We start from the raw sequence: 55215 nt of genomic DNA, 5'->3' as shown, positions 1-55215 counted from the left end.
TGAACACGAAGGTGTTGTGGTTGTGAAACAGGCCCTGCAACTTGCCGGCAAGCCAGGCCGAGAGGACCATCAGAAAGACGAATCGCAGGCCGGTCAGCACTGCGTGAAGGTACTCGTTACCGATATTGCCGGACATCCATGGCTCTCCCGAGCGTCTGAGAGGGGTGCAAAAGTCAGTGGCCCTGACCAGGCCGGGGTTCAAGGTTGATGGGGAATCACCTGATCCTTGTCCATTTCGTTCATCAACTGATCGAGCATCTGCCGGCGGTTTTCCACGCTCGACAGTGGCACGTACCAGGCCAGCACACTCCAGCCTTCGCGGGAATAGTTGTAGGTCTTGAGCAACTCGCCGTCCTTGTAGACCTGGCCACGCAGGTTGTCCTTGTAAGGGTAGGGCATCGGGAACGTGAAGAGGGTGAAGACGTTCAGCAGGCCCAGGTAGCTCGGACCACCGTCATAGGGCTCGCGGATCGACAGGCTGTAGCCACTGCGGCTGTAGCCGCCGTCGAGCATGGAGAACGCGCCGGTGTCCTTGAGCACGCCGATCATCTGGCGATGACGCTGCTCGTCGAAACGATTGTTGATGGAACCCAGGTCCAGGGTGACCGGGACGTAGGCGCGCTCGGCGTGGTAGTCGAGTGGCTTCAGGTTGTTGGTGCAGCCGCTGGTCAGCAGGGCGGCACCCAGCAGCGCAGCGGCAACTGAAGGCTTCAGGCTCATTGTGCAGCTCCGACGGCAGGGATCAGTTGGTCCTGGCGCACGTCCCGGGCAAAGGCGCGGGCGATGCGGCCGAGGTTCTGGCCTTCCATCTCGCCGCCCTGATCCAGCAGCCAGGTGTATTTGCGGGTGCTGTTGCGATAGCGGTATTGCTTGAGACGCTGGTCGCCGCGCAGGACGGTGAACTCGGTGTCGGTATCGATTTCCTTCGACAGGGGCAGCATGAACAGGGTGGCGCAACTGAGCAGAACCACCGGGAACGGCGGGTACTCGCGCTGCATCTTCAGTTTGACCTGCACGCTGTACTCGTCGGCCTTGCCGCTGCCGGTTTCGATGTTGCGGAAAACCCCGGTCTCGCGCAGGTGGTTGCGCAGCGTCGAGGACTGCAGGGGGTCGTCGACCATCACATGGATGGGTTGCAGGTAGTCCTGGCCATCGGCCAAGGTGCTGTCGGGCAGGGTGTTGGTCGCGGTGCAGCCGGTCAGCAGGCTCGCGGCGACGAGGCCGGCAAGTGTTCTCATGGTTTGACTTCCGTGGCGCCGGCAGGCTTGCCGGTGGTCGACGTGGGGGCGATGAACAGGTAGGGGGCGGCGCTCTTGAGATCCAGGTTCAGGCGCTGCAGCGGCGGCAGGGCGGGCTGCTGGCGCAGGGCGATGGCACCATCGCGGGCGAGTTGGTCCCGCCACAGGAAGGCGCAGCGGTCGCCCATCAGGCACATCGAGCGGAATTCGCCGAGATAGTAGGCCTTGCCGGCTTCGAGCCGTAGCGGCAGGTTGAATTTTTCCCGGGCCTGGCGCGAGGTGAAGGTGGTGCCAAGCCCAGGCGTGTACTGGGCGGAAAAGAACTGGAAATCGTAGAACTCGTAGTCGCCGGGCTTGAGGGGCAGTACGAAGACACTGGCGGCGCCGTCGCCATCCTCGATGTCTTGCGGTGTCTGGTTGCCACCGCGCATCCACAGGCCGGCGGCGCCATAGGCGGAGCCGCGTTTGCGGATCAGCAGGCGCTGGTTGTCGGCCGGGGAGAGCTTGAACGACTGTGGGCCAATGGAACCGACCAGGTAGGCCACGGGCTCACCGCTGGCCGGTTGCAGCGGGTCGCTGACGAGTGAGGCGCTGTGGGTGATACAGCCGCTGAGCAGGCCGACGAGAAAGAGGATGGCCGAAGCCTTGATGACGCGGAACATGGACTTCCCTGATTGAACTGACGGTCAAGCACCGGTGTCGGTTGGAAAGTCATGATGGCGGCCTTCCTGGCACACGGGTTTTGCGAGGCGAAGCCTAAGGGAAGTGCTGGCGTTTTGCTAGCGATCGGTCGTGATTTTCGAGTTATTGACGCCCGAAATCCGTCGCGGTTTTTTGGGGGGCATCGAGCCGGGCAAGAAAAGGCACCGGAACATCGGTGCCTTTCCGGTTCAACGCGACAACGACTCAGCGATAGCGCTCCAGCCAATGCGCGTAAGGCGCCGGCAGTGTCCAGGCGGCCTTGTCGACGCCCAGCTCCTTGGCTGCGGCGTAGGCCCAATGCGGGTCGGCCAGGTGCGCACGGCCTACCGAGACCAGGTCCAGGTGCCCGGCCTTCAGGGCGCCTTCCGCCAGTTGCGGGGTGCCGAAGCCCCAGGCCGAGGTCACCGGGATATCGGCTTCGCGCCGCACGCGCTCGGCGATCGGACCCATGAATGCCGGGCCCCATGGGATGTTGGTGTCGGGGATGGTAAAGCCGACGCTGACGCTCAGCAGGTCCAGGCCGCCAGCCTTGAACCGGCGGGCCAGTTCGATGGACTCGGTGAGGGTCTGCTCGTCACGGCCGTCATATTCCAGCACGCCGAAACGCGCGGTGAGCGGCAGGTTTTCCGGCCAGACTTCACGCACCGCAGCAAGGGTTTCCAGCAGGAAGCGGCTGCGGTTTTCGAAGCTGCCGCCGTAGGCGTCGGTGCGCTGGTTGGAATGCTCGGAGAAGAAGCTCTGGCCCAGGTAACCGTGGGCAAAGTGCAGCTCGATCCACTCGAAACCGGCATCGCGGGCGCGACGGGCGGCATCGACGAAGTTCTGCTTGACCCGGGCGATGTCCTCCAGGGTCATGGCCTTTGGTGTTTTGGGCAGGTGCGCGCCGAAGGGCAGGGCGGACGGCGCGATGGTCTGCCAGCCGCGGGCATCGGATTCGGCAATGTGGTCGTCGCCTTCCCATGGCCGGTTGGCGCTGGCCTTGCGGCCGGCGTGGGCGATCTGGATGCCGGGCACCGAGCCTGCGGCCTTGATGGCCTTGACCACGGGAACGAAGGCCTGGGCCTGTTCGTCGTTCCAGATGCCGGCGCAGCCGGGGGTGATGCGGCCTTCCGGTGCCACGGCGGTGGCCTCCACCACCAGCAGGCCAGCGCCGCCACGGGCCAGGCCGGCAAGGTGGACCTGGTGCCAGTCGTTGATCAGGCCGTCGGTGGCCATGTACTGGCACATCGGTGGGATCGCGATGCGGTTGCGCAGCGTGACGTCCTTGAGCTTGTAGGGTTCGAACAGTGCCGACATGGAAATCTCCAGGAGACGATGGATAGGTTGATTCGTTTGTTCGATGTTAATCGAACTATGGCAATAAAGGGAAGTCTTGTTATCATTCCCGGCATGCGAGAATTCAAACACCCGGCTCCCGAAGACCTCATGCTCGAACGCGTGCTCTACGCCTTGAGCGACCCTGTGCGCATGGAAATCGTCCGCAGCCTGGCCGGTGTGGCCGAGGCGAGCTGCGGTGAGCTGGATGGCGGGCGGCCCAAGTCGAGCATGTCCCACCACTTTCGCGTGCTGCGCGATGCGGGGCTGGTGCACACTCGCAACGTCGGCACCACGCACATGAATTCATTGCGCCTGGAAATGCTCGACACGCGTTTTCCCGGGTTGCTCGGCTGCATTCTGTCCCAGCGCTGATCCAGGCGCCTGCCGGGTGCGCAACGCTTTCAGCGGCTGAAAACACGCAAGCCGCAAACCTGTTTCTCCATGGTTATCCTCCCCCTGCAAGTGCGTAAATCCAGGTAGAAAACGAGGATTCACGGGCGGCCGGGTTCGTCGCAGGCTGCCCGGGAATTCGAAAGGTCTTTCCACGGATACGGATGACACTTCGATGTTCTGGCGCCGGTTGCTGAAAATAAACCCCGCAGATTCAGGCCCCCATGGGGCAGGTCCGGCAGTCGGGTACTTCATCCCGCAGTCGGCTGCCGAACTCCTTGCGACGCCGCGCCGGCAAGCACTGCTCGGGCAGATCTGGCAACTCGTTTCGCTGTCACGCGACCAGTTCGATGGGCTCTATCTCAAGCCCATCGAGCGCTGTGCCGAGCTGGCCCAGCAGTTTCCCGCCTCGCGGCACGCTCATCACGCCTACCCCGGCGGCTTGCTCGACCACTGCCTGAGTACCACGGTCTATGTGCTGAAGTTGCGCCAGTCGCGCCTGCTGCCGGCCGGGGCCAGCACGCAAGTGCAGGGCGTCCAGGCGGAGGCCTGGAGCGTCGCCACGGCCTATGGCGCGTTGTTGCGCGATCTCGGCAGGATCATCGTCGACATGAGTGTGCAGTTGTCCAACGGTGCGGCATGGTATCCCTGGATGGGGCCACCCGAGCGGCCCTACCGCTTCAAGTACCTCAACGACAATCCGGACCAGGCTCATGTCGCCGCGGCTGGCCTGTTGTTCACCCAGTTGGTGTCTCATTCGACACTCCAGTGGTTGAGTGGCTACCCCGAGCTCTGGAGGGCCTTGATCCATGTTCTGGCGGGGCACGATGAAAAGGCCGGCGCCTTGGGTGAACTGCTGACCCAGGCTGACCAGGCATCGATTGCCGATGGGCAGGAGGGCAGTTCGGCGAGGATGTCTCAACCGCCACCCGCCGAAGTGGTTCCGCAGCCGGTGGTTGCGCTGGCCTGTGCCGAGGCAAGCGACGATGGGGGCGACAAGGCCAGGGGGGAGGCTTTCATCCGTTGGCTTCGCGACGGCATCCTCACCGGCAGGATCGTGACCAACACCGCCGCGGCAAAGGTTCACAGCGTTGCCGGCACGGCGTTCATGGTGTCCCCGGCCATCTTTCACCGTTATGTCCAGGAGCACCCCGAGATAGCCGAGCTGGCCAAGTCGCAGGACACCGACGACTGGCGCTGGGTTCAGCGCTGTTTCGAGAAACAGCGGGTGCATCGCAAGGGCAGCAAGGGCCTGAACATCTGGACTTGCGGGCTTCAGGACCTGCGCAAGGTCCGCGACCTCAAGGGCTACCTGCTCAAGGACCCGCTGCTGATCTTTGCCGAGGCCCCGGCGGACAATCCCTCCTTGCGGTTGAAGGAGTGACTCGCGCGGCGGGTCCAGGCTGCTTCGGTCGCCAGGGAGAAAAGAGCGCACGGGGCGCTTTTTTCTCTCGACAGGGCTTAGCGGGAGGCGACCATCCTGGCCCGGGCCGCGTGCAGTTTCCGGTAGCTGTCGATCAGCCGCTGATGGCGGTCGAGACCTTCGAGCTTCATGCTGGTCGGCGTCAGGCCGAAGAAGCGCACGCTGCCGTCGATCGAGCCCAGCACCGCGTCCATGCGCGGGTTGCCGAACATGCGGCGGAAGTTGACTTCGTAGTCGGCCATCTCAAAATCGTCGTCCAGCACCACTTCCAGCGCCACGTTAAGGGCCTGGTAGAACAGGCCGCGCTCGACGGTGTTGTCGTTGTACTGCAGGAAGGTTTCGACCAACTCCTTCGTTTCCTCGAAGTTCTGCAGCGCCAGGTGGATCAGCAGCTTCAGCTCCAGGATGGTCAACTGGCCCCAGGCGGTGTTTTCGTCGAACTCGATGCCGATCAGCGTGGTGATGTCGGTGTAGTCGTCCAGTTCGCTTTCTTCCAGCAGGCCGACCAGCCCTTGCAGGCCTTCCTCGTCCAGGCGGTGCAGGTTGAGGATGTCTTCGCGGAAGAACAGTGCCTTGTTGGTGTTGTCCCAGATCAGGTCGTCCACCGGATAGATTTCCGAGTAGCCCGGCACCAGGATGCGGCAGGCCGACGCGCCCAGGTGCTCGTACACCGCCATGTAGACTTCCTTCTCCAGGCTTTCGAGGATGCCGAACAGCGCGGCGGCTTCCTCGGCGTTGGAGTCTTCGCCCTGGCCGGAGAAGTCCCACTCGACGAATTCGTAGTCGGCCTTGGCGCTGAAGAAACGCCACGACACCACGCCGCTGGAGTCGATGAAGTGCTCGACGAAGTTGTTCGGCTCCATCACCGCCTGGCTTTCGAAGGTCGGCTGCGGCAGGTCGTTCAGCCCCTCGAAGCTGCGCCCCTGCAGCAGTTCGGTCAGGCTGCGCTCCAACGCCACTTCGAAGCTCGGGTGCGCGCCGAACGAGGCGAACACACCGCCGGTGCGCGGGTTCATCAAGGTCACGCATATCACCGGGAATTCACCGCCCAGGGAAGCATCCTTGACCAGCACCGGGAAGCCCTGTTCCTCGAGACCCTGGATGCCGGCCAGAATCCCCGGGTACTTCGCCAGTACTTCCTGCGGCACGTCCGGCAGGGCGATTTCGCCTTCGAGGATTTCACGCTTCACCGCACGCTCGAAGATCTCCGACAGGCACTGTACCTGCGCTTCGGCCAGGGTGTTGCCGGCGCTCATGCCGTTGCTGAGGAACAGGTTCTCGATCAGGTTGGACGGGAAGTACACCACCTCGCCATCCGACTGGCGCACGAACGGCAGCGAGCAGATGCCGCGCTCGGTGTTGCCGGAGTTGGTGTCGTACAGGTGCGAACCGCGCAGCTCGCCATCGGGGTTGTAGATCGCCAGGCAGTGCTCGTCGAGGATTTCCTTGGGCAGGGCGTCCTGGCGCCCGGGCTTGAACCAGCGTTCGTCCGGGTAGTGGACGAATTCGGCGTTGGCGATCTCTTCGCCCCAGAACTGGTCGTTGTAGAAGAAGTTGCAGTTCAGGCGCTCGATGAACTCGCCCAGGGCCGAAGCCAGGGCGCTTTCCTTGGTCGAGCCCTTGCCGTTGGTGAAGCACATCGGCGACTGCGCATCGCGGATATGCAGCGACCAGACGTTCGGCACGATGTTGCGCCATGAGGCGATCTCGATCTTCATGCCCAGGCCCGAGAGGATGGCGGACATGTTGGCGATGGTCTGCTCCAGCGGCAGGTCCTTGCCGGGAATGTAGGTGCGGGTGGGCGAATCGCTGCTCGGCATCAGCAGGGCCTGGGCATCGGCGTCCAGGTTCTCCACTTCCTCGATGACGAACTCCGGCCCGGTCTGCACGACCTTTTTCACCGTGCAGCGATCGATCGAGCGCAGGATACCCTGGCGGTCCTTGTCGGAGATGTCCGCGGGCAGTTCGACCTGGATCTTGAAGATCTGGTTGTAGCGGTTCTCCGGGTCGACGATGTTGTTCTGCGACAGGCGGATGTTGTCGGTGGGGATATTGCGGGTTTCGCAGTACACCTTGACGAAGTAGGCCGCGCACAGGGCCGAGGAGGCCAGGAAATAGTCGAAGGGACTCGGTGCCGAGCCATCGCCCTTGTAGCGGATGGGTTGATCGGCCACCACCGTGAAGTCATCGAATTTGGCTTCGAGTCGGAGGTTGTCGAGAAAGTTGACCTTGATTTCCATGCGGGATTACCAGAAGAGCGAAAATACGAATGGCCGCTATTATCCGGTCTTTTCGCCGGGAAGGAAGCGATAGCGGACGAGACTGCGGATCTTCGCGGTTGCGCCGCCTGGCTCAGGTGGCAAACACCTGCTCCACCGTTTCCGAAACATAATCGAGTACGGCCCGGATCAGCGGTGACTTGCCAAGGTCGCCATGCACCACCAGCCAGATATCGCGGTAGAAGCTTTCGCCGTCGCAGGGCAGGGGCCTGAGCGCCGGGTCAGGGTCGCCGATGAACAGTGGCAGTCCGGCCACGCCAAGGCCCGAGCGCGCGACCCGTTGCTGGGTGCTGATGTCGCTCACCTCGCAGACCACCGGGCGGCCTGCCGCCACGGACAGCAGCCATTGCTGGTGCGGCATGTCGGCATACTGCGCGTCATAGGCGATGAAACCCCAGTCTTGTGGCTGTGTCGCGTGGGCATAGTCGTGGGCGCAATAGAGCCCGAACGGCATGCGCCCGATACGGCGGGTGACGTTGGCCGGTTCGCTCGGCCGAAACAGCCGGACCGCGATATCGGCCTCGCGGCGTTCCAGGGATACGCTCTGCGCCTGGTTGGCCATCGACAGCTGAATGCCTGGGTGACGTTTCCTCAAGGGGGCGAGCCGATCGGCGAAGAAGTTCGTGCCCAGTACCGGCGGTACGCTCAAGGTGACCTTGCCGGACATGTTCGCCTGTTCAGCGCTGGCCAGGCGTTCGATGCCGAATGCGGCCCGCTCCATGTCCTGGGCGAGCCGGTGGATCTGCATGCCCATGGCGGTCAGGCTGCATCGGCGCGGCAGTCGGTCGAGCAGCCTCACGCCCAGTTCGGCTTCGAGCGCCGACAGGCGCCGACTGACCGTCCCATGGTCGACTTTCATGTGCCGTGCGGCGCCAGAGAGGCTACCGGCCTCGACGATCGCCACGAAGTAGCGCAGGTTTTCCCAGTCCAGCATCTGTGCGTTTTTCCCGATATGGCGTGAGCATTTACGGAATATTCGCACGGATAGTCCGGCTTGTATCGTCGCTTCTTTCCTTGAGGAGTCGGACATGACTGAGCATCCGCAATCCCCTTCCACCCGAGCGTTGCTGGCGGCCTGCCTCGGTTTCGCCATCGTTCTGATCGACGTGAGCGTCGTCAATGTGGCCCTCGATACCTTGCGCAGCGCGTTGGACACGGATGTGCGCGGCTTGCAATGGGTGGTCAATGCCTATGCCCTGGTGTTTGCCGCCTCGCTGTTGCTGGCGGGTACGTTGAGCGATCGCCTGGGCGCCAGGCGCCTGTACCTGATCGGCCTGGTGCTGTTCACCGGCGCCTCGCTGGGTGCTGGGGTGGCCTCGACGCTCTGGGGGCTGGTCGGCTGGCGGGTCATCCAGGGATTCGGCGCGGCCTTGTTGGTGCCGACGTCACTCGCCTTGCTGCGCCAGCTCTATATCGATCCTGCCCAGCGTCGTCGGGCCGTGGGCTGGTGGAGTGCCGGTGGTGGTATCGCGCTGGCGGCCGGGCCAGTGCTCGGCGGGGTGTTGGTCGAGCACTGGGGTTGGCGCAGTGTGTTCCTGATCAACCTGCCGATCGGTCTGCTGGGGCTGTGGTTCACGCTCGGCGGCATTCCCGCCGGAACGGGGCAGCCCGGGCGCAAGCTGGACTTGCCCGGGCAACTCTCTGGCGCCTTGGCCCTGGTCATGCTCACGCTGGCGCTGACCGAAGCCGGTCATGAGGGCTGGAGCAATCCGCTGGTGCTGGCGGCCTTTGTGGTCTGCCTGTTGGCCGCAGGGTTGTTTCTCCATCTGCAGAACGGCAATCCCAATGCCATGCTGCCACCAGCTGTCCTGCGCAACCGGGTGGTCAGGTGCACGATGAGCGTCGGATTGATCGCCAACCTGGTGTTCTACGGCATGGTCTTTACCTTCAGCCTGTACTTCCAGGCGCAATGGCATTGGACACCCGAGCGCACGGGGTTGGCCTTCCTGCCGATGATGGGGGTGCTGATGGTGATGAACCTGCTGGCCGGGCATCTGGCAGGGCGCTGGTCGGGTCGCACCCTGGTGATGCTGGGCCTGGGCATTTCCGCCTGTGGCTACGGGCTGATGCTGGCGGCGCTGGCCGAGCAGTCTTACCGACTGTTGATCCTGCCGATGCTGCTGGCTGGAGGCGGTATCGCGCTGGCGATACCCACGCTCACCCACGCGATGCTCGAAGCGGTGCCGGCACACTATGCCGGAACAGCCTCCGGCACCCTCAACGCGGCCCGGCAGATGGGCGGTGTGATGGGGGTTGCGCTGCTCGGTGGCACGGCGAGTCTACCTGGCATCAACCTGGCGCTCGGTGGTTGCGTGGCGGCCTTGCTATTGGCGATGGCAATCGCTTTCAGTGGACTGAAACCGAGCGCTTGCCGCGATGCTCCGTTGTGCCTGGAATGAGGGATTCAACCGCCTACCACCGCGTCACCAACTCATCCCGGTCGAATGAAAGCATCCGCATGGCTTCGACGCGGCCAATATCTGCGTTGAGCCGGATGCACACGGCCGTTGGCCTTGACCGCGAACCGCCAATGGCGGCCATCCCCCGTCACTCACGTCCGGGTGAGCCTATCAGGCCCCATTTACCGTTCGGAAAACTCCTGTCTCAGCCCCATTCTCAACGCGCCTCGATACTGTCAATATGGCATTAAGGCGCTATGGCTGGCACCCGACATATAAACGATTCAAAGAACGCCATGGGGTTGACCTGAGAGCGGATCGCTAGCGGTCAGTCACTGAGTATCGCCAGTTTTGGCTCTGGGAGTGTTGATGAGTTTTCGTCGCTTGACCGACTCCTCTGGGCAATCGAACGATTGCGATACCGTCGCCGATCAACAGGAAGGTCACTCGGACATTGCCGCGATTGCCGCGGACAACGAGGACACGATCGAGCAACTGCTGGACTCGGCGCGCAACTGGGTTCACACCAGCGCCTGGGCGGTCTATCGCGCTGGCGAACAGTTGCACCTGGTCGGGCGGGGCGACCCCCGGGCGCAGTGGCCGTCCATCGTCTCGAATGACGAATTCGAAGCCTTTTGCCGGGCCCGACACCTGCACCGTTGGCCCACCGGCCGTGGCGAAAGCGTCCTGGGCTGGTTGCTCGCGCCGCTCGAGCAGGCCACGCAGCCGGCACTTGCCGAATTCGCCCGACGCCTGGGTGTCCAGGTGCAGGCCGATGCCCTGGCGCGGGCGCAGGTCACCCAGCGGGTGCTCTATGAAATCATCTACCTGGCCAGTTCGACCCGTGACCGCTCGGTGTTCCTGGTGGGCATTCACCGGCTGCTGGCCAGCCTGATCGACGCCGAGAACTTCTACCTCGCGCTGTACGACCCGCACACCGGCAAGATCGACTACCCGTACTATGTCGACATCATCGACACCCAGGCCCTGCAGTCCGAAAACTACGAATACCTCGACCCCGATCACCTGTCCCTGACCGGCCAGGTGCTGACCAGCGGCCAGCCGCTGCTGATCGACGCCGCCGGGATCCTCGCCGCCGAGGCCGAGCAGCGCTTCTATTGCGTGGGCGACCGCCCCGAGTTCTGGATGGGGGCGCCGCTGAAAAACGCCTCGGACGAGGTGTTCGGCATGCTCGCCATGCAGGTCTACGACGTGTCGCGTATCTACAGCGCCGAGGACCGCGCGCTGTTCCTGGTGGTGGCCCGCCATGTGGCGATGGCGCTGGACCGCATGCTGCACCGCGCGGACCTGGAAGAAACGGTGATGCGCCGCACCCTCGAACTGTCGGCGCTCAACGACGCGCTGCGCCAGGAAATACTGGACCGCGAGCGCGCCGAGCACCTGCAGAGCGTATTGTTCCAGATCGCCGAATTGTCGAGCCGGCCCGGCGACATGGCCGAGTTGTTCCAGAGCCTGCATGACATCGTGGGTGCGCTGCTGTTTGCGCAGAACTTCTATATCGCTCTGTTCGACGACGCGACGGGCGAGGTGACCTTTCCCTATTACGTCGACGAACGCCAGACCAACCGTCCGGCCCCCCGGCGCGGCTGCCGCGGCCTGACCGAGTACGTGATCCGCCAGCGCCGGCCCTGCCTGTTCGACGTCGACGAGGTCGACCGGCTGACCTCGATCGGCGAGATCGACGCGCCGCAAGACAACGTCCGTTCCCACTCCTGGCTGGGCATCCCACTGTTCGATGGCGACGTGGTGCGTGGCGTGCTCGCGGTGCAAAGCTACACCGCGCAGGTGCGCTACACCCAGCGCGACCAGGAACTGCTGACGTTCGTCTCGCGGCACATCGACACCGCGCTGTCGCGGCGCAGCGCAGCCGAGGCGATCCATGCCGCCAACCTCATGCTCGAGGCCCGGGTGCAGAGCCGCACCCGCGAACTCGACCATGCCAACGCCAAGCTGCAGCACGAGAACACCCACGATGCGCTGACCGGGCTGCCGAACCGTACCTACCTGCAGCAGCGTCTGAACCTGGCCTGGTCGCACTTCGACAGCGCAGGCGGGCACCTGGCGGTGATGTTCATCGACCTCGATCGCTTCAAGATGGTCAACGACAGCCTTGGCCATCACTTTGGCGACCTGCTGTTGATGCAGGCGGCCCAGCGTCTGCGCGGTTGCCTGCGCGAAAGCGACATGCTGGCACGGCTGGGCGGCGATGAGTTTGCGGTACTCGTCCCCGATGCGCCGCTGGAGGTGGTGACCGAAGTCGCCGAACGGATCCTGGTGGCGTTCGACCTGCCGTTCCTGATCAACGGCCATGAAGTCTTTTCTTCCTGCAGCATCGGCATCGTCAGTGCCGACAGCCAGTTCCACCACGAGCCCGCCGACCTGCTGCGCGACGCCGATGCGGCGATGTACCGGGTCAAGAGCGCCGGACGCGACAGCTACGCGGTGTTCAACCAGGAACTGCGCCGCGAGGTCTCGGACCAGGTCGAGCGGGAAGGGGCCCTGCGCAACGCACTCAAGCGCAGCGACGAACTGCTGCCGTACTTCCAGCCGATCGTCAACGTTGAAACCGGCGAACTGCTGGCCCTGGAAGCGCTGGTCCGCTGGCACCAGCCGGGCGGGCGGGTGATCGCCCCGGGCGAATTCCTGACGGATTTCGAGGGCCTGCGCCTGATCGGCCGGCTGGACCTGTACATGCTCGGCAGCGTCGCCGCGATCCTTGCCCAACCCGAGCACGCCGATTGGCCGGCGGTGCACGTCAACTGCTCCAGCTACAGCATCACCCGCCCGGACTTTGCCGGTGATGTGCTGGCGCTGCTGGCGCAGCATGGCGTCTCGCCGTCGCGGATCTGCCTGGAACTGACCGAGGGCGCGCTGGTGGCCGAACCGGCGATTGCCCGGCAGACCATGCAGCGGCTGGCCGACAACGGCATGTCGGTGGTACTCGATGACTTTGGTGCGGGGTTCTCGTCGCTGAGCTATGTGCACCAGTACCGTTTCAGCGGGTTGAAGATCGACAAGTCGTTCATCTTCGAGCTGACCGGCAGCGCGCGCAGCCGGGCGATCGTACGGGCCATCGTACGGATGGCGGAATCGCTGGATCTGAGTGTGGTGGCGGAAGGGGTCGAGGATCAGGAGACCCTGGAACTGCTGCGCGAAATGGGGGCGGGGCAGGCGCAGGGCTATTACTTCGCCAAACCGATGGGGTTGGAAGCACTGAGAGGGTGCGGGGAGAACGCCCGGTCCTGGATCCCCTAGTGGCGGCTTCGGCGCGCCCCTGTGGGAGTGGGCTTGCCCGCGAAGCGGACAACTCGGTGGGTGGCACCGGCTGCGCCGGTGTTCGCGGGCAAGCCCGCTCCTACACGGGTGTTGAGGGCTGATGGCTTACGGAGGGGCCAGGGAGCGCTGGACAGGCCGTCAAAGTAATGGTTGTATGATGCAACTATTTGGCGGCGGGCATTTCCCATGAACGACAGCTCCTTACTGATCGATGAAATACGCTCGGCCTCACGCACCATGGTGCGTGAACTGGGGTTCATGCGCACGACACTGGCGGGGACCGACCATTCGGCATCCGCCGTGCACACCTTGCTGGAGATCGACGCGCAGGGAGTAATGACGGCCGCCCAACTGGTGCAGGTTCTGGGGCTTGAGAAATCCAGTGTGAGCCGCATGGTGAGCAAGCTGATCGAGGCCGGCGAACTGGAAGAGACGGCCAGTCATGACGATGCCCGCGCCAAGCTGCTGCGTCTGACCCCTCACGGTAGAAAGACCGTTGCAGACATCCATGGCTATGGCCAGTTGCAAGTCAGCGCCGCGCTGGGCCACCTGAACCCGACCGAGCAGCAGGTGGTCGCGCAGGGCCTGGCGGCCTATGCTCGCGCCTTGTCCGCAAGGCGACTGGGTTCTGCCGAGCCTGCAGCCCATGGCATCAGCATCATTAGCGGATATCGACCAGGCGTGGTGGGCCGGATAGCCGAGATGCATGCGGCGTTCTACTCCCGGCTGGCAGGGTTCGGCCAGGTGTTCGAAAGCCAGGTGGCCACCGCTGTTGCCGAGTTCGTCGGGCGTCTCGACCAGCCGTGCAACCGGTTATGGCTCGCGACTCACCATGGACGCATTGTGGGTTCGATCGCCATCGACGGGCAGGACCTGGGCAACAACGAGGCCCACCTGCGCTGGTTCATCCTGGACGATGGCTGTCGAGGGAGTGGGGTGGGGCGTCGGTTGTTGAGCGAGGCGCTGGGCTTCTGTGACGATGCCGGGTTCGATGCGACTCGACTCTGGACGTTCAGCGGCCTCGACGCTGCGCGGCGACTTTATGAGGCCCAGGGGTTCGAGCTGGTGAAGCAGGAGCAGGGCAGCCAGTGGGGGACGGTTGTCACTGAACAGCAATTCATCCGCACCAGGGCCCGGCTCGCTCGTTGAGGGGCGCGAGCGGCTATCGACCGGCCGTGGATTTCAGGTTTGCCGTGGCATGCTCCAGCGTGCTGGCGTTTTCCAGGAGTTGTTCCGCAGCGACGAACAGCCTCTCGCCGGCCAGCACCGATGCCTGTTCGCGCATGCGCACGACCGCCTCCTCGAGTTGCTCGATCTGGCGTGCCAGCGCTTCGGGTGGGCGGGTGAATGGCATGGTGAGGACAACTACCTGTCTGTGCTTTGCTGATCGTCATGGGCTGGTCTCGACCAATCCGCGCTCGACGCCGTTTGCCTGCCGGCGACAGGGCGCGGGCACACGCTACCATCACTTTGCCCATAGAGCACGCATTCATGCTTGCGCGGGTGTTGTTTCGGTTGAATAAAAAAGGAGCGCCTTTGCGAGCTGCGGCCGGGCGGACCCTGATCATGCTGGATGAAGAGAAGATAGCCCCTTATCTGGATGAAATAACCGAGGACTGCCGTATTGAAGTGAATGGGTGGAAACGGAAGGTCTGAAGATCGGGCAAGCCCATTTGAACTGCCAGTACAGTCGCTGGCTACCAGGCAGAGATCGATTAAAGAAATTGACCGTATCCGTACGAAATCAAGGGTAATTCCGGCAAGGGAAAACCATGGAACATTTTTGGGGTGAACTAACCAGCTGATCGAATATGCCTATACTGTCAGCAACGCTGTAGCAGCTGTTTAAGGTCGTCTTGTGAGGGTTGTTGAGCGTTGATGAATAAAACTGATCTGCTTGAGTATTTGAAAGAGACCAGTTCCGAGATGACCCAGGGCGATATGGATGGAGCTATTCTTTTGCATTTCGACCTGGTAATGGAAAGTTATCGGAGAAAGCCCCTGTTTTATAAAAATCTTTTAAAATATGACAGGCTCATGGTGGCTCTCTCGTTGTTGAGTTTTAATTTCAGCGATAATCGGATTCCTCTGTCCAGAGTCAAGGCTTTTTGTCAGGAGCGTGGCTATCTGTCGCGCAACAGTCTGGATTCCTATTGTTCATTCTTGTTTATTACCGGTTATATGCATATTGGCCTGCATGCCGAAGATGGGCGCCAGCGTATTTTCGGGCCTACCGAAATGGCGTTGCTTGAAGCCAGCCGTATTATCAAGTCGTACTTGCTGCCCTCGCCGATCATTCCTCCCTACGATAGTTGGTTGGCGGAGCCTCGAGGATCTACGGATTTGCTGCAGATTTTTTTCCGCGGGTTTGCCAGGTTACTGGAAGCGGACCTGATGCTCGACAAGCTCTTGCCCGAAGCTAAGTGGATCATGAATCGTGATGGCGGCCACCTGCCGATGCTCGCGCTGTATACCGATGCCTTGCGCAACGGCTCGCTGGAGAGAGGTTATAACGTATCGTCTTATGTTGAGCTCTCATCGCGCCTCGGGGTCTCCAAGACTCATATGCGACGCATGATCAAAGAGGGAAAACTGCAGGGATATTTCAAATGCCACCAGAATCTGGTCGAACTGAGTCCTGCGTTCCTCGAACTGATTCGGCGGGCCATGTCCATCAATTTTGCGGTGGCACGGGTGAGCATGGAGTTGGGTGCCAAAGACAGCTGTGCGAATAGCGAGACTGTCGAAGGTTGGAACTTTCGCGGCCTCTAGGCCGATGAGCGGGCCTGTTCCTTGGCCGCGCCGTTGAGAGCGACTTGATCGCCAGGCACCGTCCTTGTTCGTTGTACTCATTGATACCGGAGGTCAGTGTGTTTAATCGTCGCATCAAGAATGCCCTGTTCGACTGTCGGCAGGATCTGACCACATTGCTGGGGACGATCACCGACATCGACTCGGTTTTTCTTTCAGTAAGGGTCGATGGAACGGGCCGGATCGTCTCGGCCAACCAGCGTTTCGCAGAGGCACTGGGGTACTCGTCGAGTGATCTGTCAGGCAGGGCGATGGGCGAGCTCATGGCTGAGCCGCAGGGTGGATTTGCGGCGAATCCGCGAGCCATTGAACAGCAATGCTATACCGCCGCCGACGGTCGTGCCGTGGTACTCGGCATGTGTTGGCTCAACGCGGCGGATCGCGCCTTCCAGGGGTATGGTTTCATCACGCCGCCCTTGGCGCAGAAGGAGCAGGAGGTCATCGAAATGTTCAGTGCGCTGAACCGCTCGATGGCCATGGTCCAGTTCAATCTTGCGGGTGAGGTACTCTCTGCCAACGAGGCCTTTATCCAGGCGATGGGTTATAGCCTGGCGGAGATCCAGGGGCGGCACCACCGCCTGTTCTGCCTGGCCGAGGACGTGGCTTCGGCAGATTACGCCGAGTTCTGGAAGTCTTTGAATCGGGGTGTGTTCAGTGCCGGACGTTTTCGTCGGGTGGACAAACGCGGTCGGGTGGTATGGCTGGAGGCCACCTATAACCCGGTCAAGGACGCCTCCGGCCGGGTGTACAAAATCACCAAATTCGCCAGCGTAGTGACCGAACAGGTCGAGAAAGCCGAGGTGATCAAGCAGGCCGCGAACATGGCCTACGACGTATCGCGCGATACCGATGTGAAAGCGAATCGAGGCATGGAACTGGCCGCTGCTTCGATTCTTGGCACGCAAACCATTGCGCAGCAGATGGCTTCAGTGACCGACAGCATGACAGCGCTGGAGTCGCAGTCCCAGTTGATCGGCTCCATCGTGGACACCATCGGCGCCATTGCCACCCAGACCAATCTCCTGGCGCTTAACGCTGCTATCGAAGCCGCACGCGCAGGAACCCATGGGCGTGGTTTCGCAGTCGTGGCGGATGAGGTACGCAAGCTCGCCGGCCGTACCAGCGCGGCCACGCAAGAGATTACCCACGTGGTGCGACAAAACCGGGAACTGGCCGATCAAGCTGCGGTGCTTGTCCAGGGCAGCAGGGACCAGGCCGACCATTTGCTGGGGCTGGCGGAGCAGGCAGGCATGGCAATGGGAGATATCCAGCAGGGCGCCAAGCAAGTGGTTGATGCCATTGGCAGGGTCACCAGCGACTTGAGTTGATCTGCGCCATGGGTATCTGTCATGGGAAACGGGGCGTTTCCTTTGGACATTGCACTTGAGTCGTTACGGGAAGAGGAGTTGAACAATGCCGGCGACTTTCAAGATCAGGCCGAGAATGCGTACATTATTATCGCCAGCGGTAACCAAGGCGGAATTGGCAGGACTGGTCGCATGGTTATGGGTACTGCTGCTTGATCCCCTGTCGGGATTGAATCTTGCAAATGTACTGGTCACGGCGTGCCTGCTGGCTCTCTGGTACTTCCATCGTGTGGTGACCAGCTTTCCCGTATGGCGAGTATTGGGTGGCCTTTATATTTTTTTCCTGGCCCTCGGTTTTGTACAGGTGATCGAGGCTCACGTGGCATTGCGTATTTTTTCTCTTCCGCTTGCGGTGATCATGGTAGTAGGCAGCGCCATATTATTTATCACGATTCAGGATTACCTGATCTCCACCACGGCCGTCTGGATATTGATATGGCCCAGTCTCGATGTCGGTGCGTACCAGGGGCTGGAGATTTATCTGGTGCTGTTTTGCATCTTCTCCATGATGATCGGCTTTATCCTGAATCTGACCTACTTGAGGAATATGCGGTCGGTGCTGTTGATCGAAAGTGAGTTCAGAACGTTGGCGGAGACGGATTTTCTCACCTCTCTGCTCAATCGGCGTGCATTCATGGGTAGTTTCCAGAAGGTGCTGGCACAAGGGAATAGTGGCTACTTCATCATGTTGGATATCGACAGTTTCAAACTGAAAAACGATCAATATGGTCACGATATCGGCGACAGGATTTTATGCGCCATGGCCACCTGCCTGAAGTCGACGCCGGGCAGCCATAGTGTCGGGCGGCTCGGCGGCGAGGAATTCGGTGTCTTGCTGCTGGGCGACGATGACGCGATTGCCCATGAATATGCCCTGCGTCTGCTGGCCGCCATCCGCGTCAGCGTCTCGCCTCCGCACCACTACACCTGCAGTGCGGGCATCGCACGGTTTTCGGCGACCTCCGATATGTCGGCCGTGCTCAAGTGTGCCGACAGCAATATGTATAAAGCCAAGCAGGACGGCAAGGACCGGGTCTTTCAGGATGGCAAGCCGCTTGTGCCGCCATTTCCTCCGGCGGCGTAACGAGCGATTCTGGCGGACCTGATCTCGACCGGCAGCGCTGGGGGAACCAGCAGGGCTGCCGGAAGCATCGCGTGAGTCGTGGCCTCATGGCCATTCCCCGACGAGGCGGGTTCGCTGATCAGGGGGTAAACAATCGTTCAGGAAACCTCCGGCAAGGGAACGGGAGTTGTCTTGCCGGCTGGTGTTACCCAGGCATCACCACCCTCATCGCGACAGCCGCGCAGAGCCCCAGCAGGCACAGGGTTCCAACGCCATAAAAAACGGTTCGCCAAGGCTGGATGCCCGTCAGATAGGCCAGCGTGTGCAGCACCCTGGCCAGGGTGAACAGCAGGCTCGACCCGGCGATGACGAATGCCGGTGCATTCAGGGCGATGGCCAGCCCGCCCAATGCGAAGAAGGCCGGGATGTTTTCCAGGTCGTTCGCCCAGGCCTTGGCGGCGCGAATCACTTCCGGGCGTTCCGTTTTTTGTGCGACCTGATTGAAAACGGCGGCGTCTTCCGCATGGGTGAATGCCTTATGTCGCAAGCGGAAGAAGCCCTGATAACAGGAGAGCGCAAACATCTTGAGGAACAGCACAACCACGCAGAGCGCATAGAGGTTCAAGGCCGTGTTCATGCCTGGCGCCCCCCATCAAGGCCCCTGACCACGAGGTACAGCAGCGGCCCCAGGGAAACGAACACGGCTGTCAGCAGCAGGTAGGGAAGCACGGCAATGCCTGAACCTCCGCGCGATCGGTTGTCCTTCAGCATCCAGATGCAGGCAAGGGCTGCCATCAGGTACAGGTCGACGACCACCTGGGCGGTGTCAGGCCGCGACATCAGCTCAAGCCCAAAGGCCACGAGCGACTGCTCGGCGATCAGCATCGTCCAGCCGGTATAAAGCGAAAAGAGCACCAGCAATGCCAGCGCCATGAAACGAAGTGCCATTGTCCTCTCCTGGGTAGGGGTTGCAGGCACACTAGTGGTAGGGTGATGAGCGCTCAATGACCTGTGAGGTCATGGACGCCAGGCACAAGGACGGTCGGAGGCGAGGCATGAATCAGCAGTTGTTCCATCACAAGCGGCCCGCGCAGGGCCTGGCGGCGGGTCAACACCTGCGGCAGTTGCGGCAGCAGGCGGGGCTCAGCCAGCTCGACCTTGCGCTGATGGCCGGGGTTTCGCAGCGCCACCTCAGTTGCATCGAAACCGGGCGCGCGAAGGCCGGCCCCAGCACCTTGCACGCCATCCTTTCGGCCCTGGGCGCCTCGCTGGAGCATTGCAACGAAGTCTTTCTCGCCGCCGGTTACGCACCCCGTTACGCCGCCTCGCCGCTCGATGCGCCCGCCCTGGAGATAGTGCATGGGGCCATCGATCACATCCTGCAGGCGAACAATCCGGCACCGGCGATCGTGATCGACAGCCACTGGAATGTCACCGCCGCCAATGTGAGCACCGGCCTGCTGCTGGCGATGGCAGGCGTTGCCCTGGACCCGGCCTCAGGCCTCAACCTGTTGGAAACACTGCTGTGCCCCGGTGGCCTGGGCGACCGGCTGGTCAATGCCGACGAGATCCGTGCGGTTGCCTGGCAACGCGCTTCCAGGGAGTCGGTTGGCAATCCGGAACTTGCCATGCGCTTGCGCAACCTGCCGGCGCCCGCCATCGCTCAGCAGGCACTGGCTGCCAATCCTGTGCTGCTGACTCGTGTGTGCACCCCTGAGGGGGAGTTGAGTTTTCTCTCCACCTTCACGACCTTCGGCATGCCGCTGGATATCACCGTGGAGTCATTGAGAATCGAACACCTGATACCGGCCGATCCATTGACCCGGCGCCGGATGATGGATGCGTTCGAACAGTGGAGTGCGGCCCACGGCCAGTTCTGAGTGGCGGTGAGCGCTGCCTTGGCGCGGCAGTGGTGTGCCTGCCTCTCGCGTGCCGGCGATCCATCAGGACATGATTACTTACAGGCATGCGTTTGTCTTTGAAAGGGACGGTTGTTAAGTTTTCCTCGTCCCTTGGGTATCACGGGTGCTGACGCGCAGTTGTTGCGTAATGACAGCGTATTGCATCGTTTATTTCCGGCCATTCTGCGAGCTTCGGGACTCACGATGAGCAATGACGTCTGAGCCGCCTGAGCTGGCAGAAAGTGAAGTATCGACATGCAAGCGTTGAATCTGAACCGCAGCACACGCACGCTCTCGGTAGGGTACTTCTTCTCCAAGTGTGGTGAATTCGCTTTCGAAACGGCATTTGCCGTTGCGGTAGTCTCCATGACCGAAGCGAACCTGTTGCTGATCGGGATGGTGTACTTCTTCCGCTACCTGCCCAGTGCGTTGTTTTCTCCGATTGGCGGCTGGCTGGCGGACAATTGTCAGAAGCGTCGTACGCTGGTCGGGGTAGAGCTTGCCAAGAGTGTGCTGGCGCTGGCTTTCCTTGCGCTCTTTTCCTTTGCCACACCGGCGTTGCTGGTGGTCATCGGCCTGGCGATGCTGATGACGGCTCTGGACTGTCTCTATGTGCCGACCTTCCGGGCGTATTTCCCGGACATCGTGGAAAAGGACCGGTTGTCGTCGGTGAACAGTGGCGTCCAGGTCATCGAAGACATTTCCTCCATTCTCGGTCCCTTGGTGTTCTCTGCCTTTGCGTTGTCCCTTGGCAGCGCGGTGACCTTCCTGTTCTTTGCCGCGTGCCTCGCGTTGTCAGCCATCAGCATCGCCACGTTGCTGCCCGGCAAGGTGAGCGTACCGGTGGCGTTTGATGGACGATCAGTGATCCGCGACGCGCTACGCAGCGTGGGCGAACTGCGGGTGGGCAACGCACCTTTGTTCGCAGTGATCTGTTGCACCACGCTATGCGCCATGTTCGCCACCTCGGTGATCCGCTTCATCCTGCCGGCATCGGTGTTGGAACACTTTGGCTCGGAAGCGGCCGTCGGCTATGTCTTCTCGCTGCTGGCGGCCGGTACCGTGTTGGGCGGCATGCTGTACACCCGGCTCAACAGGCAGACCACGGCCCGCCTGGTACTGCGCTACTGGGCGTTGTACGGCGCGTTGTTTTTCGCCGCTGCAATCGCTCTGCAGTTCCACAGTTGGCTGTTCCTGGCGATCCTGTTCGTGGTCGGGTTCGTCGGCGCCTTCGTCGATATCGCCATCGTGACCAATATCCAGTGCCTGTCCGACGATCGCCAGGTGGGCCGGAATTTCTCCCTCTACTACTTCACCGCCGTCATCGGTGATGCCGTCTCTGGCCTGATCGCCAGCCTGGTTTTCCTACTGGCGGGGCCGGCGACTTTCATCTGGATGACGTTGATGCTGTTCGTTGCGCCCTTGCGCTGGAATATGAAAGGCAGCTCGGATGATGCCAAACATCGTGCTGATTGATCTGGATGATGTCCGGCTATCTGCTTCTGGTGCTGCCCGTCAGGATGATGAGCGCAAGTTTATCCATGTCGACATGGACTCCTTCTTTGTGTCCGTCGAGTTGCTTCAGGCTCCATGGTTGCGTGATCGGCCCGTGGCGGTAGGTGGCAACGCCGCTGAACGCGGAGCGATCAGTACTGCCAGTCACCCGGCAAGGCCGTTCGGGATAAACTCGGCGAAAAAACCTGCCTCATTCAACGTGGGCAGGCCCAACGGCGGCTAGGAGCGCCGGGCTTCGCCACAGCACGGGCCAGTACGCTTCGTTCAGCCCCACGCATAGGGTCAGCTGCGCTGCGCGGGTCAGCCTGAACGCGCTGCCGTCGTACTGCCAGCGCAGTGACGTGCCGCATCCGCCCATGCCCATTGCCAGTTCATGGCTGCTGAGTTCTCCGCTGGCCGGATCGAACCGGATGCTGCCGTTGGGCAACATGTCCGGCATCCGCGGCACTGCATCGATCCTGGCTGGGCGGGCCTGTTCGGGATGGCCGATGGGCGTTTCATACAGGCGGTATGAACAGTTGTACGCGGCGCAATCGGTCTTGATGATCACCAGCGCCTGGCGATCACTCAGGGCAAAGGCCTCGCCTTCGGCGGGGGTGTCGTCGAGTTGGTCCTGCTGCCATGACGCGCGCGTGGTCGCCATGACCACATCCCGGATGTGTTGGGCCTGGGGCGGGGTCAGCGCCACTGGCGGATACCATGGGGGCAGGGTCGGACGGGGTGGGGCGGGTGTTACAGTGCTGGCGCTGGCCGCCCCCTGGCGTACCAGCGCCGTGACGGTGCCGACCCGGCCCTGTACCGAGTCCATCAGCAGCAGTGCTGCGCTCATACCGGCCAGGGAGACAAACGACTGGCCATCCTGGGTGGGAAGGGTCAGTTCGTTGCCATTACGCAGCTCCGCGATCAGTGCTCTGGCCTGATCGCCTGCCGCACTCAGGACCTCGGGCACATCACCCTCTTTCAACTCGCCAGCGGCCAGGGAAGTGCGCAGCGGCTTGCCGTCGAGCAGCGGCTTTCCGGTAGCGGGGTTATAGCTGAACATCCCGACCCGCAATACCCCTGTGGGCCCCGCTTCGCGGATGATACGCAGGCTGAAGGTGAGCCTGGCGCCCGTATCGTCGCGCATGGGAACTGCGCCGATGGCGGTGCACGAGCGAATGTTGTCGCACGCGACCACCCAATCCTTGATCTCCCGGTAGAGCGGTACCTGTTCTTCTGCATAGGCAGCGCAACTGGTGACGACGAGCAGCAGGGCGACGAGAGGGCGGGCCATAAGAGCACTACCTGGGCATGGGGGCGGCGATATTAGGCCATGAATCACCCCGCAGGGTGAACCGTTGGCTGCGGGGCACAGGAAAAAGAGCCGTTGTCACAACAGCGCCTGGAGGCTGGTCGGGCCACTGCTTCGACTTGACCAGCGGTTTGCTCACGGCAGCCGTCAGCCAAAGGCCCAATGCAGTTCCATCTTCTGCAGGTCCAACTGCCCATTGCCGCCACCGAAGGGATCATCTGCGCGCTGATGGCGAACCCCGTTTCTGGACCCGCCGCACGGCCTTCACCGGTAACCAGGGCATCTGCCAGGGGACATGCCGATGTTCAATCTCCCTGGCCTGGAACGTCCTGTAGAAGCCCACCATGCCGATTTTGTCAGTTGCATTCACTCGTACGCCGAGCCCCTTTGAGAAGGTATCGGGCACGCGCCCCTTGCTGTCGGGCGGCGACCCCTGGCTGCCCATCAGGCTGGAGAGCTCCCCCGACGGTCATCATCGGCCGCAGTGTCGCTATCCGGGCTGCTTTCATGCTTCGAGATCCTTGGTTCCATGAGAGGTGAGGCGTGGAAGCGTGCAGGCAGGCAGCGCCGAGCGGGAAGGGTAGCTTCCCGCCCAATCCTCCAAGTGCTTGATTGGGAGCTATCACCGTCGCTGCTAGACGAGAGGTGGCAGCCGTACGCAGATTAGCAGACCGGTGCAATTGGAAACCGGCGCGCCCGAAGACGCCCTGCGCACGACCACCATAAGGCAGATAGGTGAAGAAATTTTCACCTGAGGCTTGAAGGTCGCGAACAGTCTTCTAGGCTGATGTCAAAATGACTCTAGCCAGGGAGGGAATGATGAGAGAGCTTTTGTTGTTTGCTTGCGTGGGCGCGGTTCTTCTCATGAGTGCAGGCTGTACAACCCCACCCATGGCGCCTCCTGACGCATTAACGGACTACAGACCGGTGAGCCAGTTTGGTTCGGAGCCGGTTCCGGAAAATCTCAAGAACAGGGTTGAGCAGGTTTGTAAGCTCGTCGGTGTGGTGCCCAGTCCTGATGATGCAACGAAATTCGTGGTACGAGCGCTTCAGAAGACCTATGTCAGGTCATGCCAATACGCTTTCTACAGTGACAAGGTGAAGGATTTCAAGGCGTATTCTGATGAGGCAACTCTTGGTTTTGCGTCCATTACAGCGATAGGTGCTCTTACTGATAGCCACTCTGACTTTGTAAAATCAATGGCCGGGCTGACAGGGTTGACAGCTGGCTTGCGAGTTTATGCAAACCCCAATGTGCAGATTTCAACTTATATAAAGGCGGCAAATGCTACCCAGTGTCTTGGTGGAAGCCTTCAAAGGTTGAATAAGTTGACGGTCCAGAACGAAATTTTATTAGGCGATTTGGCGTCGACTGAAAAGGCCATTGAAGATGTTCGTGGGGGTTTGAATAAAATAAAATACAATCCTGAAATGCAGTCTGCGCTGATTTCCACGGCGCCAGGCCCAGAGGTTTTGAGCTTGTTGAATCAGGCGTCTGATCCGGATGCTGATGCAGAAAGTAAAAAGGCAGCATTGGAGTTTTTGAAAAATATCGAAACACTGACTGATGAAAACTTGAGAAGTATTTATGGGAAAATATTGGCTACCCTAAATTCGCAGGCTTTCAATGTGGATAGTGCTACTCAGCCTATAAAGGCTAGTCATGTTGGTCGGGGTGGTGGCTCAGGTGATAAGGATAAAATAATTTTTTCCATAAAGAGCTCTGAAAAATATCAGTCTCTTGTTTCTGATGATGCGAGTGGTTCTTACGATATGTATATTGGGTTGTTGGGTTCCCTATATGTGGCCAAGGCAGAAGATGATAAAATTCCTTATGCTGAGCTGATTCGGATAAATGATGATTTTGATAGGTGCATGACGACATATGCGGCAAATTGAAAGGGCCGGTGGCTCCTAAGGTTTAGGAGCCTTGCAGACATCTCCTATAGTGGTAGAGTATTCGGCCTATTTTTATCTGCCGACAGTGCGGTTCACGCTATTTCCCTTGAATGTCTACTCACAGGGAAAGGAACCGCCCATGAAACCCATCAACTACAAGGCCTACCGCAGTACACGCAGCCTCGACGAACGCGTGCGCTTGCTGGTGCTGCATTACACCGCCGGTGACTTCGCCACTTCCGTCGCCGCGCTCACCGGACCCAGTGTCAGTTGTCATTACCTGGTACCCGATGTCACCGACCCAAGCTATATCCAGGCTGGCTTCAGCCAGCAGGAAGTCTTCAGCCTGGTCGACGAGGGAAAGAGTGCCTGGCACGCGGGCGTCAGTGCCTGGGGCGGCAGAACCCGACTCAATGACTCCTCGATCGGCATCGAGATCGTCAACCTGGCCTCCGAGAGCGAGGGAGCGTTTCACTTCCCGCCCTACGAACCCCGGCAGATCGAAGCCGTGAAACAGCTGGCCCTGAATATCCTCGCCCGCTACCCCAACATCGGCCCAACCCAGGTGCTCGGGCACTCGGATATCGCCTGGCGCCGCAAGAGCGATCCGGGGGCGGCCTTTCCCTGGCGTGAGCTGTACCTGGCAGGCGTCGGGGCCTGGTTCGACGAGGCGACCCGCGATAGCTACCAGCAGCAATACATTCGCGACGGTTTGCCTTCCCAAACCGCGGTATTGGCGCTGTTCCAGCAGTACGGTTATGAGGTAACGGACGCGGATACGCCCGAGGGATTCAAGCAATTGGTCAGGGCCTTCCAGTTGCACTTCCGGCCGACGAACCACGACGGGGTGATGGACGCCGAGAGCGCAGCCATCCTGGCGGCACTGGTGGCGAAGTATTTCCCGGTGACGGCATAGATATCGAGTGAGGTTCATGCGGATAGCCGGCTCATTCCGTGGAAATCAATCGAATCTCATGTCAATCACGATTGGCGGATTTTATATGTATACTTATTATAAGTTTACTTATAGAGAAGGAGTTCGCCATGCCCAACCGCCTGCACGCCAGCGCTTCATACAATCACGAGACCCACGCCTCTGCGGCAACCATTTGGGCCTTTTTTGAGGCGGTTCACCTATGGAAGGACTGGAACGCGGGCGTCCATTCATGTGCGCTTGACGGGCCGTTCGCCACAGGCACGTGGATGACGATGGTGCTGCCCGACCAGGAGGTCATCCGGTCGCAGCTGGTCGAGGTCAATGCACCGATCGGGTTTACGGACGAGACTGTGCTGGGTGATATCACCGTTCGTGTCAGGCACGAAATCATGCCGTTGGCTAATGGCAACCACTTGATCGTCTATTCGATCGAGGTGACGGGAGAGGGGGCCGAGGAAGTCTGCGCGCAAGTGTCCAGCGACTTTCCTGACGTTTTGCGCGCACTGGTGGCCCGCGCAGAGCGTGCGGTGGGCGCATGAGCCCGAGCGAACCGAAGCCGCTGCCAACCCGTCATGAGGGGCCGTCAGAGAGCCCGGGTTTTCTGCTCTGGCGTATCTCCAACAGTTGGCAGCGCGAGCAGCGTGCCGCCTTGCAGCCGTTGGGTCTGACCCACACCCAGTTCGTGATGCTGGCGGTCGCTACCTGGTTCGGCGCCCAGGAGCCCCTGACCCAGGCGCGCCTTTCGCAATTGACCGGCAGCGATCCGATGACCACCTCCCAGGTGGTCAGGACGCTGCTTGCCAATGGGTTGTTCGTCAGGGAAATCCACCCCACTGACACGCGGGCCAAGATTATCTCCGTCTCCGAGGCCGGTCGGGATATTGCCCAAAAGGCAATCGTCGTGGTGGAGGAGGTCGATCGCAGGTTCTTTGCCGCGCTGGGCGAGCAGCAATCGAGCCTTGTCGGTCTTTTCCAGACGCTGCTCGAAAAGAGGCACCACACCGATTGAGTACGTAACCAGAAGCAGGAAGAAGGCGTTTGCGCTCGACCGGGCAGAAACGGCGTTGCGCAAGCCGCATCAGATGACTGTATTCAGTTGGACGTTGGCCGGCAGCTCCGGCACCAGCAACTGAACCCCGGTACGCCACAGTCGCCTTCCAGCACGTGAGCCGCGTCGGTGCCTGGGGTAAGATGTGGCGATTCCAATCACCGCGTCCCCCTTTAAGCAGTCGACGGTAACAGCATGATCGAAGTAACCGAGGTTTCCATCGCGCAATTGCGCGCCGCGCTCGAATCCGGCCAGACCACGGCGGTAGAACTGGTTCAGGCCTATCTCGCCCGGATCGATGCCTACGACGGCCCCGACACGCCCACCGCGCTCAACGCGGTGGTGGTGCGCAACCCCGAGGCGCTCAACGAGGCCAGGGCCTCCGATGCGCGCCGTGCGCGCGGCGAGACCCTGGGCCCGCTGGACGGCATTCCCTACACCGCCAAGGACAGCTACCTGGTCAAGGGCCTGACCGCAGCGTCGGGCAGCCCCGCCTTCAAGGACCTGGTCGCCTATCGCGACGCCTTCACCATCGAGCGCCTGCGCGCCGCCGGGGCGATCTGCCTGGGCAAGACCAACATGCCGCCGATGGCCAACGGCGGCATGCAGCGGGGCGTCTACGGCCGGGCCGAGAGCCCGTACAACGCCGACTACCTGACCGCACCCTTTGCCTCGGGCTCGTCGAACGGTGCCGGCACGGCGACCGCCGCGAGTTTTTCCGCCTTCGGCCTGGCCGAGGAAACCTGGTCGAGCGGCCGCGGACCGGCGTCGAACAACGGCCTGTGTGCCTACACCCCGTCGCGCGGGGTGATTTCGGTCCGCGGCAACTGGCCGCTGACGCCGACCATGGACGTGGTGGTGCCGTACGCCCGGACCATGGCCGACCTGCTGGAAGTGCTCGACGTGGTGGTCGCCGACGACCCGGACAAGTCCGGCGACCTGTGGCGCCTGCAGCCGTGGGTGCCGATCCCGGCTGCCTCGACCGTGCGTCCGGCTTCCTACCTGAAGCTCGCCGCCACTGCCGATGCCCTGGCCGGCAAGCGCCTGGGCGTGCCGCGCATGTTCATCAACGCCGACCCTGAGGCGGGCACCAGCGAAGCGCCGGGCATCGGCGGCCCGACCGGGCAGCGCATCCACACCCGCGCCTCGGTGATCGACCTGTGGCAGCAGGCACGCCAGGCCCTGGAAGCGGCCGGTGCCGAAGTGGTCGAGGTGGATTTCCCGCTGGTGTCCAACTGCGAGGGCGACCGCCCCGGAGCGCCGACGGTGTTCACCCGCGGGCTGGTGTCCAAGGAGTTCCTGCACCATGAACTGTGGGACCTGAGCGCCTGGGCGTTCGACGATTTCCTGCGGGCCAACGGCGATCCGAAGCTGAACCGTCTGGTGGATGTCGACGGGCCGAAGATTTTCCCGCATGACCCGGGCACCTTGCCGAACCGCGAGGGCGACCTGGCCGCCGGCATGGACGAGTACGTGCGCATGGCCGAACGTGGTATCACCCCGTGGAACGAGATCAGCACGCTGCCTGATGGCCTGCGCGGGCTGGAGCAGACCCGGCGCATCGACCTCGAGGACTGGATGCAGGAGAAGGGGTTGGACGCGGTGCTGTTCCCGACCGTGGCCGACGTCGGCCCGGCCGATGCCGATGTGAATCCGGTGTCCGCCGACATCGCCTGGAGCAACGGTATCTGGGTGGCCAACGGCAACCTGGCGATCCGTCACCTGGGCGTGCCGACGGTCACCGTGCCGATGGGCGTGATGGCCGATATCGGCATGCCGGTGGGGCTGACCTTCGCCGGCCGTGCCTATGACGACTCGGCGCTGCTGCAACTGGCCGCGGCGTTCGAGGCGACCGGCAGCAAGCGCCTGGTGCCGCCGCGGACTCCGCCGCTGGGCGTCGGCAAACAGTAAGCACCGAAACGGGATTGGCGTCACGCTGGCGCCCATCCGTCTGTTCACCTCGAACCAGAGCTCTCTGGCCTTATGCCTGGTCTTTCTCGGCGGACCTGGCCTGCGCCCGGTACTGCTTCACTTCGCCCAAGCGCAGGTCTTCGGGCAGCCCGGCACGATGCTTGCTGTGACCGACGCGCTGGGCGTTGTAGATACCGGTATGGCCCGACACCAGATAGCTGGCGATGCAGGCGATGGCGGCGAACGGCGCGATCTCGGCACCGAACAGCTCCATTGCCATGACGATGGTTGCCAGCGGGGTGTTGGCCGCCCCGGCGAATACCGCGACGAAGCCGAGCCCGGCGAGCATGGCGAACGGCAGGTGCAGCAGCGGTGCCAGGGCGTTGCCCAGGGTGGCGCCGATGTAGAACAGCGGCGTCACTTCCCCGCCCTTGAACCCCGACCCCAGCGAAGCCACGGTGAACGCCAGCTTGCCGAACCAGTCCCACGGCGCCAGCGGCATCTGGAATGACTGGACGATACCGGGAATGCCCAGGCCGATGTACCGGTGGGCATCCAGTGCCCACACCGCGACGGCGATCACCACGCCACCGAGCAGTGGCCGCAGCGGCGGGTAGCCGACCCGCCGTTTCACCCAGGCGCCCAACCGGTGGGTGGCGGTGGCGAACAGCAGGCCGGCGAGGCCGAAGACGACACCGGCCAGCATCGTCGCCGTGATGCTCCAGAACTGCACCGGCACCACTTCGCCGATCGGGTAATGGGTATGCGCCACGCCCCAGGCCAGGCCGACCTGGTCGGCGACGATGGCCGCGACCATGCAGGGGAACAGCGCGTCATAGCGCATCCGCCCGATGGCCAGCACCTCCAGCCCGAACAGCGCCCCGGCCAGCGGTGTGCCGAACACCGAGGCGAAGCCGGCGCTGATGCCGGCCATGAGCATGATCCGCCGGTCTTCCCGGCGCAGACGCAGCCAGTGGGTGATCTGATCGGCCAGGGCGCCACCCATCTGCACCGCGGTGCCTTCGCGACCGACCGAGGCGCCGAACAGGTGCGACACCAGTGTGCCGCCCAGCACCAGCGGCACCATGCGCAGTGGCACGGTCTTCTTCGGGTCGTGGATCTCGTCGATCAGCAGGTTGTTACCGGCGTCCACCGGCTTGCCCAGCCAGTGATAGACCAGGCCGACGGCGAGGCCGGCCAGCGGCAACAGCCAGATCACCCACGGATGGCTTTCGCGCCATTGGGTCGCATGCTCCAGCGAGAACAGGAAGAACGCCGAGGCACTGCCGGCCAGCAGGGCTATGGCACTGGCCAACAGCAGCCATTTGCCGAGGTAGGGCAGGAGATCGAGTTGTTCGGGGCGTGAAAGTCTGGACATAGGGTCAGCCACAGTCATCGTTTGGGTCTGACCAGCAGGGATTCTGCACGCGCGCGCCTACAGACCCGAACTGACCAGGTGTCTGTAGGCATCATCAGCTGCAGCAGCACAGCGGTTGGGAACGGAGGAATGCCATCTCCGGAGCGCCGATCATAGCCAGTGGCAATGGGCTTGTAAAATCTTGTTACGTGTTCGGCCCGATGTGTTGGGCCTTGATGATCAATGAAGCTGGCAACGGCGCTTCGGGCAGGCGCGGTTCCTCGATGGACTCCAGCCGCCAGGCCGGGGCGAGGGTGGCGAGCCAGCTGCTCAGGGTGCGGTAGAACCAGGGCATCGGCTGCCAGTCGCCGGGGCCCATCGCGGTGAAATGTTCCATTCGCCAGCCGTCCGCGTAAGGTGGCTCCGCGCACAGTGGGTGCAGCGTCTGGATGATCAGGTGGGCGTCGGGGCGGGCCGTGCGGGCGAGGGCGGCCAGCAGTTCGGCGGTCTGCTCGTCGAGCAGGGAGAAGTTGCAGACGATCACGTCGAAGTCTGTGCCGAGCCGTTGCGGTTCAGCAATGATCTGGGCGTAGGACAGGCAGTGGAAATCGCCCGCGCCGGCTTGCGTCGCCAACTCCAGCAGCGGTGGCGAGACATCGACGCCGATGAGCTGGCCGCCGTGTTCGGCCAGGGCCCGGCACAACCAGCCTTCGCCACAGCCGACGTCCAGCACCCGGCCCGGCAGGCAGGGCCGCACGGCGTTGATGATCGCGGCGTTGGTGACTTCGCGGCGACTGCGTATCTGCCCCTCGCGGATCGCCGTGGCCCAGGCCCGGGCGTTGCCGGTCCAACTGTCGATCAGGGCTTTCGAGGGATCGTCGTGCATGTCAGGCGCCTTGCCGGGAGGATTCTCCCCGGCAGTGTGCGGCCGAATGCACGTTCGTGACCAGTACGTCTTGCGGGGTTACAGGGTGAACTTGCCCACCAGTGTCTGCAGGTGGTTGCCCAGACGGGTCAGCTCGACACTCGACGCGGCGGTTTCCTCGCTGGCGGTCGAGGTCTGCTCGGAAATGTCGCGCACGTTGATCACGCTGCGGTTGATTTCTTCGGCCACCGCGCTCTGCTGCTCGGCGGCGGTGGCGATCTGGTGGTTCATCGACTCGATGGCCTGTACCGATTCGCTGATGCCATGCAGCGAGGCGCCGGCCCGGCGGGTCAGTTCGACACTGCTGTCGGTCAGGGCACGGCTGCTGTCCAGGCTGCTGGCGACCTTGTCGGTGCCGCCTTGCAGGCCGCTGATCAGTTGTTCGATTTCTTCGGTGGAGCTCTGGGTGCGTTGCGCCAGGCTGCGTACCTCATCGGCCACCACGGCGAAACCGCGACCGGCCTCGCCGGCCCGGGCCGCCTCGATGGCGGCGTTGAGCGCCAGCAGGTTGGTCTGTTGCGCCACCGACTTGATGACGTCGAGCACACTGCCGATCCTCTCGCTTTCCTGCTTGAGGTCGCTCATTGCCAGGGTGGAGTTGCCGACCTCGTCGGCCAGCCGCTCGATCTGCGTCATGGCCTGGGCCAGCACCTCGTCGCCTGCGCGCGCCTCGTGGCTGGCGTTGACCGCGGCGCTGGAAGCCTGTTCGGCGTTGCGTGCCACTTCCTGTACGGTCGCCGCCATTTCGTTCATGGCGGTGGCGACCTGGTCGGTCTCGTGTCTCTGGTTGTTGACTCCCTTACGGGTCTGTTCAGTGACAGCCGACAGTTGCTCGGCGGCGCCGGAGATGCGGATCACGCCGTCGCGCAGGCCACCGATCAGCTCGCGCAGGTTGAGGGTCATGCGCTGCATGCTCAGTTGCAGCAGGCCCAGTTCGTCACGGCGCGAAACCGTCGCGTTGTCGCTCAGGTTGCCGCTGGCCACCTGTTCGGCCCGGCGCAGGGTTTCCATCAGCGGGCCGACGATCAGCCGGGTGATGACCCAGGCGGCGATGATGCCGAGCAGCAGGGCGGCGAGCAGGGCGCCGGCGAGCAGGTTACGGGCGGCCTCGACATCGTCGCGACGCTGGTCGATCTGGTCCTGGGACAGCTGCTGGGTGGCCGCGAGCAGGTTCTTGATGTCGCCATCGAGTTGCACCTGAGCGCTGTCGGCCTTGTCCTGGGCATCGGAGAACAGGGCAACGGTGTCGCGGTAGCTGCTCATGGCCTGCTGCAGGCGCTGCACGTCGGCGGTCATGGCGGCCGGGAGGTGGCTGAAGAGGGTCTTGATGTAGGCGATAGCGTCATCGATCGCCTCCTTGGCCGGCTTCTGCAACTCGGGCTTGAGGCTGTAGCTGTAACCGCGCAACTGGAAGCGGGCCTGCTGGACCACCGTCTGTGCTTTCACCAGGCTGTCGATCTGGGCCTGGTCGCCGCTCGGCGAAGTGGCCATCTCCATCAGTTTCTTCAACTGGGCGACGGCTTCGTCGGCGTGACCGCCAAACACCGCGCGAGTCGCATCCCGGGCCTGGACGGCCTGGCTGAAGTCGTTGAAATGCGCCCGGTAGCTCTTGGCGACCGTGCTGGCGTTTTCGAGGAGGGGTCGGCTGGCCGGGGAGTGGAACACCGAGCGGTCGTTGGCCAGGTGACTGTCGAGGCTGTCGAGCAGTTTGACCACGGCGGCGGCGCGCTCGGCGTTCGGGTTGATGCTGTAGAACAGCCGGGCATTGCGCACGTCGCGGGTCAGGTCGTTGAGCTTGGCAATGTCGAGGATGCGGTCGCTGCGGTCGCCAAGAGCCCGGATGCCCAGCCAGCCGGTGGTGGCGATCAGCAGGGTCAGCAGCATGACGACCCCAAAGCCCAGGGTGAGCTTGGCTCTGACACTGATGTTTTCCAACAGCCTGTTGAGTGGGGCAAGCATTCGGGCAATCTCCGCCGGGATAAACCGCTGGTATGGAAGGGGATACGTGCCAATCGAAGGGGCACGGCCGGAGTATCGGTCGAGGAAATTGAAACTTTATGTTTCAGGGCGTGTAATTTCCCACGGGCTTTTGGCGCGAATGCCGTGAGGTGCACGCGGTGTGAGGGCATGACGGGGCAGGCCGCTTCTGGGATACTTTGGGCCTTTCGTCAGAAGATAGCGTCGAGCCTTGCAGGGACCTGCCCTGAGTGGCGTGGGACCAGGAGGCAATAAGGATGTTGGCGGTACTCAAGCGTTATCCGACTTCGGTCAATCTGCTGCTGTTTTCAACGTTGATCCTCACCCTGGGACGGGCGATTACCCTGCCTTACCTGGTGATTTTCCTGTCCACCCAGTTTTCCCTGGCGATTAGCGAGATCGGCCTGACGGTCGGCTGCGCGTTGGTGGCCGGTTCGCTGCTGAGTGTCTACAGCGGCTACCTGACCGACCGCGGCTCGAGTTTTCGCCTGATCCTGGGTTTCACCGTGCTGTTCATGCTCGGGTTCATCGGCATGTGTATCACCCATCGGCTCTGGTTGTTCTTCCTTTTCCTGGTGTTGTTCAACTTCGCCTATGCGGCGGTCGACGTGGTGGTCAAGGCGACCCTCGGCCGCGTCCTGGCGGAAGCGGAGCAGGCCGGGGTGTTCTCGGCGCGCTACACGCTGATCAACATCGGCTATGCGGTGGGGCCGTTCGTGGGCGCGGGCCTGGCGCACCTGGACGTTCGGCTGCCGTTCGTGGTCTCGGCGCTGCTGGGCGCGCTGGCGTTCCTGGCGTATTACCACTTCGGCGAGCGGCACCTGGCGCCGGTCGACCGGACCCGCGCGCCGGTGTCCTTCATCGGCGTGGGACGGATTCTGCTCAGGGACAAGCGCCTGGTCTGTTTCACCCTCGGTGGCCTGCTCAGCGCGGTGGTGTTCGGGCAGTTCACCGCGTACCTGTCGCAATATCTGGTGACCACCACCAGCCCGGAATTCACCTACCGCATCATCAGTGCGGTGGTGGCGGTCAATGCGGTGGTGGTCATCGGTTTGCAGTTCCTGGTGGGCAAGCGCATCAGCCATGAGCACCTGAACCTGTGGCTGACGGCCGGCTTCACTCTGTTCCTGCTGGGGGTGACGGGTTTTGCGTTGTCGAGCACGGTGTTGCACTGGTCGCTGGCGATGGCGGTGTTCACCCTGGGGGAAATCATCGTGTTTCCGGCCGAGTACATGTTCATCGACCGGATCGCCCCGGCGCACCTGCGCGGCATGTACTATGGGGCACAGAACCTGTCGGCCCTGGGCGGCGCGCTGGGGCCGGTGCTCTGCGGCTTTGCCCTGGCCTGGTGGGCGCCGCAGTTCATGTTCTACATGCTGGCCGGGTTCATCATCGCCGGTGGCTGTTTCTACCTGATGGGGGCCAGTTATGCGCGCCAGCATGAGGCGGCGGGGCAGGGCGGGCGCTGACGGCATTCAGGTGCAAGGCTGGGCGGCCCATTTGCGGGCAAGCCCTGCACCGTCCACACGGCCGCCTTCGCCGGCAAGCCGGCCCCCACAGGTGGGCGCGCCAGGCACAGGGGCGGTGTAGGGCGTGAACCCAGCAGGTTTAGCGGGTGACGCCCTTGGCCTTGGCACTGGCCATCTGCTGCGGCTTGCAGTTGAGGTAGGTCGAGGACTTCAGCCAGTGCCGGTCAGGGTACCAGGAGAACATGAACTGGCCGTCCTTGAGCTTGTCGACCACCTGCTTCGCCACCTGCGGGCGCACGGCCGGGCAGCCCTGGCTGCGGCCGATGCGGCCTTCGCGCTGGCTCCACAGGGGGCTGACGTAGTCTGCGGCGTGGATCACGATGTCGCGGTCGCGGGCACGGTCGTTGAAGCCCGGTTCCAGGCCGTCCATGCGCAGCGAGTAGCCATGGGTGCCCTCGTAGCTCTCCTGGGTGCGGAACAGCCCCAGGCTCGACTGGTAGCTGCCGACCCGGTTGGAGAAACGGGTGGCGAAGTTCTCTCCGGATTTCTGCCCGTGGGCGACCAGGTCACGCAGTACCAGGGTGCGCTTGCGCAGGTCGAAGATCCACAGGCGGCGGGCCGTGGAGGGCAGTGAATAGTCGATCACCGCCAGGCGCTCGGACTGTTCATGGCCGCGACCGACTGCACACTGCATGGCATTCAGCGCGCTTTTGAGCACCAGGGGGTTGAGTTCCGGCGCGGCGTGGGCGAGGCTGCCGTACAGCGTCGGTTTTGCCGCGCTGGCGGCCAGGGCTGAACCGAAGGGTACGGCCAGGGTCAGAATAATCAGGCAGAGTCGATAGCAAGATGTCAGCATGTAGAGAGCGTCTCCGCCTTCAGTGCAGGTTCATGCATCCCATGGGTTGTGCGATCCCGGCTGTCTCGAGGGTTTTCGCCTCTGTCATAACCTTAGACCGCCCGCGCGATAATCGTGGATGGGAGCCTAGCCCTTGTTCAAAAAACACGCATGTTACTTGAGCCTTTGCCTGCTCGTTGCACCACTGGTCGCGACGGCCGACGATCTGCTCGGCGATCCCCCCACGCCGTTGCAGGCGGCGCTTGCCCAGTTGCCGACGAGCTGTCCGGGCCTGGCCGCGCAGCTGGATGCGCCGACACAGCTGAGGTTGCAGGCGTTCTACCAGCAGCAGGGGAATGTTCCGCTCTGGTCCGTCGAAGGGCGTCTGGCGGCGTTGCAGGCCCAATTGCCACTATTGGCTGACGATGGGCTGGACCCGGCACGCTATCCGCTGGCCCGGGAGCCGGGAGCGGGTGATCCGCTGTGCAGCGATATCCAGATCAGCCGGCAGTATCTGCAAGCCCTGCATGACCTGCGTTATGGGCGCCTGTCACAGGCGCGTTTCGAGCCGCTCTGGCGTTACCAGCCACCCACCGGCGAACCCGATGCCGAGCTGCTGACGCTGGCCGCGACCGGCTTGCAGGACCTGGCCCAGGCCTTCGATCAGGCTCGCCCGCATGCCGAGTTGTACCGCAGCCTGCGCAGCGCCTATGCGGCGCAGCGCCAGCAGCCGCTGCCGCATTGGTCGGAACTCGCCTCCGGTCCGCTGTTGCGGCCCGGCATGGAGGACGCACGGGTGCCGGCCCTGGCCCGGCGCCTGCTGGCCGAAGGTTACCTGCAGCGCCTGCCCGCCGGTCCTGAAAAGGTCTACGGCGAGGACCTCGCCGAGGCGGTCAAGCACTTCCAGTACCGGCATTCGCTGCAGGCCGACGGGGTGATCGGGCCAGGCACGCTGGTCGAGCTGAACATCAGCCCGGCGCTGCGCCGCGAACAGTTGCGGCTGAACCTTGAACGTTTCCGCTGGCTGGCTCCGGACCTGGAGCCCGAGGGCGTGCTGGTGAACGTCGCGGCGGCGCAGTTGAGCTTCTATCGTGACGGTGAACCGCTGTGGCAGACGCGCCTGCAGGTCGGCCGGGCCGATCGGCAGACGCCACTGCTCAAGTCACGCATCACCCGCCTGACCCTGAACCCGACCTGGACCGTCCCGCCGACCATCCTTCGCGAGGACAAGCTGCCGGCCATCCGTCCTGACCCCGCGGCCTACCTCGCCCAGCAGAACCTGCAGGTGCTCGACAGCGAAGGGCGCCCGCTGGCGGCGAACGAAGTCGACTGGGAACGACCGGGCAACATCCTCCTGCGCCAGGGCGCCGGCCCGCGCAACCCGCTGGGGAAGATCGTCCTGCGTTTCCCCAACCCGTTCTCGGTGTACCTGCACGACACCCCCAGCCAGCCGCTGTTCTCCAAGGGGCCGCGGGCGTTCAGCTCGGGTTGCGTGCGGGTCGAGCAGCCGTTGCATCTGCGTGATCTGCTGTTGAGCAGCACCGAGCGAACCCGCACCGATGACCTGCTGGCCAGCGGTACCACTCATGAGTACCGGCTGACAGCCCCGGTGCCGATCGTGCTGGGGTACTGGACGGTGCAGGTCGACCACGATGGCGCCTTGCTCTACGCGCCGGATATCTATGGGCGTGACCCCGTGCTCTTGAAAGCCCTGGGCAGTTCCTCCTGATCGCGGCGAAGGTGAAGGACTGATTTGTTCCCTATTGCTACCTGTTTTTTGTATATTAGGTAGCAATGGGGAGTGTTGGTATTCACATGTTTGAAGAGTTCTACACCGTTGCCCAGGCTGCCGAGCGTTTGCAATTGCACGCCAAGACGGTCCTGCGCTTTATCCGCGAGGGCCGCCTGGCGGCGACTCGCATTGGCAAATCCTATCGGTTGAAGGCCGCAGACGTGGCGGCCTTTGCCGGCAGGGCGGCGGCCGAAAACCTGCCACCTGAGCCGCTTCGCGCCACCTGTATCGTCGAAGTGCCCGCACTGTCGGTGCCGCAGGCCGAGCGTCTGGTCACCCTGTTGCAGGCCACGCTGATGGGACGTCGTGGCGAGGCCGAACCGATCCAGTGCCAGACCGCCCATGACCTGTCGCGCTCGCTGCTCAAGATCGTGCTGATCGCGGCACCCGCCGATGCGGCGGCGCTGTTGGCGACGATCCAGGCACTGGTGGACGACTTCCAGTGAGCCGTTTCTACAAGTCGGCGGCCCTTGAGCGGCAGGTGCTCGACCGTTACCGGGCGGTACTGTCGAGCTGGCCGGTGCCGAACCAGCAGTTGCGGTTGCAGACGTCGCATGGGGAAACCTTTGTCGTGGCGTGTGGTGACCCGAGCGCAACGCCGGTGGTGCTGCTGCACGGCTCGCTGTCCAACGCGGCCGCATGGATGTTCGAGGCGGCCGATTGGTCCCGGCATTTGCGCGTCTACGCGTTGGATATGATCGGCGAGGCGGGCTTCAGCGCCGCGACCAGACCGGCCCTGGCCAGTGGCGCCTATGCCAGTTGGCTGGCCGAGGTGCTGCAGCAGTTGGGGATCAATAGGGCGGCGCTGGTGGGCGCTTCTCTGGGTGGCTGGCTGGCCGTGGATTTTGCTTCGCGCCATCCCGAGCGTGTGGGGCAGTTGGTATTGCTCTATCCCTCGGGCATCGGCCGGCAACGGGCGTTCTGGTACAAGGCGCTGCCGTTACTGTTGCTGGGGGAGTGGGGGCGCCGTCGGGTTCGGCGACAGGTACTCGGGGCTCCTCCCCGGGGCTTGTCGGCCGAGGCGCTCGGGGTATTCGAGTTGATGGAACTGATCGGCCGCAGCCTCAAGCCCCGCCTGGAAAAGGTACCGGTCCTCGATGATGCGGCACTGCGTCGCCTGAATATGCCGCTGTTGGTGGTGGCCGGGGGCAGAGACGTATTGCTCGACAGCCGTGAGACCATGGCGCGTGTGGCGGCTCATGTGCCCCATGCGGTTACCCGTCTGGTTGCCGAGGCGCCGCACTATGTCCGGGGGCAGGGCGACGAGGTACTGGCGTTTCTGCGCAGCGGGAAGGAGGCCCCCCATGCATGAGCACACAGTGGTTCGAATGGGCTCCGTGCGGGTGCTGGCCTGCGCCGACAGCGGCGCAGTGCTGGTGCATGAGCAGGATGCTCGCGAGCTGATCGCCGCCGCCTGGGAGGTGCAGGCGAGCTGGCTGGCAATTCCCGTGGAACGCCTGGCCCCAACGTTCTTCGATTTGCGCAGCGGCCTGGCCGGCGCGCTGTTGCAGAAGTTCGTCAACTACCGGCTGCATGTGGCCGTCATCGGTGACCTATCCGCCCATACCCGAGGCAGCAAGGCCCTGGCCGAGTTCGTGGCCGAGTCCAATGCCGGTGGGAACGTCTGGTTCGTTTCCTCCCGGGCGGCCTTGCAGGCCCGCCTGACGGAAACTGCAATTGAGCGCTGACACGACGATTGCGCCAGTGCGGCAGGTGCCGAGACGGTGTTCCTTGACTATACCTACCTTTCCTGTACCGGTAGTGGCCAGCCAAAAGGAGTGTCGGCATGAAGTCAGGATTGATGATCGGTGCGTTGTGCGTCGCCGCGTTTGCGGTGGTCGGTTGTGCGGGCCAGTCCGCTCAATCCGATCACTACTCGGGTTTTCTCAAGGATTACAGCCTGCTCAAGCGGGAGAAGACCCCCTCGGGGGCCGAGGTGATGCGCTGGGTCGACCCCCGGCTTGAGCCAAGGAAATACACCCGCGTCTATATCGAGCCGACCCAGCTGTATCCCGCGCCCCAGCCCACGGCGCAGATCCCCCTGGCGACCTTGCAGGGCATCACCCGCTACTACGACCAGGCCCTGCAGCGTGAGCTGGGCAAATCCCTGCCGTTGGCCAACGGGCCCGGCCCCGGCGTGGTGGTGGTCCGCGCGGCGATCACCGCGGTCAGCAGCAAGACCGAAAGCCTCAAGCCCTACGAGCTGGTGCCAATCGCCCTGGTAGCGGCGGCGGTCAGCACGGCTTCGGGGATTCGTGACCAGCAAACCACGCTGGCGACGGAAACCGCCTTTCTCGATGGCCAGAGCCACGCGGTGATCGGCGAGGTGGTCCGCCAGGGTACCGGCAAGCCGTTGGAAAACACCAGCCAGGTGATGCAACCCGATGATGTGAAAGCGGTCATTGACGGCTGGGCGGCGGACATGCACCAGTCCTACCTCCGGCTGCAGCGACACTGAGCCGGGCCGGGCAGGCGTTTCACCTGCCCGGTCGTTCCTCGGGTGGAGGCAGGCTCAGTTCGAAGGTGGCGAACCTCAGCCGGTCGGCCAGCCGCTCCCGTGTCAGGGCGAACAGCTCCTTGAGGCAGGGCAGTTCGAAATGCGCCCGCATGGGTGCCAGGGCGCTCCAGTAGCCGGTCAGGATCCAGGCACGCGGGCATGAGGTGCTGCGCGCCAGGCTGTAGGCCGTGCAGCCGGAGCCGGTTTGCAGGGCCTCGAGCAGGTGGCCCAGGCGATCCTGCAGGGCTGTGGTCGCCTGGCCGAGTGCGCGGATTTCAACGGTGCTGATGGCAACCAGGGGCAGGGCCCCCTCTATCGTGGATGGAATGGGTTGCACGGCCTTCGCCTCAGTTCGCCAGGTAGTCCCGGGCCCGTGCCAGGGCTTCGTCGCGGCTGGCGACGATCAGCATCGGGTAGCCCCAGAATTTCTCGTAGGCGGGGGCGAAGGACTCGGTCGCCGCCCGGGTCGCCGCGTCGGCCTCGACATAGATCGCCACCTTCACGAAGGCCCGCAGCGGCTCCCTGTGGCGTTTCATCCACAGCGAAACCTGCTTTCGCTCCTCGTGGGTGTGCTCATAACGACCTTCGCCGAGGCCCTCCTCGTTGAGCAGAACGAAGGGCTGCTGACGTTCCAGCAAGGCTTCGAAGCCGGCGAAGGGGTTGTCGTCGGCGGCCAGGCCTGTCCGGTTTGCCTGCATCCAGACCAGTGGGAAGTGGGTGTCATCGACCTGCATGTCCGTTCTCCTGGGTTTTCACTGCAATGACTTCACGATACCCCGCCCCTGGCTGGACGTCATTGCGCAATATGGCCACACTATTGTTCAAAACGGCCAAGGGCCGTTCATCATTCAAGGACAGCCCGGCATGCTACAGATTCCTTTCGACGACCCGGCAGGCTACGGGGCGGTCGACGAAATCCCCCGTCCCGTTTATGCCCTGCATGCTTCGCGGGTCTCCGACGGCTGGGAATATGACCTCCACCAGCATCGCAAGGCGCAGCTGTTGTATTCGGTGCGTGGCATCCTCAGTTGCGAGGTCGACGAGGGGGTCTGGATCGTGCCGCCGCAGTGCGCGGTCTGGATCCCCGGTGGCCTGCAGCATGTGGCGCGCAGTGCCGGCGAGACGGAGTGCTACTGCCTGTTCGTCGAGCCCGATGCCGCACCGGACCTGCCGAAGTTCTGCTGCACCCTGACCGTGTCGCCGCTGCTGCGTGAACTGCTGTTGCGGGCGGCGAGCTTTCCCCAGTTGTATGCCGAACAGGGGCGTGAGGCGCGGCTGGTGGCGACGCTGCTGGACGAACTGTGCCAGGCCCCGGTGGAAGACCTGCATCTGCCCATGCCGCGGGATCGGCGCCTGCGTCAGTTGGCCCAGGCACTGCTGGCCGAGCCCAGCGCCAGGATTGCCATGGGCGAGTGGGCGCGCCGCATCGGCATGAGCGAGCGCAGCATGAGCCGCCTGCTGCTGCAGGAAACCGGGGTGAGCTTCGGCCGTTGGCGCAGGCAACTGCATGTCATTCTTTCGTTGCGCCGCCTGAGTCGAGGTGAAAGCGTGCAGACCGTGGCCCTGGACCTGGGCTACGAGAGCTCCAGCGGTTTCGTCACCATGTTCCGCAAGGCCGTCGGCAAGCCGCCGGCGCGTTACCTGCTGGAACGGACCGCGGAACTGTCCCGCGAGGGCGACTTCGCCAGGGTGCCGGGCATCGTGCTGGCCGGCGAGCCGGACCGGCAATGATTCACGCCCGGCGGGCGTTGCGCACGATCGCTGTGCTGATGGCCGGATAGTGCGCGGGCGGCAGGTCGTGACCCATGCCTTCGATCAGCAGGAACTCGGCACCCGGGATCGACGCCGCGCTGTCCTGGCCGCAGGCGGGCAGGATCAGCGGATCGTCCGCGCCATGGATGACCAGCGTCGGAGCACGGACAGCCACCAGGCGCGAACGCAGGTCGCCGGTGACGGCGATGGCCGCGATCTGCCGTGGTGTGCCGCCGCTGCCGCGGGCGCGACGGCGCTCCTCCAGGACCAGCTCGCGATGGGTTGCCTCGTCGAAGGGCAGGCCACTGCCGGCGATACGCCGAGCAAACGCCAGGCTGTGGGCCAGGAACGCGGCCTCGTCGGTGGCCGGGTCGGGTGCCGGACGCATCAGCATCGCCATGACCTCAGGGGCGGCCTGGGGCAGGGCCGGGTTGCCGGTGCTGGACATGATCGAGGTGAGCGACAGCACCCGTTCGGGATGTTCGCAGGCCAGCAACTGGGCAATCATGCCACCCATGGAGCGGCCCACCACATGGGCTCGGTCGATGGCGAGGGCGTCGAGCAGGCCCAGGGCATCCCCGGCCATGTCGTGCAGGCTGTAGGGCACCTGGGGGCGTTGCCCGGCCATCAGGGCGGCGACCAGGGCGCCGAGGTCCGGCGTGCCGTGCTGGCCGAAGTGGGTCGAGCCGCCGCTGTCGCGATTGTCGAAGCGAATCACCCGGAACCCTTCGACCGCCAGGGCTCGGCAGAAGGGTTCGCTCCAGCGGATCATCTGGCTACCGAGCCCGGCGATCAGCAGGATCGCCGGGTCGTGGGGGTTGCCGAAACTGTCGTAGGCCAGTTCCAGGCCATTGGCGTGTAGGGTGGTCATGGGCGGGCTCCTTCGACAGCGGTGAATGGGTGGGCGGTCATCGGCAGCAGACGCGAGTCTTCCAGGGCCGCGGTGCGGTGGCCGAGGCCTTCGAGGTAGCCGGCGTGGCTGGCGAAACCGAGAAAGGCTTCGACACTGCTCTGGCGTACCAGCATCACCCGGTCCCAGCGTTCGTTTTCGGGACCGATCAGCCAGGCTTGCGCGCTGCCCAGATAAAGCAGTTCGCCGCCGGTCTGGCGCAGCAGCGGCAGGGTGTGCCGGATATAACGCTCGAAGGCCTCGGCGCCACTGATGGGGTGCGCCGGTGCCAGTTCGGGGGTGGCGCCGTAGTCGGCGACTTCGCGAAAGCGCAGCAGGTTGAGCATCGTCACTTCGCCGACAAGGCCTCGCTGAATGAAACGTCGACCAGCCTCCCGGGTCGGCTCGAGATGGCATCGGGCAGTGGGGGCGCTCATCGTGACTCCTGTCATTGGGTGGTTTACCGGGCGTTGTCCCTGGGGGCGAAGGCCAGACGCAGTGCGTGCTCGCGGATATCCTCGGGCCAGGTCGCGAGGCGTTGTTCCAGGCCCGCGCGGTCGTCGGCGAACAGTGCCCGGGTTGCTTCCTCGTAGTCGGGGAAGTCGCCGGCGATGGCCAGCATGAATTGGTAGGCGGCCTCCTGGGCCGCGCGCCGCTGCTGGCGTGAGCCGCCGTTCTTGCGCGCGTCGTCGACCAGGCGGCGCAGCACGGCGGAAGCGCCGCCGGGTTGCTCCGCCAGCCATTCCCATTGTCGGGGCAGCAGGGTCACTTCGCGGGCCACCACGCCGAGTTTCGGCCGGCCACGGCCTTTCGGTTCCGTGGGCTGGTCCGCCGCGGGCACGGTGGGCGCGTCCTTGCGTGGACGATAGCGCCCGGCAGATGGCCGGGGTGGCTGGGACAGGCGCTCGATGATGTCGGCCTTGGTGCCACGCAGGTCCAGGTCGATGACCCGGCCGGTGCGGTCGTCGAACACCAGCACCGGACTGGCCGGGGCTTTTTCGTGAGTGGCCTTGACGGCCAGTGCCACCTCCACCAGCGGCCCTGCGCTCAATAGACGATGGGCCTCGAAGGCCGTGACAGGTTTTGTAAGCAGCTCGGACATTTGATCATCCCTCCGTGTGAGGAGGCTATTAATATCCGGGTATTAATTTTTAGTCAATATTGTCCGGGTAATAATTAGGCCTCAACGGCCTGACGATTTGTGCCGGAACACCGCCTTATCTGATTTCGTTGCGCAGCTCCCGTACCCCACGGCCGAGTTTGCGTCGCAGCAGGTTGCGCAGGGTTGAGGCATCGGCGTAACCGACTTCGCCGGCTATGGCCTCCAGATCACCGCCGTTGGCCACCCGTTGCCTGGCCCGTTCGACCCGCAGGTCCTGGAAAAACGCCAGCGGCGATTTGCCCAGGACCGCCTCGGTGCGCCTTTGCAAGGTGCGCGGATGGACGTGCAGAGCCTGCGCCGCCTCCTTGAGAGAAAAGCCCAGGGCCAGGCGTCTGCGGGCCCAGCGCTCGAAACGCTGGATCAGTGCGTCGGCATGGGCCAGGTGGTCGGGAATGATGTATTGGCCCTGGGAGGCACGGGTGTCGATCAACAGGAAGCGTGCCACCCGTGCTGCCAGATCGGGACTGGCCTGGCGTACCAGCCAGAGTGCCAGGTCCAGATGGCCCATGGCAGCCCCGGCGGTCACCAGGTTGTCGCAGGCGATAACCATGTGCGAATCGTCCAGCTCGACCTTCGGGTAGCGTTGGCGAAACAGGGTTGCCAGGGGCCAACTGGTAGTTGCCCTGTGCCCGTCCAACAGGCCGGCATCAGCCAGGATGAAGGTGCCCAGGCAGGCCGAGGCGATCGGGATGCCGGCTGCGTGCCAGTCGCGCAGGCGGGCCTTGGCGTCTATCACGTCCCGGCGGTTCAGCGCCTCCAGCAGCCGCTCGGGTTGCTTGGTGTTGATCGCCGGCACGATCACCCAGTCGGGGCGGTGTCCGCACGCTGGGTCCTCGACCAGGGTGGTGAGCCCCATGGCTGTGCATACGGGGCTGTGCAGGCCGGTCAGGCGAACCTCGAAAGGCGTTTTGGCATCGCCGCTCCGGGCCATCAGTTCATTGGCGGTCGCGAAGGTATCCAGCAGCGCAGTCAGGCCGGTGTCGAAGACGCCATCAAGTACCAGAATATCGATTTTCATGTCGTGAATGATCGTAAAAAAGTCATTTATGAACATAGCTCATTCGCCTCAAGCGCAACAGACTGGTCGCGTCTCCCATCTGGAACGCACTCATGAAACTCACCTGCGAACTCTACTCATTCACCCTTGTCGTGCTGGCTACCGCGCTGATGTGGCTGCCCTACACCCTGGCCCGGGCAAGGATGCAGGGGCTGGCCTCGGCCTTGGGCAACCCCGACCCGGCCAAGCCGCAGGGGCCGCGCTGGGCACAGCGGGCACGTCTGGCCCATGCCAATGCGATCGAGAACCTGGCGGTGTTCGCGCCGCTGGTGCTGACTGCTGCCACGCTGGGCATCAGTACCCCGGCCACGGTCATGGCGGCCAAGGTCTTCCTGGGCGCGCGGCTGGTGCATTTCGCGGTGTACACCGGCGGTATCGCAGGCTTGCGCACCCTGGCCTTCCTAGTGGGTTTCGCGGCGACGCTGGTCTTCGCCTTTACCCTGATCGGCCAGTTGGGCTGATGGTTTTAACCACCTTGAAGGGTAGGCAGACGATGAACAGGAACGAGGTGATGCTCGATAATCCGACTTGGCATGCGCTGACGGGCCGGCAACGCGAACTGGGGGAGGGCGGTTGCCTGGCCCGGCGCTATCTGCCGGCGGTCAGTCCCTTTGCGGCAGTGGCGAGCCCGAGCCCGGAGGCGTTTCAGGCACTTGGCCGACTTATTGGCGAAACCGGCCCTGTGCTGATGCAGACGATCAGCACCTGCCCGCCGCTGGAGGCACTGCCGGTGCAGGCGCTGGGCGAGATACTGCAGATGGTCGCCATCGACCCTCCCGCTTCGGTCGACGAAAAGGATCTGCAGTGCCTAGGGCCTGCGGATACCGCGGCGATGCTGCAGCTGGCGCAGCAGACCCGCCCCGGCCCGTTCGGCCAACGCACTGGTGAAATGGGCCGCTACATTGGCCTGCGTGATCAAGGGCGATTGATCGCCATGGCCGGTGAACGGATGCGGCTCGACGGCTTCATCGAGATCAGCGCTGTCTGCGTGGACGAGGCCTACCGGGGGCGAGGTCTGGCCGCGCGGCTGATGAACAGCCTGCGCCGCGATATCCTGAGGCGTGGTGACCTGCCGTTTCTGCATGTGTTCAGTCACAACCGGTCGGCTGTCTCGCTCTATCGGCGGTTGGGGTTCGAAACCCGGCAGGTGTTTTCGTTATGGAGGATCGGCTGCACTGCCGACCCCTCTGCCGCTTGAACCCTCGTGCCCCGGCCCCGCCCGGGAGGGGCGCATCTGGTTAACGGCGATCTTCAATAGAGGCATGGCCTGACCCCATACCGACCCGGTCGGCTATTGTTGGATGACACAGTGCATGCCACCCCTACAGTAGGCCCACGGGTGCTCCGCACCGGCGCCCTCTCGCGCGAGGAAAGCAGCGTTGCCAGGGGCCGTGCGTCCACTTGGTCAGTCAGTTGCTGGTGGCGTACGCCCGCTCCCGTGGGCTGTCACAGGCGGATGTTTTTCCGTACCGGTAATGGCTGGGCCTGCCGGGTGGACAATCCTTCGTCATACCCGGCCGGATGGGGGAAACCTGGCGATCAGGATCAATAGCGCTGCACCGTCGCCGGCGTCCGCTTGAGCAGCACCTTGCCCGCGCGGATCGACACCAGCACCTGGCCCTGGCGGCGGATCATCTCGTAGTCGTCCGGTGCCGACAGGATCAGCAGGTTGGCCGGGCGCCCGGTCTCGATGCCGTAGCGTTCGCCGAGGTTCAGGGTACGGGCGCTGTTGTCGGTGATCAGGTCCAGGGCGCGGGTGAGGTCCTGGTAGCCGAGCATGTGACAGATGTGCAGGCCGGCTTCGAGTACCCGCAGGATGTTGCCGTTGCCCAGGGGGTACCAGGGGTCGACGATGGAGTCCTGGCCGAAGCAGACGTTCAGGCCGGCCCGGTCCAGTTCGGCCACGCGGGTGACGCCACGGCGCTTGGGAAAGGTGTCGAAACGTCCTTGCAGGTGGATGCTCTCGGTCGGGCAGGAGACGAAGTTGAGCCCGGACAGCTTGAGCAGGCGGAACAGCTTGGAGCAATAGGCGTTGTCGTAGGAACCCATCGCCACGGTGTGGCTGGCGGTGACCCTGCTACCCATGTCGCGGACCCGCGCCTCTTCGGCGAGCACTTCGAGGAAGCGCGACTGCGGGTCGTCGGTCTCGTCGCAGTGCACGTCGACCAGGCAGCCGGTGCGTTCGGCCAGGTCCATCAGGAACTTCACCGAGGACACGCCCTGGTCGCGGGTGTTCTCGAAGTGCGGAATGCCGCCGACCACGTCGGCACCCAGCGCCACGGCCTCGGTCATCAGCTCACGGCCATTCTTGTACGACTCGATGCCTTCCTGGGGGAAGGCGACGATCTGCAGGTCGATCAGGTGGCGGGTTTGCTCGCGGACTTCGACCATGGCCTTGAGTGCGGCCAGGGTCGGGTCGGTGACGTCGACGTGGGTGCGCACGTGCTGGATGCCGTGGTCGACCAGCATGTCGATGGTCTTGCGTGCGCGGGTCTTGGTGTCTTCATGGGTGACCAGGGCCTTGCGTTCGGCCCAGCGCTCGATGCCCTCGAACAGCGTGCCGCTCATGTTCCAGCTCGGTTCGCCGGCAGTCAGCGTGGCGTCGAGGTGGATGTGCGGTTCGATGAAGGGCGCGGTGACCAGGTTCTGGTCGGCGTCCAGGTCCGCCGCTTGTGCCTGGGCCACGCCGGGCTGGGCGACGATGGCGCCGATGCGCTCGCCGTCGAGTTCGATGCGATAGAGGCCGGTCTTGCCGCGCAGGCGGGCATTGATGATGTTCATGCAGGCTCCTTACAGGTTTGAGTCATGCGCCAGGCCAGCAGGGCCACGGCGGCATTCATGCGAAACAGCGGGTCGTCCAGTGATTGCCCGCTTTGTTGTTCGATGCGCTGGATACGTTGGGCCAGCGTGTTGCGGTGGATCTGCAGGCGGCTGGCCGCCTTGAAGGTGTTGGCGTTTTCCTGGAGCAGAGCGTCGAGGGTTCTGAGCAGGGTCAGCGGCTGCTTGCGCCCGGTGCCGATCAGCGGGCCGAGGGTCTGCCTGACGAAGTCATCGATCAGTGTGCGGTCGCCGATACCCTGCAGCAGGCGCAGCACCCCCAGCTCGCTGAAGTCGCACAGGCCACTGGCCGGGCGCAGGCTTTCGGCGACGTCCAGCGCCTGGCGGGCCTCGCCCAGGGCCCGGCGATACTGCCCGCAGTCCTCGACGCGGCTGGCCAGGCCCATGAACAGGTTCAGCTCGCCGATCTGCCCGCTGGCGCTGCGATACAGCGCCGTGAGGGCCTGGGGTAGCTCGGCATGGTCGGCGAGCAGCAGCACGAACAGGTCGCCTTGCAGGATCACCGGCAGTGGTTCGGGTTGCTGGCGGCCCCAGGCTTGCAGGTGGTCCTGCAGGGCCTGGCGGGTCTTTTGCAGCAACTGTTCCGCCTGGTCGGGCGCGTGGCGCTCGAACAGCAGGTTGACCGCCGACAGCCGCAAGGCCAGCAGGCGCCGCGGTCCCTCGACCGGCAGTTGCGCATGGGCGGCGCGCTGGCGGGCGATGGCCAGGCTCGGGTAGTCGCCGGTCAGCAACTGGCCGAGAATGTCCTGCCGCGAGCGCCTGGCCTGGGCCATGTGCGCCAGCGCGGTGCCGATGGCGTGGGTGACCACCACCATCTTCAGCAGGTAGGGTTGCTCGATCAGCGGCAGGCCGAGCAGTTCGGCGCGCTCGATGACCGCCTGGGGAATGCGCTGGATGAAGGCCTCGCCGGTGAGAATCACCAGCCCGGCGATGCCGACCGCGACCCCATCCTCGACCAGGCTGAGCAGGTTGCCTTCCTCGCGGCTGTGGTTGATGCCGGTGACGAACACCAGTTCGCCGCCCATCACCCACTCGGCGATGCCTTCGTTCTCGGCCACGTAGGGCCAGCGCACGCTGCGCTGCAGGTGAGCGGCGCCGGCACGGACGCGCAGTTCCTCAAGCCCGGGGAGCTTGAGGATTTCCTCGACCGTCAGGCTCATTGACCACCTTGCATGGGGTGAAGGGCACTGTCCCGGCCACGCAGTTCCACCAGGCCGATGTAGCACACCGCGGAGGCGGCGATGCCCACCAGTGGCGCGACCCAGGGCGAGCTGTACGCCAGCAGGGCGCCGACGGCATAGGCCGCCAGCCCATTGAAGTTGTAGCGCGGCAGCTTGACGCTCGCCAGTTGCGGATACTTGCCGCGATGGCGGTACCAGAAATCGGCCATGATCACGCCGCCGATCGGCGGGATGATCGAGCCGAGCAGCACCAGGAACGGGATGAGCATTTCGTACATGCCGCCGATGGCCAGCAGGATGCCGACACCGGCCGCGGCCAGGGTCATGCTGCGGCGACGCTCGCTGCGCAGCAGGTGGCAGGCCGCGGCCGAGACGTTGTAGATGGTCGGGCCCTGGATGGTCCACAGGTTCAGGCAGAGCATGACCACGGCGGCGAAGGACAGCCCCTGCAACATCATCACCTCGACGATGTCGGCCTGCTGGTAGACGATCGCGCACCAGGCGCCGGCGACGATCATCAGGCCGTTGCCGACCAGGAAGCTGATCACGCTGGCGATGACCGCGACCCGTCCGCTGCGCGCCAGCCGGGTCCAGTTGGTGGCCTGGGTAGCGCCGCTGGCGAAGGTGCCGAAGACCATGGTCACCGCTGCGGAAAAGCTCATGGCCTCATGCGGGATCACTGCGGCCAGGCCCTGCAGGCCGCCGATCTTGCGGGTGGCGATGACCATCGAGATCACCAGCAGGATGAACATCAGCGGTACCGAAACCCGCGACAGCACGTCCAGGCCCTTGTAGCCGATGATCGCGGTCAGGCTGAAGCCCAGGCCGAACAGGATCATCAATGGAATGGTCAGGCCGCTCGCCAGCCCGAGCATCTTCACCAGCACGATGGCCACGGTGGCGGTGCCCCAGGCGTACCAGCCCAGTTCGGCGAAACCGAGGATGAAGTCGGACAGGCGGCTGCCGGCTTCGCCGAAGCAGAAGCGACCCATCAGGACGGTATTGAGGCCGCTGCGCGAGGCGATCAAGGCCAGCACCGCGGCATACAGCGCCAGCAGGCTGTTGCCGATGGCCGCGACCCACAGCATGTCGACGAAATTGAAGGCCATGCCCAGTTTGCCGCCGGCGAACATGGTGCCGGTGAAGAAGGTGAAGCTGAACAGCACCATGGAAATGGACAGCAGTCCCTTGCGGGCATGGGAGGGGGCTTCACTCAGGGGAAATTCGCCGGTGGAACTCATGTGCTTTTCTCCGAACCGAAAAACGGTGCAATGAAAGGTGGGCTTGCGTTGCCTGGGCATGAGCAATAACCAGGCCCACTTTCAGCGGCTCGGGACGGGCAGAAAAAGCGGGCAGGTCTGACATTGTTTTATGTGCGAAGCGCACATTTTTAGGGGGAAATCACCGTTGAATATGTGCAGGATGCTTCAAGGCGGGGCGAGTGTGCACCAAGTGAGTCCATTGTCGTAACATTTTTTTGCCGCAGTGTTCGGCGGTGCACGCTCCCTGCCTATGGCAGCCAACTGTCTTTGGCTCACCCCCGGCAAGCGGTTACACAAGCCTTGGGGGTGACGGTGCTGTTGCTGCTGTTCCAACCCGGTTGCGGATACCTGCTGGCCGCAGCCCTGGCCGGCCTCACCTGGGCCTGTCTCTGAAGCCGGTGAGGGGCACGGCCCTGGTCGCTCTGACTCAGATCCAGAGATCGTTGGGCGCCGTCAGCTCGCCGCCCTCATGGCCTGTGTTCACAATGCCCCGCGGCTCGATGATCATCAGCCGGGCCTCGCTGTCGGCGGCCGTCCGGTGTTCCACGCCGCGCGGCACCACATACAGCTCGCCCGGGCCGACGTACACGCTGCCATGGGGCAGATCGATGCGCAGGGTCCCGTCCAGCACGATGAACGCCTCGTCGGTTTCCGGGTGGGAATGCCAGATGAACTCACCCTCGATGCGCACCACCTTGAACTGATAGTCGTTCATCTCGGCGACCACTTTCGGACTCCAGTGCTCATCGATCAGCGACACCTTGTGGGCCAGGTTCACGGCTTGCAGGCTCGGCTCGGGCAGGGAATGGGACATGACGAATCCTCTTTATGAATGGGAGCCGTCAGTCTAGCCAAAGGCTGATCAGTGGCACTTGTACGATCCTGCAAGTCGGCCGCTGGCCCGCAGGCGCTCCAGCCAGCGTGAAGGCGGGACTCCGTAGCAGCGGGTGAAGTGGCGGGTCATGTGGCTCTGGTCGTGGAAACCGCTGATCAGGGCGGCGTCGACCAGGGTGAAACCGTCGAGGATCAGTCGGCGGAACTGGTCCAGGCGGCGCAGGGTCACGAAGCGATAGGGGCTGGTGCCATACAGGACCCGGAAATCCCGGGACAGGCTCCAGCGCTCGCGGCCGCTGACGTGCTCGAGCATCTCCAGGGTAATCTCCTGGTTCAGGTGCGCCACGATGAACTCCCTGGCCCGTTCGGCCGCCGGGTAGTCCAGGCGCTTGCGTCCACGGGGCTTGCCGGCGACCGCCCGCAGGGCCATGGCCAGGTCGAACAGGGCGTCCTGTTCCTCCAGGGTATCGAGCGGATGATCCATGCCTTGCACGAACGCCTCGCTGGCGTGATACAGGCGCGGATCCTGGGAAAGCCCGCCGGCGATGTACGGCAGCGGCTCGCCGCCGAGCACCTGCTGGATCAACGCCGGGTCGACGTAGGCCATGCGATAGCGAAAGCCGGCCTCGGTACCGGCCATGCCGTCGTGCAGCTCATCGGGGTGCAGGACGAGGGTGTTGCCGGGGATGCCATGGCGCAGCGAGCCCTTGTAGTGGAAGCTCTGCACGCCGGCGAGCGTGCGGCCGATGGAATAGGTGTCATGGCGGTGCGGATCGTAGCCGTGGCCGCCGAACCAGGCTTCGATCCGTTCCACTCGTCCGGGTTGTGCGTTGCGTACCACCCAGTCCGAGACGGGGGGCGGTGTGTCTGTGTCCATCAGTGCGATATCCGGGGGCGGGTGTCAGGCGCCACGATACCCGTGATGGCCGGTTGGCGTCAGCCCCGGCTCCCTTACAACCACTGGGTGCAGCCCATGACCACCAGCGGCAGGGTGATGCCCGCGAGCAGGGTCTGGCTGGCGATGATGCCGGCCATCAACGGCGCATCGCCGCCCAACTGGCGGGCCATGATGTACGAGGACGACGCGGTGGGCAGTGCCTGGAACAGGATAGCGGCAATCGCGGCTTCGCCGCGCAGGCCCAGCAGGTGGCAGATCAGCAGGGTCGTCAGGGGCATGGCGATGAACTTGGCGACTGACGAAACGCCCACCGGTCGTAGCCAACTGCGTGAGGCGGCGAGGTCCAGGGCGGCCCCCACGCAGAGCAGGCCCAGGGGCAGTGAGGCCTGGCCCAGCGCCTTCAGGGTCGGTTCGAGGCCGGCCGGCAAGCGGGTACCCGTGAGCTGCATGAGGATGCCCAGGGTACAGGCCACCACCAGTGGATTGAGCGCGAGCTGCCGGGCCACGCCTGCCAGGCCGAGCCTCGTACCACTCCCATAACGGGCGAAGACCAGTACGCAGAGGATGTTCACCGTGGGCACGATGGCTGCATTGGCGACTGCGGCCAGGGCGATGCCGTGGCTGCCGAACAGCCCGGCGGCAGCGGAGACTCCGACGTAGTTGTTGAAGCGCACGCCACCCTGGAACAACGAGGTGAAGGCCGGGTCGTCGACGGCCAGGTTGCGTCGTAACAGTACCAGAATGGCCGCTACCGCCAGGGTGGGCAGCACCAGCGCGAGAATCATCTCCCTGACCGGAATGTCGCCCAATTGCGCGCTGGACAGGCCGTGGAAGAACAGCGCCGGCAGCAGCACGTAGTAGCCCAGGCGTTCGGCCTGGGGCCAGAAGCCTTCGGCGAGAAAGCGGGCATGTCGCAACCACGCTCCCAGGGCGATCAGCAAGGCGATGGGCACCAGCGCCAGGATCAGCGTGGCGTTCATCGACAGGCTCCCGGTGCCGGATGAGGGCGCTGTCGGGTTTTCTGCGCGGTGAGGGTCGGTTGATCGGTGGTAGCAGGCATGGCGCTCTCGGATGGCAACGAAACGCCCCACGATAGCGTTCACGATCGACAATAAAAAACGATATAAAATTGCCGCTAGCTTGATAATTTCTCATGGGTTGTCGCGTGCCCGGCCTGGGTGCGCACCGCTTGCACGAGGGCCTGGGCCGAGCGTCCCGCCGGGCGATCCTCGCGTTCGAGCAGAACCACCGTGCGCATCTGCTGCGGTTCGCCGAAGGGCAGGCAAAGCATCTTGCGCGATGCCGGCAGGTTCTGCCGCGACAGCGGGATGATCGACACACCCAGACCGCTGGCGACCATCTGCAGGATGGCGTCCTGGCTGTCCAGTTCCATGCTGGTCTGTACCCGTATGCGCAGCCTGCGCAGTTCCCGCTCTATCGTCCTGCCGGCCCAGGCCCGGCGGTCGAAGCGGATGAACGGGTAGTCCTGCAGCAAGCCGCGCGGATCGCGGCAGGGCAGGTTGGCCGGGGCGACGATCCAGAACCCTTCCTGGTACAGCGGGGTACTGACCAGCCCGAAGGGGTAGGGCTTGACCGGCTCGGTGGTGATGGCCGCATCCAGTTCGCCGTTGTCGATGCGAATGGCCAGCTCAGCGGACATGCCGGACGCCACGTTCACCCGCAGGTGCGGATGTTCGGCGCTCAGTGCCGCCAGCGCGGCCGGCAGGAAGCCGGACAGGGCTGTGTGGATCGCGCCGATGCGCAAGGTGCCGCGCAGCTGTGAACCGTCGCTGAGGTCGGCGGCGATGCTGTCGTGGATCGCCAGGATCTCCCGGGCCCGATCGAGCACCAGGTGACCGGCCGGCGTCATTAGCGGGATACGCCGGGTGCGGTCGAACAATGGCGCGCCGAAGGTGTCCTCGAGGCTCTTCACGTGCAGGCTGACCGCCGATTGCGTCAGGTGGATGGCTTCGGCGGCACGGGCGAAGGAGCCGTACTGGGCAATGGCGACCAGGGTGCGGAATTCGCGTAGGGACATTGGGCGTTGCTCCGGGGATCAGTGGCCATTGTGCCCCAATTGATCCCCGGGCATGTACCGCCTCAAGCGGTGGCTACTGCGGAGTCGGGTTGCAGACCGGCGTGATCGGTTCACCGGCGAGCACCTTGCGGGCGAAGGGAATCGAGTCCTTCAGCGAGGCGTTGACCGTGCCGCTGTGTTCCAGCCCGGCATACACATGGGCCTCGACCACGCTGCCCGCCGCGCAACTGTCGCGGGCCAGGCTGCTCTGGCTTTGCGCGGTGGTGCTCGGGTCGGTCTCGCCGGCACCGATGAAGATCGGCTGCTTGAGCTTCAGCGTCGGGAAGTCGATCGCCTGGATCCACGGCCGCAGTTTTGCCGCGGCTTCGGCGCTGGGTTGCTTGCGGGTGTTGGCGAGGGTCCGACCGCTGAACACGGTGTCTGCCTCCAGCGCAGCCAGGCAGCTGGTACGGGCCTGCTCCACGAACGGCAGGGCCTCGCGGGTGAAATAGTCCTGCGGATCGATGCTCGGGTCGTACTGCTGTTGCGCGAGCAGGGTGTAGAAGCCGTAGGCGAGGGTTTCATCGACCTGGTTCGGGTCCTTCGGTGGGCGGGTTTTGTTATCGGTGATCTTGTAGATCACCCCGGTGGCCACCGTGCCCTTGACGCCCAGGGCCGGGCTGTAGTCCGGCGCATAGGCTGCCGCCGCATAGGCTCCGGCGCCGCCTTGCGACTGGCCGACGATCAGCACCTTGTTGGCCAGCCCCGGTGTGCCGGCGATCACCGCACGTGCGGCATCGAGAATGCCGTAGGCGGCCACGCGGCTGTTGAGCAGCGGATGCCCGCCGGGCACGCCCAGGCCCTGGTAGTCGGTGGCGACCACGGCATAACCCTCGCGCAGCCAGGCGTTGAGGTAGTTGACGTCACGGATCGAACGACCGGCCCAGGACGGCGCGCAGATATCCGCCACGCCAACCGTGCCATGGCCCCAGGACACCACCGGCCAGCCACCGGTGGGAGCCTTGCCCTTGGGCAAAAACAGCGCGCCGGACACCACGATCGGCGTCTTGCCGTCGATGCCGTTGGTGGAGGTGTAGAGGATGCGTTGCTGGGCGCCGGCCTCGGCCAGGCTCAGTTGTACCGGCAGAGGCTCGCTGCGCAGCAGCTTGCCGGGTTGGGCCGGAATCTCCTGTTGCCAGGTGTAGAAGGGCGACACGCGGCCATCGCCCTGTTGCGGATCCGGGCGTGGCGCATGCACGGCGGCCAGGGTCTGCAGCGACAGGGCGAGAAGGCCGGCACCGCAGGCCAGCTTGAACGGCAGTTTCATGGATTGCTTCCTGGTTGGATGAAGACGTCGGCAGGGCTCAGGGGCCCGGCCAGTAGTCCTTGGGGGCCCATGCGGCATGCCCTGGAGCGATATTGGCGAAGCCGTCCTGGCGCGGCTGTGCCGGAGCCAGGATCACTGCGCCACCGAACAGGGCGGCCAGGATCAGTAGGCGTGCTGCGTCAGCGGTTCTCATCATCGTGTCGCTCCATGGGCACCGGGCGGGCCGGCAGTCCCGGGGGGTGAGCAGGATGTGTGCCAGCGCCCCGGGCAAGGCTGCAGCCCTTGCAGGACGTGGCCTGCGGGAACGGCAGGGATGGGCGGGGAGAGGCGGATGATGGTGGGGAAGCATCGATTGCTG

At 63.8% G+C, this 55215-nt stretch carries 55 protein-coding genes, 2 pseudogenes and 1 riboswitch (1 of these 58 running past the window's edge); of the genes and pseudogenes, 27 read left to right on the top strand and 30 right to left on the bottom strand.

The window, feature by feature from the left end; all coding sequences use genetic code 11:
• From PF66_RS10515 to PF66_RS10495, 5 genes are all read right to left on the bottom strand, one after another.
• Window positions 1-136, bottom strand: partial view of a hypothetical protein gene (locus PF66_RS10515; RefSeq protein ID WP_054056697.1) — the 5' portion only. 92 nt of this gene lie to the left of the window's left edge; the window shows 136 of its 228 coding nt (coding positions 1-136); the start codon lies at window positions 134-136; its stop codon lies off the left edge, out of view.
• A gap of 62 nt (window positions 137-198) precedes the next feature.
• The gene (locus PF66_RS10510; RefSeq protein WP_054062627.1) at window positions 199-720 is read right to left on the bottom strand and encodes a hypothetical protein; all 522 of its coding nucleotides are present in this window, start codon (window positions 718-720) and stop codon (window positions 199-201) included.
• Window positions 717-1238 carry a hypothetical protein gene (locus PF66_RS10505; RefSeq protein WP_054062626.1) on the bottom strand — a complete coding sequence of 174 codons (522 nt, stop codon included), beginning with the start codon at window positions 1236-1238 and terminating at the stop codon, window positions 717-719. The genes PF66_RS10510 and PF66_RS10505 overlap by 4 nt, the downstream gene beginning before the upstream one ends.
• Window positions 1235-1900, bottom strand: a complete 666-nt coding sequence (locus PF66_RS10500) for a hypothetical protein (RefSeq protein ID WP_054056694.1) — start codon at window positions 1898-1900, stop codon at window positions 1235-1237. The genes PF66_RS10505 and PF66_RS10500 overlap by 4 nt, the downstream gene beginning before the upstream one ends.
• Before the next feature lie 244 nt (window positions 1901-2144).
• Window positions 2145-3236, bottom strand: coding sequence for an NADH:flavin oxidoreductase/NADH oxidase (locus PF66_RS10495; RefSeq protein ID WP_054056693.1), 1092 nt, complete (start codon window positions 3234-3236; stop codon window positions 2145-2147).
• 57 nt (window positions 3237-3293) lie between these two features.
• Here PF66_RS10495 and PF66_RS10490 point away from each other — a divergent pair, with 57 nt between their 5' ends.
• Window positions 3294-3629 (top strand): ArsR/SmtB family transcription factor, encoded by a 336-nt coding sequence (locus PF66_RS10490; protein WP_054056713.1) that lies wholly within the window; start codon window positions 3294-3296, stop codon window positions 3627-3629.
• A gap of 193 nt (window positions 3630-3822) precedes the next feature.
• On the top strand, window positions 3823-5031 hold the full coding sequence (gene mobH / locus PF66_RS10485; RefSeq protein ID WP_054062625.1) for a MobH family relaxase: 1209 nt from the start codon (window positions 3823-3825) through the stop codon (window positions 5029-5031).
• A 77-nt stretch (window positions 5032-5108) separates the two neighbouring features.
• Here mobH and PF66_RS10480 read toward each other — a convergent pair whose 3' ends face one another.
• Both PF66_RS10480 and PF66_RS10475 read right to left on the bottom strand, forming a co-directional pair.
• Complete coding sequence (locus PF66_RS10480) at window positions 5109-7310, bottom strand: OsmC domain/YcaO domain-containing protein (protein ID WP_054062624.1); 2202 nt, start codon at window positions 7308-7310, stop codon at window positions 5109-5111.
• Between the two features lie 112 nt (window positions 7311-7422).
• A complete protein-coding gene (locus tag PF66_RS10475) occupies window positions 7423-8283 on the bottom strand; it encodes a LysR family transcriptional regulator (RefSeq protein WP_054062623.1) in 861 nt (286 codons plus the stop codon).
• A gap of 94 nt (window positions 8284-8377) precedes the next feature.
• On the opposite strand from PF66_RS10475, the gene PF66_RS10470 reads away from it, so the two are divergent.
• The 3 genes from PF66_RS10470 to PF66_RS10460 all read left to right on the top strand — a co-directional run bounded on the left by PF66_RS10470 (window position 8378) and on the right by PF66_RS10460 (window position 14194).
• Window positions 8378-9748 carry an MFS transporter gene (locus PF66_RS10470; protein ID WP_054056689.1) on the top strand — a complete coding sequence of 457 codons (1371 nt, stop codon included), beginning with the start codon at window positions 8378-8380 and terminating at the stop codon, window positions 9746-9748.
• A gap of 369 nt (window positions 9749-10117) precedes the next feature.
• On the top strand, window positions 10118-13024 hold the full coding sequence (locus PF66_RS10465) for a sensor domain-containing phosphodiesterase (protein ID WP_054062622.1): 2907 nt from the start codon (window positions 10118-10120) through the stop codon (window positions 13022-13024).
• A 207-nt stretch (window positions 13025-13231) separates the two neighbouring features.
• A complete protein-coding gene (locus PF66_RS10460; RefSeq protein ID WP_054056687.1) occupies window positions 13232-14194 on the top strand; it encodes a bifunctional helix-turn-helix transcriptional regulator/GNAT family N-acetyltransferase in 963 nt (320 codons plus the stop codon).
• A gap of 13 nt (window positions 14195-14207) precedes the next feature.
• On the opposite strand, the gene PF66_RS10455 is transcribed toward PF66_RS10460, so the two are convergent.
• Complete coding sequence (locus tag PF66_RS10455; RefSeq protein ID WP_054062621.1) at window positions 14208-14399, bottom strand: hypothetical protein; 192 nt, start codon at window positions 14397-14399, stop codon at window positions 14208-14210.
• Between the two features lie 137 nt (window positions 14400-14536).
• Between PF66_RS10455 and PF66_RS33025 the strand changes: the two genes are divergently transcribed.
• The 5 genes and pseudogenes from PF66_RS33025 (at window position 14537) to PF66_RS10440 (ending at window position 18307) form a co-directional block, all read left to right on the top strand.
• Entirely contained in the window at window positions 14537-14701 is a 165-nt protein-coding gene (locus PF66_RS33025; RefSeq protein ID WP_160320657.1) for a hypothetical protein, read from the top strand.
• A gap of 222 nt (window positions 14702-14923) precedes the next feature.
• On the top strand, window positions 14924-15817 hold the full coding sequence (locus PF66_RS10450) for a hypothetical protein (protein ID WP_054062620.1): 894 nt from the start codon (window positions 14924-14926) through the stop codon (window positions 15815-15817).
• Between the two features lie 98 nt (window positions 15818-15915).
• Window positions 15916-16644 (top strand): annotated as a pseudogene (locus tag PF66_RS33890) (PAS domain S-box protein); the annotation flags it as partial.
• Window positions 16645-16818: 174 nt separating this feature from the next.
• Window positions 16819-17184, top strand: a pseudogene (locus PF66_RS33885) (methyl-accepting chemotaxis protein); the annotation flags it as partial.
• 85 nt (window positions 17185-17269) lie between these two features.
• A complete protein-coding gene (locus PF66_RS10440) occupies window positions 17270-18307 on the top strand; it encodes a GGDEF domain-containing protein (RefSeq protein ID WP_054056683.1) in 1038 nt (345 codons plus the stop codon).
• A 184-nt stretch (window positions 18308-18491) separates the two neighbouring features.
• Here the strand turns inward: PF66_RS10440 and PF66_RS10435 are convergent, their stop codons facing one another.
• Window positions 18492-18923 carry an MAPEG family protein gene (locus tag PF66_RS10435; RefSeq protein WP_054056682.1) on the bottom strand — a complete coding sequence of 144 codons (432 nt, stop codon included), beginning with the start codon at window positions 18921-18923 and terminating at the stop codon, window positions 18492-18494.
• Entirely contained in the window at window positions 18920-19234 is a 315-nt protein-coding gene (locus tag PF66_RS10430) for a hypothetical protein (protein WP_054062619.1), read from the bottom strand. Before PF66_RS10430 ends, PF66_RS10435 begins: the two co-directional genes overlap by 4 nt.
• A gap of 107 nt (window positions 19235-19341) precedes the next feature.
• On the opposite strand from PF66_RS10430, the gene PF66_RS10425 reads away from it, so the two are divergent.
• From PF66_RS10425 to PF66_RS31920, 3 genes are all read left to right on the top strand, one after another.
• A complete protein-coding gene (locus PF66_RS10425; protein ID WP_054062618.1) occupies window positions 19342-20166 on the top strand; it encodes a helix-turn-helix domain-containing protein in 825 nt (274 codons plus the stop codon).
• A 276-nt stretch (window positions 20167-20442) separates the two neighbouring features.
• Window positions 20443-21663, top strand: a complete 1221-nt coding sequence (locus tag PF66_RS10420; protein WP_054062617.1) for an MFS transporter — start codon at window positions 20443-20445, stop codon at window positions 21661-21663.
• The gene (locus tag PF66_RS31920; RefSeq protein WP_241494315.1) at window positions 21638-21925 is read left to right on the top strand and encodes a hypothetical protein; all 288 of its coding nucleotides are present in this window, start codon (window positions 21638-21640) and stop codon (window positions 21923-21925) included. The genes PF66_RS10420 and PF66_RS31920 overlap by 26 nt, the downstream gene beginning before the upstream one ends.
• Here PF66_RS31920 and PF66_RS10415 read toward each other — a convergent pair.
• The gene (locus PF66_RS10415) at window positions 21893-22975 is read right to left on the bottom strand and encodes a DUF1176 domain-containing protein (protein ID WP_054062616.1); all 1083 of its coding nucleotides are present in this window, start codon (window positions 22973-22975) and stop codon (window positions 21893-21895) included. The two genes, PF66_RS31920 and PF66_RS10415, sit on opposite strands and share 33 nt — an antisense overlap.
• 837 nt (window positions 22976-23812) lie before the next feature.
• Here PF66_RS10415 and PF66_RS10410 point away from each other — a divergent pair.
• The 5 genes from PF66_RS10410 to PF66_RS10390 all read left to right on the top strand — a co-directional run bounded on the left by PF66_RS10410 (window position 23813) and on the right by PF66_RS10390 (window position 28788).
• Window positions 23813-24892: a hypothetical protein gene (locus tag PF66_RS10410; protein WP_152972998.1), complete on the top strand. Its 1080-nt coding sequence runs from the start codon at window positions 23813-23815 to the stop codon at window positions 24890-24892.
• Window positions 24893-25031: 139 nt separating this feature from the next.
• The gene (locus PF66_RS10405) at window positions 25032-25808 is read left to right on the top strand and encodes an N-acetylmuramoyl-L-alanine amidase (protein ID WP_054062614.1); all 777 of its coding nucleotides are present in this window, start codon (window positions 25032-25034) and stop codon (window positions 25806-25808) included.
• A 128-nt stretch (window positions 25809-25936) separates the two neighbouring features.
• Complete coding sequence (locus tag PF66_RS10400) at window positions 25937-26368, top strand: SRPBCC family protein (protein WP_054062613.1); 432 nt, start codon at window positions 25937-25939, stop codon at window positions 26366-26368.
• Complete coding sequence (locus PF66_RS10395) at window positions 26365-26838, top strand: MarR family winged helix-turn-helix transcriptional regulator (RefSeq protein WP_054062612.1); 474 nt, start codon at window positions 26365-26367, stop codon at window positions 26836-26838. Before PF66_RS10400 ends, PF66_RS10395 begins: the two co-directional genes overlap by 4 nt.
• Before the next feature lie 234 nt (window positions 26839-27072).
• On the top strand, window positions 27073-28788 hold the full coding sequence (locus PF66_RS10390; RefSeq protein WP_054062611.1) for an amidase: 1716 nt from the start codon (window positions 27073-27075) through the stop codon (window positions 28786-28788).
• A gap of 70 nt (window positions 28789-28858) precedes the next feature.
• Here PF66_RS10390 and PF66_RS10385 read toward each other — a convergent pair whose 3' ends face one another.
• The 3 genes from PF66_RS10385 to PF66_RS10375 form a co-directional block, all read right to left on the bottom strand.
• Window positions 28859-30166 carry a voltage-gated chloride channel family protein gene (locus tag PF66_RS10385; protein ID WP_054062610.1) on the bottom strand — a complete coding sequence of 436 codons (1308 nt, stop codon included), beginning with the start codon at window positions 30164-30166 and terminating at the stop codon, window positions 28859-28861.
• Between the two features lie 78 nt (window positions 30167-30244).
• A riboswitch (Fluoride riboswitch) is annotated at window positions 30245-30315 on the bottom strand.
• A 35-nt stretch (window positions 30316-30350) separates the two neighbouring features.
• Window positions 30351-31031 (bottom strand): class I SAM-dependent methyltransferase, encoded by a 681-nt coding sequence (locus PF66_RS10380; RefSeq protein WP_054062609.1) that lies wholly within the window; start codon window positions 31029-31031, stop codon window positions 30351-30353.
• A gap of 78 nt (window positions 31032-31109) precedes the next feature.
• Entirely contained in the window at window positions 31110-33029 is a 1920-nt protein-coding gene (locus tag PF66_RS10375; protein WP_054061225.1) for a HAMP domain-containing methyl-accepting chemotaxis protein, read from the bottom strand.
• A 275-nt stretch (window positions 33030-33304) separates the two neighbouring features.
• On the opposite strand from PF66_RS10375, the gene PF66_RS10370 reads away from it, so the two are divergent.
• Window positions 33305-34516 carry an MFS transporter gene (locus PF66_RS10370; RefSeq protein ID WP_054062608.1) on the top strand — a complete coding sequence of 404 codons (1212 nt, stop codon included), beginning with the start codon at window positions 33305-33307 and terminating at the stop codon, window positions 34514-34516.
• Window positions 34517-34655: 139 nt separating this feature from the next.
• Here PF66_RS10370 and PF66_RS10365 read toward each other — a convergent pair whose 3' ends face one another.
• A complete protein-coding gene (locus PF66_RS10365; protein ID WP_054061227.1) occupies window positions 34656-35372 on the bottom strand; it encodes a murein L,D-transpeptidase catalytic domain family protein in 717 nt (238 codons plus the stop codon).
• A gap of 133 nt (window positions 35373-35505) precedes the next feature.
• On the opposite strand from PF66_RS10365, the gene PF66_RS10360 reads away from it, so the two are divergent.
• The 5 genes from PF66_RS10360 to PF66_RS10340 all read left to right on the top strand — a co-directional run bounded on the left by PF66_RS10360 (window position 35506) and on the right by PF66_RS10340 (window position 39601).
• Window positions 35506-37080, top strand: a complete 1575-nt coding sequence (locus tag PF66_RS10360) for a L,D-transpeptidase family protein (RefSeq protein ID WP_054062607.1) — start codon at window positions 35506-35508, stop codon at window positions 37078-37080.
• Between the two features lie 86 nt (window positions 37081-37166).
• On the top strand, window positions 37167-37589 hold the full coding sequence (locus PF66_RS10355; RefSeq protein WP_054061229.1) for a helix-turn-helix domain-containing protein: 423 nt from the start codon (window positions 37167-37169) through the stop codon (window positions 37587-37589).
• On the top strand, window positions 37586-38455 hold the full coding sequence (locus tag PF66_RS10350) for an alpha/beta fold hydrolase (RefSeq protein WP_054061230.1): 870 nt from the start codon (window positions 37586-37588) through the stop codon (window positions 38453-38455). Before PF66_RS10355 ends, PF66_RS10350 begins: the two co-directional genes overlap by 4 nt.
• The gene (locus tag PF66_RS10345; RefSeq protein ID WP_054061231.1) at window positions 38448-38831 is read left to right on the top strand and encodes a DUF4180 domain-containing protein; all 384 of its coding nucleotides are present in this window, start codon (window positions 38448-38450) and stop codon (window positions 38829-38831) included. The genes PF66_RS10350 and PF66_RS10345 overlap by 8 nt, the downstream gene beginning before the upstream one ends.
• Before the next feature lie 98 nt (window positions 38832-38929).
• On the top strand, window positions 38930-39601 hold the full coding sequence (locus PF66_RS10340; protein WP_054061232.1) for a DUF3313 domain-containing protein: 672 nt from the start codon (window positions 38930-38932) through the stop codon (window positions 39599-39601).
• Window positions 39602-39620: 19 nt separating this feature from the next.
• On the opposite strand, the gene PF66_RS10335 is transcribed toward PF66_RS10340, so the two are convergent.
• Entirely contained in the window at window positions 39621-39977 is a 357-nt protein-coding gene (locus PF66_RS10335) for an antibiotic biosynthesis monooxygenase (protein ID WP_054061233.1), read from the bottom strand.
• Between the two features lie 10 nt (window positions 39978-39987).
• The gene (locus PF66_RS10330; protein ID WP_054061234.1) at window positions 39988-40374 is read right to left on the bottom strand and encodes a hypothetical protein; all 387 of its coding nucleotides are present in this window, start codon (window positions 40372-40374) and stop codon (window positions 39988-39990) included.
• Window positions 40375-40504: 130 nt separating this feature from the next.
• Here PF66_RS10330 and PF66_RS10325 point away from each other — a divergent pair, with 130 nt between their 5' ends.
• On the top strand, window positions 40505-41371 hold the full coding sequence (locus PF66_RS10325) for an AraC family transcriptional regulator (RefSeq protein WP_054061235.1): 867 nt from the start codon (window positions 40505-40507) through the stop codon (window positions 41369-41371).
• Window position 41372: 1 nt separating this feature from the next.
• Here the strand turns inward: PF66_RS10325 and PF66_RS10320 are convergent, their stop codons facing one another.
• From PF66_RS10320 to PF66_RS10305, 4 genes are all read right to left on the bottom strand, one after another.
• The gene (locus PF66_RS10320; RefSeq protein WP_054062606.1) at window positions 41373-42263 is read right to left on the bottom strand and encodes an alpha/beta fold hydrolase; all 891 of its coding nucleotides are present in this window, start codon (window positions 42261-42263) and stop codon (window positions 41373-41375) included.
• Window positions 42260-42718, bottom strand: a complete 459-nt coding sequence (locus PF66_RS10315; protein WP_054062605.1) for a DUF1330 domain-containing protein — start codon at window positions 42716-42718, stop codon at window positions 42260-42262. Before PF66_RS10315 ends, PF66_RS10320 begins: the two co-directional genes overlap by 4 nt.
• A 23-nt stretch (window positions 42719-42741) precedes the next feature.
• On the bottom strand, window positions 42742-43383 hold the full coding sequence (locus PF66_RS10310; protein WP_054062604.1) for a DUF2239 family protein: 642 nt from the start codon (window positions 43381-43383) through the stop codon (window positions 42742-42744).
• A gap of 115 nt (window positions 43384-43498) precedes the next feature.
• The gene (locus PF66_RS10305; protein ID WP_054060354.1) at window positions 43499-44461 is read right to left on the bottom strand and encodes a GlxA family transcriptional regulator; all 963 of its coding nucleotides are present in this window, start codon (window positions 44459-44461) and stop codon (window positions 43499-43501) included.
• 92 nt (window positions 44462-44553) lie between these two features.
• Between PF66_RS10305 and PF66_RS10300 the strand changes: the two genes are divergently transcribed.
• Both PF66_RS10300 and PF66_RS10295 read left to right on the top strand, forming a co-directional pair.
• A complete protein-coding gene (locus PF66_RS10300; protein ID WP_054062603.1) occupies window positions 44554-44961 on the top strand; it encodes an MAPEG family protein in 408 nt (135 codons plus the stop codon).
• 50 nt (window positions 44962-45011) lie between these two features.
• On the top strand, window positions 45012-45698 hold the full coding sequence (locus PF66_RS10295) for a GNAT family N-acetyltransferase (RefSeq protein ID WP_206542425.1): 687 nt from the start codon (window positions 45012-45014) through the stop codon (window positions 45696-45698).
• Window positions 45699-46045: 347 nt separating this feature from the next.
• Here the strand turns inward: PF66_RS10295 and codA are convergent, their stop codons facing one another.
• The 9 genes from codA to PF66_RS33020 form a co-directional block, all read right to left on the bottom strand.
• A complete protein-coding gene (codA, locus tag PF66_RS10290) occupies window positions 46046-47281 on the bottom strand; it encodes a cytosine deaminase (protein ID WP_054060351.1) in 1236 nt (411 codons plus the stop codon).
• A complete protein-coding gene (locus PF66_RS10285; RefSeq protein WP_054062602.1) occupies window positions 47278-48498 on the bottom strand; it encodes a PucR family transcriptional regulator in 1221 nt (406 codons plus the stop codon). The genes codA and PF66_RS10285 overlap by 4 nt, the downstream gene beginning before the upstream one ends.
• Window positions 48495-49760, bottom strand: coding sequence for a cytosine permease (gene codB, locus PF66_RS10280; RefSeq protein ID WP_054060781.1), 1266 nt, complete (start codon window positions 49758-49760; stop codon window positions 48495-48497). The genes PF66_RS10285 and codB overlap by 4 nt, the downstream gene beginning before the upstream one ends.
• 448 nt (window positions 49761-50208) lie before the next feature.
• Window positions 50209-50595, bottom strand: coding sequence for a cupin domain-containing protein (locus PF66_RS10275; protein WP_054060782.1), 387 nt, complete (start codon window positions 50593-50595; stop codon window positions 50209-50211).
• Between the two features lie 48 nt (window positions 50596-50643).
• On the bottom strand, window positions 50644-51492 hold the full coding sequence (locus PF66_RS10270) for an AraC family transcriptional regulator (protein WP_054060783.1): 849 nt from the start codon (window positions 51490-51492) through the stop codon (window positions 50644-50646).
• Between the two features lie 74 nt (window positions 51493-51566).
• A complete protein-coding gene (locus PF66_RS10265) occupies window positions 51567-52493 on the bottom strand; it encodes an AEC family transporter (RefSeq protein WP_054060784.1) in 927 nt (308 codons plus the stop codon).
• Between the two features lie 155 nt (window positions 52494-52648).
• Window positions 52649-53551: a LysR substrate-binding domain-containing protein gene (locus PF66_RS10260; RefSeq protein WP_054060785.1), complete on the bottom strand. Its 903-nt coding sequence runs from the start codon at window positions 53549-53551 to the stop codon at window positions 52649-52651.
• 73 nt (window positions 53552-53624) lie between these two features.
• Window positions 53625-54857, bottom strand: coding sequence for an alpha/beta hydrolase (locus PF66_RS10255; protein ID WP_054062601.1), 1233 nt, complete (start codon window positions 54855-54857; stop codon window positions 53625-53627).
• 37 nt (window positions 54858-54894) lie between these two features.
• Complete coding sequence (locus PF66_RS33020; protein WP_160319901.1) at window positions 54895-55053, bottom strand: hypothetical protein; 159 nt, start codon at window positions 55051-55053, stop codon at window positions 54895-54897.
• Window positions 55054-55215: the final 162 nt, after the last annotated feature.

Origin of the sequence: Pseudomonas asplenii (genome assembly GCF_001293465.1) — a bacterium.
GTDB lineage: Bacteria > Pseudomonadota > Gammaproteobacteria > Pseudomonadales > Pseudomonadaceae > Aquipseudomonas > Aquipseudomonas fuscovaginae_B.
The sequence above is the reverse complement of the archived record's forward strand: the minus strand, read 5'-3'. Positions and strand labels throughout refer to the sequence as shown.

Bases quoted from the DNA above. Each gene is read 5' to 3' on its own strand.
- PF66_RS10435 (WP_054056682.1), bottom strand. From the start codon at position 18,923: ATGAACACGGCCTTGAACCTCTATGCGCTCTGCGTGGTTGTGCTGTTC.
- PF66_RS10260 (WP_054060785.1), bottom strand. From the start codon at position 53,551: ATGTCCCTACGCGAATTCCGCACCCTGGTCGCCATTGCCCAGTACGGC.
- PF66_RS10400 (WP_054062613.1), top strand. From the start codon at position 25,937: ATGCCCAACCGCCTGCACGCCAGCGCTTCATACAATCACGAGACCCAC.
- PF66_RS10460 (WP_054056687.1), top strand. From the start codon at position 13,232: ATGAACGACAGCTCCTTACTGATCGATGAAATACGCTCGGCCTCACGC.
- PF66_RS10300 (WP_054062603.1), top strand. From the start codon at position 44,554: ATGAAACTCACCTGCGAACTCTACTCATTCACCCTTGTCGTGCTGGCT.
- PF66_RS10320 (WP_054062606.1), bottom strand. From the start codon at position 42,263: ATGACCACCCTACACGCCAATGGCCTGGAACTGGCCTACGACAGTTTC.
- PF66_RS10355 (WP_054061229.1), top strand. From the start codon at position 37,167: ATGTTTGAAGAGTTCTACACCGTTGCCCAGGCTGCCGAGCGTTTGCAA.
- PF66_RS10430 (WP_054062619.1), bottom strand. From the start codon at position 19,234: ATGGCACTTCGTTTCATGGCGCTGGCATTGCTGGTGCTCTTTTCGCTT.
- PF66_RS10285 (WP_054062602.1), bottom strand. From the start codon at position 48,498: ATGAGCCTGACGGTCGAGGAAATCCTCAAGCTCCCCGGGCTTGAGGAA.
- PF66_RS10450 (WP_054062620.1), top strand. From the start codon at position 14,924: ATGAATAAAACTGATCTGCTTGAGTATTTGAAAGAGACCAGTTCCGAG.
- PF66_RS10325 (WP_054061235.1), top strand. From the start codon at position 40,505: ATGCTACAGATTCCTTTCGACGACCCGGCAGGCTACGGGGCGGTCGAC.
- PF66_RS10365 (WP_054061227.1), bottom strand. From the start codon at position 35,372: ATGCTGACATCTTGCTATCGACTCTGCCTGATTATTCTGACCCTGGCC.
- PF66_RS10390 (WP_054062611.1), top strand. From the start codon at position 27,073: ATGATCGAAGTAACCGAGGTTTCCATCGCGCAATTGCGCGCCGCGCTC.
- PF66_RS10345 (WP_054061231.1), top strand. From the start codon at position 38,448: ATGCATGAGCACACAGTGGTTCGAATGGGCTCCGTGCGGGTGCTGGCC.
- PF66_RS10275 (WP_054060782.1), bottom strand. From the start codon at position 50,595: ATGTCCCATTCCCTGCCCGAGCCGAGCCTGCAAGCCGTGAACCTGGCC.
- PF66_RS10490 (WP_054056713.1), top strand. From the start codon at position 3,294: ATGGCAATAAAGGGAAGTCTTGTTATCATTCCCGGCATGCGAGAATTC.
- PF66_RS31920 (WP_241494315.1), top strand. From the start codon at position 21,638: ATGATGCCAAACATCGTGCTGATTGATCTGGATGATGTCCGGCTATCT.
- PF66_RS10415 (WP_054062616.1), bottom strand. From the start codon at position 22,975: ATGGCCCGCCCTCTCGTCGCCCTGCTGCTCGTCGTCACCAGTTGCGCT.
- codA (WP_054060351.1), bottom strand. From the start codon at position 47,281: ATGAACATCATCAATGCCCGCCTGCGCGGCAAGACCGGCCTCTATCGC.
- PF66_RS10410 (WP_152972998.1), top strand. From the start codon at position 23,813: ATGAGAGAGCTTTTGTTGTTTGCTTGCGTGGGCGCGGTTCTTCTCATG.
- PF66_RS33020 (WP_160319901.1), bottom strand. From the start codon at position 55,053: ATGATGAGAACCGCTGACGCAGCACGCCTACTGATCCTGGCCGCCCTG.
- PF66_RS10315 (WP_054062605.1), bottom strand. From the start codon at position 42,718: ATGAGCGCCCCCACTGCCCGATGCCATCTCGAGCCGACCCGGGAGGCT.
- PF66_RS10505 (WP_054062626.1), bottom strand. From the start codon at position 1,238: ATGAGAACACTTGCCGGCCTCGTCGCCGCGAGCCTGCTGACCGGCTGC.
- PF66_RS10330 (WP_054061234.1), bottom strand. From the start codon at position 40,374: ATGCAGGTCGATGACACCCACTTCCCACTGGTCTGGATGCAGGCAAAC.
- PF66_RS10370 (WP_054062608.1), top strand. From the start codon at position 33,305: ATGTTGGCGGTACTCAAGCGTTATCCGACTTCGGTCAATCTGCTGCTG.
- PF66_RS10385 (WP_054062610.1), bottom strand. From the start codon at position 30,166: ATGTCCAGACTTTCACGCCCCGAACAACTCGATCTCCTGCCCTACCTC.
- PF66_RS10255 (WP_054062601.1), bottom strand. From the start codon at position 54,857: ATGAAACTGCCGTTCAAGCTGGCCTGCGGTGCCGGCCTTCTCGCCCTG.
- PF66_RS10310 (WP_054062604.1), bottom strand. From the start codon at position 43,383: ATGTCCGAGCTGCTTACAAAACCTGTCACGGCCTTCGAGGCCCATCGT.
- PF66_RS10425 (WP_054062618.1), top strand. From the start codon at position 19,342: ATGAATCAGCAGTTGTTCCATCACAAGCGGCCCGCGCAGGGCCTGGCG.
- PF66_RS10295 (WP_206542425.1), top strand. From the start codon at position 45,012: ATGCTCGATAATCCGACTTGGCATGCGCTGACGGGCCGGCAACGCGAA.
- PF66_RS10470 (WP_054056689.1), top strand. From the start codon at position 8,378: ATGACTGAGCATCCGCAATCCCCTTCCACCCGAGCGTTGCTGGCGGCC.
- codB (WP_054060781.1), bottom strand. From the start codon at position 49,760: ATGAGTTCCACCGGCGAATTTCCCCTGAGTGAAGCCCCCTCCCATGCC.
- PF66_RS10305 (WP_054060354.1), bottom strand. From the start codon at position 44,461: ATGAAAATCGATATTCTGGTACTTGATGGCGTCTTCGACACCGGCCTG.
- PF66_RS10375 (WP_054061225.1), bottom strand. From the start codon at position 33,029: ATGCTTGCCCCACTCAACAGGCTGTTGGAAAACATCAGTGTCAGAGCC.
- PF66_RS10265 (WP_054060784.1), bottom strand. From the start codon at position 52,493: ATGAACGCCACGCTGATCCTGGCGCTGGTGCCCATCGCCTTGCTGATC.
- PF66_RS10395 (WP_054062612.1), top strand. From the start codon at position 26,365: ATGAGCCCGAGCGAACCGAAGCCGCTGCCAACCCGTCATGAGGGGCCG.
- PF66_RS33025 (WP_160320657.1), top strand. From the start codon at position 14,537: ATGCTTGCGCGGGTGTTGTTTCGGTTGAATAAAAAAGGAGCGCCTTTG.
- mobH (WP_054062625.1), top strand. From the start codon at position 3,823: ATGTTCTGGCGCCGGTTGCTGAAAATAAACCCCGCAGATTCAGGCCCC.
- PF66_RS10405 (WP_054062614.1), top strand. From the start codon at position 25,032: ATGAAACCCATCAACTACAAGGCCTACCGCAGTACACGCAGCCTCGAC.
- PF66_RS10480 (WP_054062624.1), bottom strand. From the start codon at position 7,310: ATGGAAATCAAGGTCAACTTTCTCGACAACCTCCGACTCGAAGCCAAA.
- PF66_RS10475 (WP_054062623.1), bottom strand. From the start codon at position 8,283: ATGCTGGACTGGGAAAACCTGCGCTACTTCGTGGCGATCGTCGAGGCC.
- PF66_RS10510 (WP_054062627.1), bottom strand. From the start codon at position 720: ATGAGCCTGAAGCCTTCAGTTGCCGCTGCGCTGCTGGGTGCCGCCCTG.
- PF66_RS10465 (WP_054062622.1), top strand. From the start codon at position 10,118: ATGAGTTTTCGTCGCTTGACCGACTCCTCTGGGCAATCGAACGATTGC.
- PF66_RS10500 (WP_054056694.1), bottom strand. From the start codon at position 1,900: ATGTTCCGCGTCATCAAGGCTTCGGCCATCCTCTTTCTCGTCGGCCTG.
- PF66_RS10440 (WP_054056683.1), top strand. From the start codon at position 17,270: ATGCCGGCGACTTTCAAGATCAGGCCGAGAATGCGTACATTATTATCG.
- PF66_RS10270 (WP_054060783.1), bottom strand. From the start codon at position 51,492: ATGGACACAGACACACCGCCCCCCGTCTCGGACTGGGTGGTACGCAAC.
- PF66_RS10340 (WP_054061232.1), top strand. From the start codon at position 38,930: ATGAAGTCAGGATTGATGATCGGTGCGTTGTGCGTCGCCGCGTTTGCG.
- PF66_RS10495 (WP_054056693.1), bottom strand. From the start codon at position 3,236: ATGTCGGCACTGTTCGAACCCTACAAGCTCAAGGACGTCACGCTGCGC.
- PF66_RS10455 (WP_054062621.1), bottom strand. From the start codon at position 14,399: ATGCCATTCACCCGCCCACCCGAAGCGCTGGCACGCCAGATCGAGCAA.
- PF66_RS10420 (WP_054062617.1), top strand. From the start codon at position 20,443: ATGCAAGCGTTGAATCTGAACCGCAGCACACGCACGCTCTCGGTAGGG.
- PF66_RS10380 (WP_054062609.1), bottom strand. From the start codon at position 31,031: ATGCACGACGATCCCTCGAAAGCCCTGATCGACAGTTGGACCGGCAAC.